Raw genomic sequence first — 56,429 nt, 5'->3', positions numbered from 1 at the left:
CTACACGGACAACGACCCGATCGTCTTCGCCCACGCCCAGGCCCTCCTGCGTTCCAACCCGGCGGGCCGCACGGTCTACCTCCAGGCCGACGTCCACAAGCCCGAGGCCATCCTGGAGTCCTCGGAGCTGCGGGAGGCCCTGGACCTGGCGCGGCCGGTGGCCCTCAGCCTCGTGGCGCTCCTGCACTTCATCCCGGACGAGCGGCAGGCGCACGCCGTGGTGGACCGGCTCAAGAGCGCGCTCGCCCCCGGCAGCGCCCTCGTGATCAGCCACGGCACGGCGGACTTCGCGCCCGCCGCCGCCGAGCGCGTCAGCCAGGTGTACGCCGCCGCCGGCACCCCGGTGCGGATGCGCGGCCGCGAGGAGGTCCGGAGCTTCCTCGACGGCTGGGAGATCCGCGACCCCGGTGTGGTGGCCACCCACCGCTGGCGGCCCGATCCGGACGGCTCCGGCCCGGAGATCACCGAGGCCGAGGCCTCCGCCTACGCCGCGGTGGCCGTCAAGCCCTGACCGGCGCGCGGCCGCCCGCGGGAGGGGCCGGCCGTGGGAGAGGGCCGGCCGCGGGGCCGGAGAGCGGTGCTGTTCCGGCGGGTGACAGGGGTGTGTCGTGAGCGGTCCCCGGTTCAAGGGATCATTGCCCTGGCACGTTGCGTCGAGACCTCGTGCGAACGCCTTGCAGACGGGCTGATCGGAGAACACATGTCACCCCTGGTACGTCGGCGGACCGGTCGTCGGGTCCTCGCTGTCGCCGCCCTGACCGCGGTGGCGGTCGGCGTCCCCGCGGTGCTCACGGCCATCCCCGCCTCCACGCCGGAGGCGGCCCCGCCCGGCTGGTCCGCCGGGATCCGCTCGTACCTGGTGATCAGCGCACCCGCCGACGTCCACTCCGCCAAGGCCGCCGTGGTGGCGAAGGGGGGCACGGTCTTCGCCTCCTACGACGCGATCGGCGTGGTCGTCGCGCACTCGACCACCGGCGACTTCGCCACCACGCTGCGGGGCGTGCCCGGGATCCAGCAGGTGGGCGCCACCCGCACCGCCGACGTGCCGGCCGACGCCTACGCCCCGGCGGTGCCGGCCGCCCCCGACGAGTCGGACGAGGCCCCCGACGAGACCGTCGGCTGGAACATGAGCCAGATCAGGGCCGACCAGGCCTGGGACGTGACCACCGGCTCCCGCACCGTCAAGGTCGGCGTGCTGGACACCGGTGTGGACGACCTGCACCAGGACCTCGCGCCCAACTTCGACGCCGCCGACTCCGTCTCCTGCGCCTACGGCAGGACCGACACCCGGGCCGGATCCTGGCGCGCCATCGGCTCGCACGGCACCCACGTCGCGGGGATCATAGCCGCGGCCAGGAACGGCGTGGGCGTCGTCGGTGTCGCCCCGGGCGTGGAGATCGCCTCGGTCCGGACCGCGGAGCCGGGCAGCCTCACCTACGCCGAGAACGCCGTGTGCGGGCTCGTCTGGGCCGGTGACCACGGCTTCCGGGTGACCAACAGCAGCAACGAGACCGACCCGTGGCTGTTCAACTGCCCGGACAACCCGGACCAGGCCGCCATCATCGAGGGCGTCAGGCGCGCCCAGGAGTACGCCGAGAGCCGGGGATCGCTCCAGGTCGCCGCCGCCGGCAACGCCAACCAGGACTTCGCCGGAACGCCGACGGACACGTCGAGCCCCAGCGACTCCGAGCCCTTCGAACGGACCGTCACCAAGGCCTGCCTCGACGTCCCCGCCGAGCTTCCGGGCGTGGTGGCCGTCGCCTCCACGGCCGTCGGCGGCGGCTGGGCGTCCTACTCCAACTACGGCGAGGGCGTCATCGCCCTCGCGGCGCCGGGCGGCGACGGTGACGCCGACGTGTACTCGACCGTGCCCGGCGGGGGCTACGGCATGATGAGCGGCACCTCGATGGCCTCCCCGCACGTCACCGGTGTCGCCGCGCTCATCGCGAGCACCGACCCGTCGCTCACCCCGGCCGGGATCCGCGAACGCCTCGCCGCCCAGGCCGACCCGCAGCCGTGCCCCGCCTCGGACACCCGCTGCGTCGGCACCGAGGGCGACAACGGCTTCTTCGGCAAGGGCGAGGTCGACGCGCTGAAGGCGGTCGGCGGCGCCGTCGCCGCCACGCGGCGGCCGGTGGCCGTTGCCGGCGGCTCCCCGGAGTAGCGACCCGGCGGTCCGGGGCCGTCGTCGGGGCGCCGCGCCCCGCCGCGCCCCGACGCACCCGCCGGTGCCCCGCCGTGCCCCGACGCACCCGCCGGCGCCCGGACCCACCCGCCGGTCAGGGCCGTCCCGGGTGCGGTGCCGGGGGGCGGGGGAAGTCGGCCGGGTCGTGGGCGCAGATCAGTCGGACCTCGTCGTGGTGCGCGCGGCGCAGTTCGCGCAGGCGTTCCCGGTTCTGCAGCCGGGCACCGTTGTCGAACGCCATCATGCGCTGGAAGGCCGTCAGCCCGGGCGGGCGGCGGGGTGCGGCGGGGTCGACGTCCGTCTGCGAGAAGTAGGCGTCGCCGCAGTGCAGCAGCCAGCGGTCGGCCTCCCGGACGGCGACGCCGCAGTGGCCGCGGGTGTGCCCCGGCAGGGGCACGAGCAGCACGTCGGGGGCCCCGCGCCAGGGCGCCGGGATCGCGCGGAAGCCGTACCAGCTCTCGGTGGCGGCGTCCGGTCGGTGCTCCACCCAGCGCGGACCGTGGGCCCACTGGACCGGGCGGTAGCGGTCGCGTTCCCCGCGGGTCGCCAGGGCCTCGACGGCCCGGAGCTCGTCGGCCAGGACGTGGACCCGGGCGTGCGGGAAGTCGCCGATCCCGCCGGCGTGGTCGGGGTCGAGGTGGGTCAGGACGATGTCGCGGACGTCGCGCGGGTCGTGGCCGAGCGCGCGGATCCGGTGCACCGCGGTGGCGGCCGGCCGGAGCCGGGGCCGGACCGTCCGCAGGAAGGACCGCCCGAGCCGCCGCGGGTCCGCGACGTCAGCGGTCCCGAACCCGGTGTCGACCAGGACCAGTCCGTCCGCGCCCTCCACCAGCAGGCAGTGGGCCGTCAGCCGGCCGATCAGCGGTCCGCCGCTGCCCAGGAGCAGTCGGCCCCCGACGGGGCACATGGTGGCGCAGTTCAGGTGATGGATGGTCATCTCGTCTCCGGTGTCCCGTGCTAAGCGAGTCGCAGGCCGTGGCGGGCCCGAGGGGTGGGCGCGATCGCGGTCGGGCCCGTCGGGGTCCGGCGGCCCGCCGGTCCGGCCAGCCGCCCGTCCAGGTCCTCGGCCAGCCGGACGTCCCCGTGCGCGGTGTACAGCTCGCCCGCCGCCCGGAGCTGGTCGCCGGCCTCCTCGGTGCGTCCCGTCCCCGCCAGAAAGTCGGCGAAGTGACGCCGCGCCAGGGCGTGCAGCCGGACGTTGCCGCTCGACCCGCACAGGTGCAGCGCCTCCCGCCAGACCCGTTCGGCCGCCTCCGGTTCGCCCAGCGCCTGCCGGGCGAGGGCCTCGCTGACCATCGCCCACAGGTGGGCGTTGGCGGTCGGACGGTCGGACAGCAGCGCTCGCGTCTCGCGGGCGTGCTCCAGCGCGGCCACCGGCTCGCCCAGCACCACCTTGATCGCCGCCGCGTTGCTGAGCACGGTGGCGGCGTGCTCGCGCAGTCCGCTCGCCCGGATGAGGGCGAGGGCGGCCCGCGCGATCCGGTCCGCCTCGGCCGGGTCGCCGGACAGGGCGGCCATCGAGGACCGTACGGAGAGGGCGTGGATGTGCAGTTCGCCGTCGTCCGGGGTGGTCCGGCCGACGGCCCGCCCGGCGAGCGGCAGCGCCTCGGCGACGCGTCCGCTGGAGCCGAGGGCGCAGGCCGTCGCCGCCTCCATGGCGGCCAGCCCCTCCCGGCCGCCGTCCAGCCGGGCGGCCCGCAGCCCGACCCGCAGGCAGTCGAGCCGGTCGGCGACCCGCCCGGCGCCGTAGTAGAGGATCGAGGCCGACCGGGCCAGGCGCCACGCGCGTTCGTACTCGCCGCGATCGGTCGCGGCCGTCACCAGCGCGCGGAGCACCGGCTCCTCGGCGTGGCACCAGGCGAGCGTGGACCGGACGTCGCCGAGCCGCGGCAGCGCGCGCGGCCCGGGCCCGGCCGGCCGGAACGGCTCGTGGTACGGGTTGATCCGCCGGACCGCCAGGCCGGTCGCGACGAGCTCGTAGTCGACCAGGCGCCGGAACGCCGCCCGTTGCCGCTCGGGGGCGAAGCGGGCGAACAGCTCCGAACCGTAGAGCCGGACCAGGTCGTGCCGGCCGAAGCGACCGGGCGTCTGCTCCGCCAGTAGGTGGTGCGCGGTGAGCGGGCCGAGCGCGTGCCGGGCGCCCTCGGCGTCGGTGTCCAGCAGCGCGGCGGCCGCGTACGGGTCGGTGGTGCTGCCCGGGTGCACGGTCAGCAGCGCGAGCAGGCTCCGCGCGCCGTCCGGGAGATGGTGGTGCGTCAGGGTGAGCGCCGCCCGGACGCTGACCGCCCCGCCCTGGGTGCCGAGCGCGGCCAGCCGGGTGCCCTCGTCGCTCAGCTCGTCCACCAGGTCGGCGATCCGCCAGCCCGGGCGGGCGGCGAGCCGGGCGGCCACGATCCGCAGCGCCAGCGGGAGCCGGTCGCAGAGACCGATCAGCCGCCCGGCCGGCTCCGGCTCCGCCGCCACGCGCTCGGCGGTGAGCAGGCGCTCCAGCAGGCGGTGCGCGTCGGCGGACGGCAGGGCGGCGAGCTGGAGCAGCGCGGCGCCGTCGGTGACGACCAGGTCCTCCAGGCTGTTCCGGCTGGTGATCACGGTGGCGCAGCCGGGCCCGGACGGCAGCAGGTCGGCCACCTCGGCGGCGCACCGCGCGTTGTCCAGCACGACGAGCAGCCGGCGCCCCTGGGTGCGGTCACGGAACAGTGCCGCGCGCGCGGCCCGGTCCTCCGGGATCGCCTGCTCGGGGAGGCCGAGCGCGCGGAGGAAGCGGCCCAGGGCCTGGGCCGGGTCGCCCGGACCGGCGGGGTCGAAGCCGCGCAGGTCCGCGAAGAGGACGCCGTCCGGGAAGCCCGCCGCGACGCGGTGGGCCCAGTGGAGCACCGTCGCGGTCTTGCCCACCCCGGCGGGGCCGGTCACCACGGCCAGGCCGTCCCCGGTCCGGTCGGGCCCGCACTGCCGGTCGAGCCAGTGGTGCTCCGACGAGCGCCCGACGAAGCCCCGGGGCGGCCCGGGCAGGTCCCCGACGGCCACCGGCGGCCCGACGGCGGCCGTGTTGTCGGAGGTGTCGGGGGTGTCGGGGGTGTCGGGGGCCTGACGGGAAGGGGCGCCCCGGCCGGGGCGGTCGGTGGCCGGCAGCTCGGCCAGGGCCTCCTGCAGCGCGGGCCCCGGTGCGACGCCCAGTTCCTCGTCCAACCGGGCACGGGCCCGGTGGTAGACGCGCAGGGCGTCCGCACCGCGCCCGCTCTGGTGCAGACAGCGCATCAGCAGGGCCGCGGTGGGCTCCCGCAGTCCGTCCGCGCGGACGCTCTGCTCCAGGACGGGGACGGCCGCGTGGCCCAGGCCGAGCCGCAGCTGGCGCCGCGCCCAGGCGGTCAGGGCCTCGGTCCGGCCCTCGTCGAGCCGGCCGGCCAGATCGGTGCAGAGCGGGGTGGCCGGAAGATCGGCCAGGGCGGCGCCGCGCCAGAGCCCGAGCGCCCGCTGGAGCAACCCGGCGGCGGTGGCGTCGTCGGCGGTCTCGGCGGCCCGGGCGGCCAGTGCCCCGGCGGCGAGGGCGTCGACCGCCCCGGGGTCGCCGTCGAGCCGGTAGCCGGGCGCGCGGGTGGTAAGGGTGAACCCCGAGCCGGCCAGCACCTTGCGCAGCGCCGCGACGTGCCCCTGCAACGCCGCCTTCGCCTGGATCGGCGGCTCGTCGCCCCACATCAGCTCGAAGAGCCGCTCGACCGCCACCGTCCGGCCCAGCTCCAGCGCGAGCAGGGCGAGCACCGCCCGCCGCTTCGCACCGCCGACCGCGGCGGCCTCGCCGTCCGCGCGCCACAGCTCGACCGGTCCGAGCAGCCGTATCCCCATCGTCCCCGTCCCGCCTGTGCCGTGCTGGGCCCTGCTGTGCTGTGCCCTGCGGTGCCCCTGCTGTGCCCCTGCTGTGCTGTGCTGTGCCTGTTCCGTGCAGGGGCGGCATCCTACCGACGGGTAGCATCCCGGTGGCACCCGTCGTCCGACGGGGGAGGGGCGGCGGGCGACCTCCTGGCGCCCGCCCCGGGGGCCGGGCCGGGCGCCGTTCCGGGCGCCAGGTCGGGCGCCGGGCCCGGCGTCGCGTCAGAGACCGCCGAGCCCCGGGGGGTCGTCGACGGGCGGCCCGGTGCGTGGGCCTTCGGGCCAGGAGACGGCCCCGGAGAGGGGGCCGAGCCTGCCGGTGAAGCCGCCCCGACGAACGGCGGTGGCGAGCAACTCGGCGTCGTGCGCGGAGAGATCGTCGTTGGTGTGCGGGATCCACGGCTCGTGGTCGGCGTAGTGGGCCTCCAGCGCGGCCCGCCCCGCGTCCGTCCGGCTGCAGTGCCAGTAGTGGCCGCTCACCGGCGGGGTGGCGGCCTTCCAGCCGACCGCGAGGAGGACGGCCGTGGCCACGAGCGGGACCAGCAACGCGCGGCCTCCCTCGGCGGCGGCCAGGCCGACGGCGGTCAGTCCCATCGCGACGGACGCTACCTGGGCCCACACCAGCCAGGTGTGGCTCCGCTGCGCCGCCCGGGACCGGCCGGGGTGCCGCACCAGCCCCTGGTCGCCGAGCCGGTCACCGATCGCGAGGACGGCCCGGCTCCGCTGGAACCGGTCCATCCGGCGCCAGGTCCGGCGGCTCGGCGAAAGCCCGATCACCTTGATCACGTCGGCTTCGACCGCGTCGCGCGGCACGGGATCGATGACGGTGAGCACCTTGTCCCGCGCCCTCAGCCGCCCGCCCAGCACCATCGCGGCCATGGCCGCCCGGGCGACCCGGTCCTCGTAGAGCTGCAGGAAGGCCACCTCGTAGAGCGTGAACTCCTCGCCGGGCGCCCGCGGAACGACCGGAGCGTCCAGGAAGACGCGGAGCGCGCGCCGGTACCGGACGGCGCAGGCCGCGGTCGACCCGTAGGCGACGACAAGCAGCACCCACCAAGGCACGGCACAGTCCCTCCACCCCACCGACAGGTCACCCGCCCTCTACCCCGCCCGGTCGCGCCCGACACGGCGGAGCCCCCGGCGACCGGGCTGCCCGGGCGGTGAGGGGCACGCGGGGTTCCGACGGGGTGTCAAAAGTACGTCCAGGACACCTGCAACCTCGCCGGGGTCGGCACGTCTATGAGGTTGAGGCGGTCGGGAAGCCCGGGTGTCTCGATCCGAAGCACAGGTACAGAGATCCTATGGGGGAACCATGAACAACCACGTCCTTGCCAAGCGCCGTCTCGGCTCCGCCGCCACTGCCGTCGCCCTCGGGCTCGGCGCCGGGCTGCTGGCCGCCGCCCCGGCCTCGGCGTCCGGGATGTCCTACGTCCCGCTCTCGGCCGACTCCACGGTGGCGCTCCAGAACGCCGAGACCGGCAAGTGCCTGGGAGTCGTGGACTTCCGCACCGACGACGGTGCGCCGGTCCGCCAGTCGTCCTGGTGCTCCGACACCGCGCAGCAGTGGCGGGTCAGCGACGGCTTCCTCGTGAACGTGTACAGCGGCAAGTGCCTTGAGGTGCCGGGCTGGAGCACCGGCCAGGGCACCGCGGTCAACCAGTGGACGTGCAACGGCGGCGCCAACCAGCGCTGGGGCAAGGTCAACGTGAACGGCGCCACCTCGGCCGTCGTCAACTTCCACAGCGGCCTCGTCCTCGACGTCTCCGGCGGGAACCCGAGTGACACCACGCCCGTGATCCAGTGGTCCCCGGGCGGCCTGGCGAAGACGAACCAGCAGTGGGCGCTCAACCCCGTCGGCTGACCCGCCCGGGCCGCCCGGCCCGGCGCTTCCGCCGGGCCGGGCGGCCGCCCTTGCCGGACGGGCGCGGTCGGCGCAACGCGCCCGCGCCCGGGCTTGGTCAGGCTTCCGGGGCGATGTCGGCGCGGGGTCGCCGATGCCGACGTGTCCGCGGTGGCACGTCAACCTCCGGATGTCCCGGCCGTCCACCTCTGGTGCTTCGGCGTCCGGCCAGTAACATGAGCCCTCCTCGCGTTTCTGTAGGAGGTTGTCATGCAGGCTCGACTTGAACTGCCGTCCGGGTTCCGCTGGGGCGTCTCCACGGCGGCCTACCAGATCGAGGGGGCCGTCGAGGAGGACGGCCGCGGGCGTTCGGTCTGGGACGTGTTCGCCGCCCGGCCCGGTGCGGTACGGGACGGGCACACCGGGGCGGTGGCCTGCGACCACTACCACCGGTATCCGGAGGACATCGCGCTGATGCGGGGCCTCGGGCTGGACGGCTACCGGTTCTCGATCGCCTGGCCCCGGATCGTGCCGACCGGCGCGGGCCCGGTCAATCCCGCCGGGCTCGACTTCTACGACCGGCTGGTGGACGCCCTGCTGGACGCCGGGATCACCCCGCTGCCCACGCTCTTCCACTGGGACCTCCCGCAGGCCCTGGAGGACGCCGGCGGCTGGCTGAACCGCGACACCGCGTACCGGTTCGCCGAGTACGCGGCGGTGGCCGCGGACCGGCTCGGCGACCGGGTACCCGCCTGGATCACCCTCAACGAGCCCTTCGTGCACATGGTCTACGGCTACGCGATGGGCATCCACGCCCCCGGCCGGACCCTGATGCTGGACGCGCTCCCGGCCGCCCACCACCAGCTGCTCGGCCACGGCCTGGCCGCCGCCGCCCTGCGCGAGCGCGGCCTGGAGGTGATGATCGCCAACAACCTCACCCCGGTCTGGCCCGCCTCCTCCTCGGAAGCCGACCTGGTCGCCGCGCAGGCCTACGACGCCCTGCACAACCGCCTGTTCACCGACCCGCTCCTGCTCGGCCGCTACCCCGACCTCGCCGCCTACGGCGTCGGCCCCGACCTCGGGGGCAGCGTCCGGGACGGCGACCTGAAGCTGATCGCCGGGACGCCCCTCGACGGTCTCGGCGTCAACTACTACAACCCCACCCGCATCGCCGCCCCCACCGACCCCGGCCTCCCCTTCGCCGAAGCCCCCATCGAGGGCGTCCCCCGCACCGCCTTCGGCTGGCCCGTCGTCCCCGACGGCCTGCGCGAACTCCTCGTCGGCCTGCGGCAGCGCTACGGCGCCGCCCTCCCACCCGTCACCATCACCGAGAACGGCTGCTCGACCACCGACACCCTCGACGACCAACCCCGCATCGACTACCTCGCCGGCCACCTCGACGCGGTGGCCGCAGCGGTCGCCGAGGGCGTGGACGCGCGCGGCTACTACACCTGGTCGCTGCTCGACAACTATGAATGGGCCGAGGGGTTCCACCAGCGCTTCGGCCTCGTCCACATCGATTTCGAGACGCAGCGGCGCACGCCGAAGGCCTCGTACGCCTGGTACCGCGAGCTGATCGCCACTCATCGAGCGAATGCATGAGGCTGGTGCCGCATCGGACGACGTTCGCCCGGCCACGGGCGGTTGATCCATGGGGTGATGGGGAGATAGGTCTGGGCTCAGGTCAGGGGGAGGGACGGTGCGCGGGTCGCTTCCGGTCGGATCGGGGCGTGATGCGGCCGGGGGCCCGGCATCGTCGTGCTGTCCGCGGTGAGGAGGAGGGCGTTCTCCTTCTCGACCCGCTCTCCTGTCCGACGGGTCCCGGCGGCGGGAACCGCTCCTCCCGTCCGCCCGTCCTTTCCAGGGGCCACCGCAGAATTGACGCCCCCACAGTTCTCCCCAGATGAACTACCGAGGCCCGAGGAGATCCATGGTCGACACCGTCAGCTCGCTGGCCACCCGTCTGCACGAAGTGCTGGTGGAGTTCCTGACCAAAGGACCCGCCGCGGCGGGGACCAGGGGCCTCCACGACCTCGTCGCGCGTGCCGCGGCGCTCGGCCCCGACGGTGCGTGGCTCGCCGCGTCGGGCCGTGCGAACCTCGGTGAGCTGGCGTGCGCGCAGGGAGATGCGGAACTGGCCATCCTCCATTTCGAGGCCGCCGTGGCAGGGGGCTTCAACGACTGCGTGGCACTCCACGCGGCTGTCCTGGTCCCGTTGCACCAGGACCCCCGTTTCCGTGCCCTGTACGAGCGGATGCGCATCACCCAGGCCGACCTCGACGAGTTCTTCTGGTTGCACCGGGAGATGCGGATCGCGGTGCGGGAGGCCCAGGACGCGAGCGTCGACAACATCGGCCGCCTCGACACCGGGGTGTCGCTGCTCCCGCAGGCCCCCATGCCGACCCGTGAACCGAACACCCTCGGCGTCCTGATCACCCGCATCGATCTCGCCGCCGTCCAGACCGCGCTCCAACAAGCTGCGGTGAAGGCGGAGTTCCAGCGCAGCGCCGGCAACACCAGCCTCAGTCTCATCGACGACTCGTGGGACTACCCCCGGGCCCGGATCGACGCCTGGCACGCCGACGAGCTGGAGACCCGACGCCAACAGGCCGCCGAGGCCAGGGCCTTCGTCGAACGCCCCGGCGCCGGCACCACACTCATCCCCTGCCCACCGCTGGGCTCGATCGGCTACCCGGCCTGAGTGTCCGTCACCGCGCCGGCGCGATGACGGACACTCAGGCTCCGGCCAGCCAGTCTTCTTCGAGACCGCCGAGAACGAAGCCGTTCTCGAAACGCACCGTGTACCTGGTCCGAGCGCCGGCTCCGGCGCCCACCGCTCCCATCCCGACGACCCGCTGACGGAGGTCGTCGATCAGGCCGGCGGTGAAGCTGTCGAACCGGCTGCCGCGGACTTGCTGGTCGAAGCTCGCGAGCATGTCCGGGGACGCGCCGCCGACTTGTACTGCCGAGCCGGAGACGATGCCCGTCAAGCCCCCGGCCAGGAACAGCGGACCGGGGAGGCCGGTTCCGGCCGTCATGCCGTCCGCGCTGACCTGCACATCCCGGGTCAGCCTCACCTTCGCGCCGATCTCGTACGGCATGGGTGATCCCCCCTCGTTCGATCTTGGCCGTGACCGGGACAAGCGTAGTCGCGGGGTCTCAGGAGGAAGGTGGGTTCGGCAGGATCAGGACGGAGACCGGCCGGCTGCGCGTGCTGCTCTCCCGGTACCGGGTCGCCGGCACCGTGGCCGGGGTCATCGGCCGGGCCGGCGGGCCCGTGCCTCGCGGCGGTAGGCGCCCGGTGGGGCTCCGAAGTGGCGCTTGAAGGCCTTGGCGAACGCGAGCTCCGACGTGTACCCGCTCTTCGCCGCGACGGTGGTCAGGGAGAGGTCGCCGTCCCGCAGGAGTCGTCCGGCCGTCGTCATGCGCCACGTCGTCAGGTAGCTCAACGGCGGATCGCCGACGACGGCGGTGAAGCGCCGGGCGAAGGCCGCCCGGGACAAGCCCGCTCTGCCGCCGAGGGATTCGACGGTCCACGGATGCCCGGGGTCCTCGTGGATGGCATGCAGCGCCGGTGCGATCACCGGATCGGTGAGGGCCGCCGCCCAGCCCCCGGCGCGCTCGTGCGACTGCTCGTCGTACCAGCAGCGCAGGATGTAGACGAGGAGCAGGTCCATCAGCGACCCGACGACGGCGTCGGATCCGGGCCGCGGGGCGTTCATCTCGACGCAGAGCTGATCGACCGTCGCCTGCAGCGCCGGATGGCGCCCCGGGCGGGCGGGAAGGTGGATGACCTCCGGGAGTTCGCGCAGCAGCGGATGCCGGTGGTCCACGTCGAGCTTGTAGGCGCCGCACAGCAGGCGGGTCCGCGCGCCGGGGCCGTCGGCGACGAGGCGGCCGATCGGCGAACCCGCGTCGACCGGTACCGGAGCGAAGTCCACGACCGGGCTCGATGGCGAGTCGGTCAGGACGTGGCCGCTGCTCCGGCGCAGGAAGACCACGTCGCCCGCGCCGAGTTCGATCGGGTCCCCGGTCGGCGGTACGAGCAGGCACCGGCCCTCGCCGACCACATGGAACGCGGCCCCGACGACGGCCTGGACGCGGAAGCCCCACGGCGCTCGCGCCTCGGTGCGGACGGTGCTGGGACGTCCCGTTCTCAGTGCGGCCAGGGTGTCGCTCAGGATGTCCACGACGCGATCATAGTGCCGGGGGATCGAGACGATCGGACAGCGGATCGAGATGCTTGGCCATTCATCGTCTCGCGGCACTGACATAGCTTCACCTCATGACACTGAACCAGAAGAAGATCGTCGTCATCGGCGGCACCTCGGGCATGGGCTACGCGGTCGCCGAGCAGGCCGCGAAGGACGGAGCCCGCGTCGTCGTCGCCTCGCGCAGCCAGGAACGCGTGGACGCGGCCGCGGACACGCTGCCCGGCGACACCGAGGGCCGTCGCATCGATGTGACGGACGAGTCCTCGATCGCCGCGTTCTTCGCCGGACTCGGCGAGTTCGACCACCTCGTCTACACGGCCGGAGACACCCTGCTCCTGAAGGGGATCGAGGACCTCACCTCGGCCGAGGCCCGCGCCGGCTTCGAAGTCCGTTACTGGGGAGCCTTCCTGGCCGTGAAGTACGCGGTGCCGGCCATCCGTCCGGGCGGCTCGATCGTCGTCACGTCCGGAGTGGTCGCGACCCGCCCGCTGCCCGGCTCGCCGATCCCCGCCAGCACGACGGGAGCGATCGAGTCCCTGACCCGAGCGCTCGCCCTGGACCTGGCCCCGCGGGGGATCCGTGTCAACGCGGTACGCCCCGGCGTCGTGCGGACCGAACTGTGGGACGGCCTCGTCCCGGAACCGGAAGCGTTCTTCCGGAGCCAGGGCGGCGGACTCCCGGCCGGTCGGGTCGGGCAGCCCGGGGACGCCGCGGCGGCCTACCTCCTCCTGCTGGGCAACCCCTTCGCGACCGGCTCCGTGCTGACGCTCGACGGCGGCGGGTCCCTCGTCTAGACCGGTCGGCAGACGGCTCACGTGAGGCGCCGGGGGTGGGGCGGCCGTCCCGGCGGTAGCGGTCGCCGCGGGGCGTCCGAGCGGGCGCGGGTCACGGGGCTCGCGACCCGCTCGTAGGTCCTGCGCGATCGCGGTTACTCGGCGTAGGGCTGGTCGGTTCCCTGGGCGCTGTAGCCGAGGCTCCAGATGTGGCCCTCCGGGTCGGCGAAAGTGCCGCCGTACCCGCCCCACGGCAGAGCGCCGGCGGACTTGAGGACGGTGGCGCCGGCCTGCTGGGCCTCCGCCATGATCTCGTCGACCCGTGCCTCACTACGGACGACGTAGGTCAGGACCAGGCCGCTGAAGCCGCTGCCCTCCTGGTCCGTGCCGACCTGCTCGGCCAGGCCCTCGCGGCCGTAGAAGCCGACCGGCGAGGCGCCGTCCGATGCGAAGAACACCGAGATGCCGTAGTCGTTCTGGATCTTCCAGCCGAGCCCCTCGGTGTAGAACCGCTTGGCCCGGTCCATGTCCCGGACGCCGAGGAGGATGGAGCTGACGTGCGCCTTCATGGCTCACTCCTTGTACTGGTGGATGTGTGTGCGCTACTGGTGGGGGTGTACGCGTCGGCGATCCGGGCCGGGGCCCGGCTGTCGTCGGCGGCGCGGACGATCGAGCGGGGCCGGGCGCGCAGGACCCGGTGGCCCAGCGGAGGCGCGGCCCGTCGTCAGGACGGCGTGGGGGCGAGCGCCTCGGCGGCCTCCCAGACGAACCCGTCCTGGTCGGTGAAGGCCCCGGCGGCGCTGCCGAGCACGATGCGGTGCGAGCCCGTGCCGTCGACGGGGACGCCGAGGTCCTTGGCCAGCGCGCGGCGCTTGTACAGCGCCAGTTTGACGGTGCCGGCCCCACCGGGGGCGAACTCGGTGTACTTGCCGCCGAAGCTCCTGGCCACGGTCAGGCCCCGGTCGACGTAGACCTGCTTGGTGGCCTTCACGTCCTCGACACCGAGCAGCAGGACGACCTCGTCGATCTCGCGGGTGGCGGGGCCGCTGTCCTTCTTCGCGGAGGTCGCGATCTTCCAGATCGTCCCGTCCGGGGCCTGGACGACGCCGCCGTAGCCCCACAGCGACTTGGCGGCGGGCTTCAGGACGGTCGCCCCGGCGTCCACGGCGGCGCCGACGAAGCCGTCGACGGTCGCGGGCCCGGACACCGTGAGCGCCAGGGTGAAGCCGCGGAATCCGGTGGAGTGCGCCCCGGACGCCCGCAGGCGGATGTGCGTGTCCACGCCGAAGGCGCGGTAGAAGCGGAGGGCGGCCTCGGGGTCGGCCACCTCAAGGGTGACGGAGGTGAGGGACGTGTGGGCTGCGGTGGAAGCGGTGGTTGCCATGACCATCACGCTAGGCGCTGCCCGGCGGCCGGGGCTTCTCGATTCCTGACCGGTCTCGCGACCCGCCTCGCCACCCACGCGGGCATCCCGTCCAGGATGATCGCCGGCCCCGCCGCGGGAACGGGACGGCCGTCCGCCGCGTCCGCCGCACCCGCCGCCCGGCGCCGGAAGGCTCCTGGCGGCATGCCGACCAGCTCGGTGAAGCGGGTGGTGAACGTACCCAGCGACGCGCAGCCGACCGCGCGGCAGACCTCGGTGACGCCGAGGTCGCCCCGCCGCAGCAGCGCCGCCGCCCGCTCGATGCGACGCGCCATCAGATACGCGTACGGCGACCGGCCGTAAGCGGCGCGGAACTCCCGACTCAGCTGCCCGGCGGGCATGTTCGCGTCGCGGGCGAGCGCCGCCACGTCGAGCGGCTGCGCGTACTCCCGGTCGATCCGATCGCGGACGCGGCGCAACCGCGCGAAGTCGGCCAGGCGCTGCGCCTGGACGAGCGCTCGCCGCCATTCCGGCCTGCACATGGGAACCCCCTCGTTCTCCGTCTGCCCTGTCCGTCTGCCCTGCCCATCGGCGCCTTCGAGCGACCGGGGGTGGCCGGGGTGGCTGCCCCCGGGCGCGTCCACGTGCCGCCGGCACCCCTCACGGGTGGTCGCGCGGCGGCTCGCACAGCCGCGCCGGTACCCGTACGGCTCAGCGCAGTTCCTGGATGCGGATCAGATTGCCCGCGGGATCGCGGAACGCGCAGTCGCGGACGCCGTACGGCTGGTCGGTCGGCTCCTGGACGACCTCTCTGTCACCGGCCTGCACCTTCTCGAAGGTGGCGTCGAGGTCCGGGGTGGCCAGCAGGATCCAGCCGTAGGTGCCCTTGGCCATCATCTCGGTGATCGTGCGGCGCTCGTCCTCGGTGATGCCGGGATCGGCGGCGGGCGGCGCCAGCAGGATCGACGTGCCCGGCTGCCCGGCCGGGCCGACCGTGATCCAGCGCATCCTGCCCTGCCCGACGTCGCTGCGGACCTCGAAGCCCAGGACGTCGCGGTAGAAGACCAGTGACGCGTCCGGGTCGTCGTGCGGAAGGGTGGTGGTGTGAATGCTGATGTCCATGGCGTGCAGGCTAGAGGCAACGCCGTGGCCCGCGCTTCTCGATTCCTGATCGATCGGGACACATTCGGACGTCGGCGGACATGTCGGGCGGCGCGCCCTCGCGTCCCGCGCCAGCGGCGGGGGCGGAGCGGGGAGACCCCCGCCCCCGCCCCGCCCCCGCCCCGCCCCGCCCCGCCCCGCCCCGCCCCGTCACTCGGCGGGCAGTCGAGGGGTGCGCGGCGGTTCCGTGCGGCGGGGGGCCGTCGCCTCGAAGGCGGCGCCGAGGGTCAGGAGCGCGTTGTCGTCGTAGGCGCGGCCGGCGAAGGTGAGGCCGACGGGCATGCCGGTGTCGGTCATGGTGCCCATGGGCACGGTCACCGTGGGGATGCCGAGGTGGCGGGGGACCAGGTTGCCGTTGGCGACCCAGACGCCGTTGCGCCAGCCGAGGTCGGCGGACGCCTCGGAGACGTCCATGTCGGCGGGGCCGACATCCGCGACCGCGGGGAACACGACGGCGTCCAGGCGCAGTTCGTCCATCCACTCCTCCAGGTCGACCCGGCGGGTCTCCTCCAGTCCGCGCAGGCCCGCTTCGAGGTGCGGCATGTCGGTGAAGGAGGCGTACGGGCGCTCGCGGACGAAGCGCGGGTAGTCGCCGATCGAGTCGTCGAAGCCGGCGTAGCGGTCGGGGAGTTCGCCCTGCCGCTTGGGCCAGATGCGGTCGCCGTCGACCTCGGCCAGGGTGGCGAGCGCGGGGTCGGCGTTGGCGCGCAGGAAGTCGTCCCACGCCCAGGCGGAGAGGTCCTCGATCTCGACGGTGAGGTAGTCACGGCCGACCAGGCCGCGGGTGAGCAGCGAGGGTGTGCCGGGGCGGTCGGACTCGTAGTTCGACACGACGGGGAAGTCGACCTCGACGACCTCGGCGCCGGCGGCCTCCAGGTCGCGGCGTGCGGCTTCCCACAGGGCGATCACCGAGGGGCGGGTGTCGATCCGCTGTCCGGTCTGGCCGCCGATGCCGCCCTCGGGGTTCGTCCCGGCCTCGGGGTCGGCGTTGATGTACATCCTGGGCACGCCGACGCGCTTGCCGGCGAGCGCGGCGCGCGCCGCCCCGGCGTCGGCGGGGGCGAGGGCCGGGTAGGAGGCGGGCCGCACCCGGGAGGCGGCGGGCAGCGGCACCCACGGCTGGGCGCGCCACAGGTCGCCGCGGGTCTCCGGGTCGTCGGCGACGATGACGTCGAGCAGCTCGAACAGGTCGGCCATGGTGCGGGTGTGCGGGACCACGACGTCCATGGTCGGCACGAGCGGCCAGTTGCCGCGCACCGAGATCACGCCGCGGCTGGGCGTGTAGGCGCACAGCGCGTTGTTGGAGGCGGGGGCCCGGCCCGAGGACCAGGTCTCCTCGCCGAGGCCGAACGCGCCGAACGACGCGGCGGTCGCGGTGCCGGAGCCGTTGGAGGAGCCGGAGCCGTAGGCGCTGGTGAGCCAGTCGGCGCTGTACGGGCTCTCCGCGCGGCCGTAGACGCCGCGCTGCATGCCGCCGTTCGCCATCGGCGGCATGTTGGTCAGGCCGATGAGGACGGCCCCGCCCGCGCGCAGCCGCTCGATGGCGAAGGCGTCGCGCTGGGCGACGAGGTGCTCGAAGGCCGGCGAGCCGGCGGCGGCCGTCAGCCCCTTCGCGAGGTAGCTGTCCTTCGCGGTGTACGGGATGCCGTCCAGCGGGCCGAGCGTCTCGCCGCGCGCGCGGCGTGCGTCGGAGGCCTCGGCCTCGGCGCGGGCGTCCGGGTTCATCACGACCATCGCGTTGAGGGCGGTGGCGGTGCCGGGCCGGTCGTACGCGTCGATCCGTGCGAGGTAGGCGTCGAGCAGCTCGACCGCGGTGGTCCGGCCCTTCTCCAGTGCCTCGCGCAGGTCGGCGATACAGGTCTCCACAACGTCGAATCCGCGCGTCATGCGGGTGCCTCCTGGGTGGGGGTCGGGCAGGTGGATCGCCGGGCGGCGGGCCGGTCGCGCGTACGCGGCCGCCACGCCTCCGGCGCACTGACTAGAATTTCAGTCTAGACTACGGATCTAGACCCCCAGGATCGAGGTGCGGCCATGTCGACGCGAGAGACCGAGCCGGTGGCGGGCGCCGCGCAGGGTGCCGATGCGGGCGGCGCGTCGGGCGCTGGGACGGGCCCTGAACCGGGCGCCGCTCCCCGGCCCGCCCCGACCGCGGTCGACCGGAAGCGCCAGCCCAGCGGCGACGAGGCGCGGGGGCGGGCGATGCGGGCCGCCATCAGCGTCATCGCCGAGAAGGGCACCGCGGCCGTGCGGATGTCGGACATCGCCGCGGGGGCCGGCATGAGCACCGGGCACATCCTCTACCACTTCGGCAAGAAGGACCGGCTGCTGCTGGAGGTCCTCGCGTGGAGCGAGGCGGACCTCGGCTCCCGGTTCGAGCGGGCCGCGGACGAGGCCGCGTCCCCCGCCGAGAAACTGGCGCTGTTCGTCCGCTACTACCTGCCCCGCCACCCGGGCGACGAACGCTACGCGCTGTGGACGCAGGTGCTGGCCCAGTGTCACGACGACGCCGGCCGGCAGGTCCTCACCGACCTGTCCGACGTCTGGGAGGAGCGGCTGGAGGCCGTCCTCCGGGAGGGGCGGGCGCTGGGGCAGTTCGCCGACGTGGACCCTACCGAGTTCGTCATCAGGGCGGTGGCCATGCTCAACGGGCTCTCCGGGGACGTGATGTTCGGGCGGGCCCGTTGGCAGCACGCCTCCGCGCACGCCTTCGCCCTGGCCGCGCTCGAACGCGAACTGCGGCCGGCCGGCCGGGCCTGAGGACGCGCCCCGCTGCCGTCGCACGGGTCCGGCGGGCCGAGGGCCACCGCGTGCGGCGCGAGGACCGGCGACGACCGGCGGGGGCCGGCCGGCGCGGCCTGACCGGCCGGCGCGCGAGGGCGCTCCCGACGGGACGGGGCCCGGCGGGCGCCCCCACGGCGGCCGGAGCGGATCCCGCACCCCGCGCCGGACTGTGACGCAGGTCACGGCGGAGGTAGAACCTGACCGCGGCTCCGGGCGTCTGGCTGGTGTGAGATCACGTAGGAGAGCACTGGACGGCCTGGACGAGGAACGCCTCGTCAAGCTGGTGGCCCGAGGGGACCGCGCGGCCTTCGACGAGCTGTACCGGCGCACGTCGCCGTGGCTGGCGGTGCGGCTGCGCCGCCGCTGCGCGGACGAGCAGATCGTCGCCGAGGTCATGCAGGAGACCTATCTCGCCGTGTGGCGTGCGGCCGGCGCGTTCGCCGGGAGCGCGGTCGGCGGGACGGCCGTCGGATGGCTGTGGACGATCGCGGCGCGCCGCCTCGTCGACGCGTTCCGGCGCCGGGCCCACCATGCCGAACCGCCGGTCGCCGCCGCCGAGCGGGCGGCGGTGCCCGCGGCGGAGGAGGAGGCGCTCGCCGGGACCGTCGGCGGGGACGTCGGCGACGCCCTGCGGCGGCTGGCGCCGGAACTCCGCGAGGTACTGCAGGCCACGGTGCTCGACGGGTTCTCCGTCCGGGAGACCGCCGTGCTGCTCAGACTGCCCGAGGGCACGGTCAAGACCCGCGCCCGTCGGGCCCGGATCGCGATGCGGGAGGCACTGGCATGAGCGGGGAACACGCGTCGACGCGGTTGATCGACGACTACGCGCGCGGTGACGCGGCGATGGCCGCGGACACGGTCTGGGCGTTGGAGGCCCACCTGGAGGCGTGCGCGCCGTGCCGGAGCCGGCTGGCGGCCTCGGTGGCCACCGGGGCGCCCGCCGTCGCCGCACTCGTCGACACCGTCCGGACCGCCCTGGAGCCGCGGTTGGACGCGGCCGGCCCGGTCCCCGCGCGGCGGCTGCGCCCCGGACGGATCTCGGCCTGGGTGACGCCGGCCGCGGCCCCGTGGCTGGCCATGGCCGTCGCCGTCACCCTGATCGCCCTCCTGCTGGACGCGGTCGCGTCGCCCGGGTTCGTCGGCGACGCCCCGCTGGTCCTGCTGATCGCGCCCGTGCTGCCGATGTGCGGTGTGGCCGCGTCGTGGTCGCGGAGCGTGGACCCGGCGCACGAACTGACGGCCTCTACCGCCCGGGCCGGCCTGCCCCTGCTCCTCAGGCGCACCACGGCGGCCCTCCTGGTGATCCTGCCCGGCCTCCTGGTGGGGGGATGGCTCACCGGAACCATGACGGCCGCGCAGTGGCTGCTGCCCTCGCTGGCGTTCACCTCCACCGCCCTGGCATTGGGCAGCGTGGTCGGCGTGACGCGCGCCGCCGCCGGGCTGGTGGTCGCGTGGGCCGCCGCCGTGACGCTCGCCTGTGCCACCGGGCACCTCCCGCAAGCCCTGCAACTCGCCGTCCGGCCCGACCGGTTGGCCGGCTGGGGCGTGCTCCTTGCCCTCGGCGCCGGCGCCGTGATCGCCCGCCGAAGCGCCTACTCGACACGCTGAACCCCTCGTCGCCCCTGGAAAGGGACCACCGCATGACACCCCTCACGAGCGCGGCCGACACCGCGCCGAAGACCTACGCCTGGGAGATCCGGGCCGACGGGCTGAGCGTCCGCGCCGGACGGAAGAAGCTGGCCGTCGACGGGCTCGACCTCTCCCTGGGCATCGGCGCCCACGGGCTCCTGGGGCCCAACGGAGCGGGGAAGACCACCCTGATCCGGGCGCTGGCCACCGTGCTGCGCCCCGCCGGGGGCGAGCTGGAACTGCTCGGCACCCCGTTGGGCGGGCCGGCCGACCACCGGGCCCTGCGCCGCCGGATCGGGTACCTGCCGCAGGACTTCGGCTACTACAAGCGCTTCACGGTACGTGAGTTCGTGGAGTACATGGCCTGGTTGAAGGAGGTGCCGAAGGCGGACATCCCGGGGGCCGTCCAGCGGGCCGTGGAACGGGTCGGTCTGGCGGACCGCGCCGACCACCGGATGAAGACCCTCTCCGGCGGCATGGTCCGGCGCGCCGGCATCGCCCAGGCCATCGTCAACGACCCCGCGGTGCTGCTGCTGGACGAGCCGACGGCCGGCCTCGACCCGGCGCAGCGGCTGCGCTTCCGCGAGCTGCTCCAGGAGCTGGGCCGCGACACCTGCGTGGTCGTCTCCACCCACCTGGTCGAGGACGTCGCGGCCGCCTGCTCCGACGTCGTGCTCTTCGCCGACGGCCGCCTGGTCTTCCACGGCACGCCGGACGACCTGGCGGCGGCGGGCGGCCCCGAGCACCCGGGCGACAGCCCCCTGGAGCGCGGCTACTCGGCACTGCTCCGCGACTCCGGCCGGCAGGGAGGCACCTGGTGAACGCACGGGTGATGACTACCGAGTGGAAGCGCTCCGCCGCCCCGTGGGCCGGCCTCGTCGTCCTGGGCGGCAGCCTGGCGGTCTTCTGCCTGATCGACGGGATCTGGTGGCGGGGCACCGCCGGGTGGACCGCCCAGTGGACCACGATGGCCATGTGGACCAGGTACCTGCTGGCCCTCTGGTGGCCGCTCGTGGTGGGCCTGGGCGCGGCGTACGGGTTGCGCGACTCCCGCTCGCGGATGACCGAACTGCTGGCGACCACGCCGTTGCCGTCCTGGCGCCGTGCGGCGCTGCCGGCCGGTGCGACGGCGCTCGCGCTGGCGGCGGGCTTCGGCCTCCCGGTCCTCGTGGGCGGGGTCCAGGTAGCGCTCGGCCGGACCACCTACACGCACCTCGGCTGGCTGCCGATCTCGCTCGTGGCGGCACTGGCCCTCGTCGCGGGGGCGGTGTTCGGGATGGGTGTCGCGCGGGCCCTGCCTTCCGTGCTCACCCCGCCGGCCCTGGTGGTGGGCACCCTCCTGCTGGCCGACATCCTGCTGCGGCCCAACCGTGACGGGGCACTGCCGACGAGCATCGCGCCGAACCGGCTCGCCCTGCTGTCCCCGGCGACGGTGGAGCCGCGGGAGATGCTGCTCACCCTGTCCGGCTCCGTGCACCTGGGCCAGACGCTCTGGTTGCTCGGCCTGCTCGCCACCGGCTTCGTCCTGCTGTCGGCCGTGACCCGCCGGGCCCGGCTGCTCGCGGTGGTCCCCGTCGTGGTCGGCGCGGTCCTGGCCCTGCTGGTCCTGCCGGCCACGCCGCGCGACACCTACGTCGTCGACGAGGCCGCCGCCGCCCTGGTCTGCGACGGGCCGGTGTGCGTGACACGGGCGAACCGCTCGCACCTGCCCGAACTCGCGCCGCGCGGCCGGGAGGCGCTGCGGGTGCTGCACGATGTCCTCGGCGACGGCGCCCCGACCTCGGTGCGGGAGGACACCCGGCTGCGCGCGCTCGGCGGCGAACGCCAACTCTCCGGCGACGTGGTGCTGGTCGACTTCGACGAGCGGCTGTTCGTCGAGGCCACGGGTGACGAGCTGACCCGCGCGCTGATCGCCGAGGGGCTGGCCCCGAACTGCTTCCCCCACAACGACCGGGAGGGCGGCGGGATCGGGGGCGTCCCCGCCCAGAGCGTCGCCGTGAGCTGGGCCCTGCGGGATCCGGTGCTCCGGCCGCTGGAGGAGAAGGGCGACGACGCGTACGCGCTCGGGATCTGGGCGCAGGCCGACACCGCCTGGCGGAGCCTGACGGCGGCGCCGCCGGCCGAGCAGCGCGCGCGGATCGCCGGGCTGCGTGCCGGCGCCGTCTCCTGCCTGCGGTACGACGAGCTCTCGGCGCTGGCGGACGGGGTGTCGCGGTGAGGTGGCTGCTCCTCTACACGCGTTCGCGGCAGGTGCCCGGCTCGGCCGCCGCGGTCACGCTCGTCGCGCTGGCGTGGTGGGCCCTCGGCCGGGGCGGCGCGGGCCAGGCCGGTCCGGCGACGGTGATCCTGGTCCTCACGGCGAACGTGGTGGCCGCCTCCGTCGGGCTCGGCGGGCAGGACGTGGTGCTGGAGCGGACGGCGGCGATCCGCTGGCTGCCCCGCCGGGTGGCGCACGTGCTGCTGATCGGCGCGTCCGCCGGTGCGGCGCTGCTGGTGGTCGGGGCGGCGGGCGGGGCGTCCGCGCCCGCCGAGGTGGTCGTCCGGGACAGCGTGGGCCTGGCCGGCCTGGCGGCGCTCGGCGCGGCGCTGTGCGGGGCGTCGTTCGCCTGGACCCTGCCGGCCGGTTGGCTCGCGTTCACCCTCCTCGTACCGCCGGCGGGTGGCACCGCGGGGCAGGTGCTCCACTGGATGGCCGTTCTGCCCGGCACGGCGGCGTCCACCGGGACGGCGTGGGCCCTGTTCGCGACCGGCGCCGCGGCGTACGCGGCCGCAGGTCCGAGGCGGTAGCGGGCACTCCGGCGGTCGGTCGGGGCCGTGGAGGCGGGTCCGGCGAGGCGTTCGGACAGGGCCATGATCCGCTGGGCGGGCGGAAGTTCGGTGGCGCCGAACTATTGGTAGGGAACTTTACTATCCATTAGGCTGTCGGTCGGCGGCTTGGCACGGCACTCCGGCTCGAAGGGGGTGTGACGTGCTCAGCGAGAGCTCTGACCCGGCCGCTGCGGTGGCGCGGTTGCCGCTCGCCCGGTGAGTTCGTGTGCTGTGGACCGGAGTCCAGCTCTCGCCATCTACTCAAGGTCATGGAGTTCAGGGATGCGTCTGGGTGTCTCGGCAAGACCTGTTCGTGTCGGAGTGTTCGCCGCTGTGATCACGTTGCTCGGCGGCCTGGTGCTCGGCTGGTCCGGGCAGGCGGGGGCGGCGGTCGACCCGCTGCTCTCGCAGGGGAAGGCCGCGACGGCCTCCTCCACCGAGGGGTCGTCGTACGCGGCGGGGAAGGCGTTCGACGGGAGTACCTCCACCCGGTGGGCCAGTGTGGAGGGGAAGGACCCGCAGTGGCTGCGGGTCGACCTCGGGGTGGGCGCCAACGTCTCCCGGGTGAAACTGAGTTGGGAGGCCGCCTATGCGAAGGCGTACCGGCTGGAGGTGTCGGCGGACGGGGTGACCTGGACGGCGGTGGCCGAGGAGAAGGCCGGCAACGGCGGGACGGACGACTGGACGGGGCTGGCCGGAAAGGGCCGCTACGTCCGGATGTACGGGACGGCGCGCGGGACGTCGTACGGGTACTCGCTGTTCGAGATGCAGGTGTACGGAGTGCCGGACGGCACCCCGTCGCCGACCGGCACCCCGTCGCCGACCGGTACCGCGCCGGGCGGGGCGTTCACCGTGGTGGCGGCGGGCGACATCGCCGCCCAGTGCACCGCCGCGGACAGCGGCTGCGCGCACCCGAAGACGGCCGCGCTGGCCCAGCAGATCAACCCCAAGTTCTACCTGACGATGGGTGACAGCCAGTACGACGACGCCCGGTTGGCGGACTTCAAGGCCTACTACGACAAGACCTGGGGGGCGTTCAAGGCGAAGACCCACCCGGTGCCGGGCAACCACGAGACCTACGACCCGGCCGGGTCGCTCGCCGGGTACAAGGCGTACTTCGGCAGCATCGCCTACCCGCAGGGGAAGAGCTACTACAGCTTCGACGAGGGCAACTGGCACTTCGTCGCGCTGGACTCCAACGCCTTCGACCAGAGCGCCCAGATCGACTGGCTGAAGGCCGACCTGGCGGCCAACGGGAAGAAGTGCATCGCCGCCTACTGGCACCACCCGCTGTACTCCTCCGGCGGCCACGGCAACGACCCGGTCTCCCGGCCGGTGTGGAAGATCCTCTACGGGGCCAAGGCCGACCTGGTGCTGAACGGGCACGACCACCACTACGAGCGGTTCGCCCCGCAGGACCCGGACGGGAAGGCGACCGCGGACGGGATCGTCGAGATCGTCGGCGGGATGGGCGGCGCCGAGCCCTACCCGATCGAGCAGGTCCAGCCGAACAGCCAGAAGCGGATCAGCGGTGACTACGGCGTGCTGAAGCTGGACTTCACCGACTCCGGCTACGGCTGGAGCTACGTCGGGACGGACGGCCAGGTCAAGGACACCAGCCCGAAGTACAGCTGCCACTGATGATGTACCTCGCCACCACGGGCCGCCGTCCGGACGCGCCGTCCCGCCCCGCCGGGGCGGGACGGCGCGTCCCGGGCACGGTCGTCGCGCTCGGCGCGGTCAGCCTGGTCACCGATGTCTCCTCGGAGATGGTCACCGCCGTGCTGCCGCTCTACCTGGTGCTGGGGCTCGGCCTCTCGCCGCTTCAATTCGGTTTCCTCGACGGGCTGTTCAACGGGGCGACGGCACTGGTCCGGCTGTTCGGCGGCAAGCTCGCCGACCGCGGCGGCGGCCGGCACCGGACGGTCGCCGGGGTCGGCTACCTGCTGTCGGCGCTCTCCCGGCTCGGGCTGCTGCTGGCCGGCGGCGCGGCCGCCGGGATCGCCGCCGCGCTGGCCGCCGACCGGCTCGGCAAGGGCGTGCGGACCGCGCCGCGGGACGCGATGATCTCGCTCAGCGCGCCGCCGGAGGAGCTCGGCCGGGCGTTCGGGGTGCACCGGGCGATGGACACCACGGGGGCGCTGCTCGGCCCCCTGGTCGCGTTCGTGGTGCTGTGGGCGACGGCGGACGCGTACGACGCGGTCTTCGTGGTCAGCTTCGCCACCGGGCTGTTCGGCGTGCTGGTGCTGGTGCTCTTCGTCCCGGCCGGGGCGAGGCCGGCGGCCGGCGTGAAGCCGAGGCCGGCCGGCGGGAAGACCGGCGAGCGCGGCAGGACGGGGAAGAAGCCCAGGGCACTCGGCGACCCGGTGTTCCGGCGGGTCGTCACGGCCGCCGTGCTGCTGGGCGCCGCGACGATCGGCGACTCCTTCCTCTACCTGCTGCTCCAGCGCGGCCTGGACCTGCCGGCCCTGCTCTTCCCGCTGCTGCCGCTCGGCGCCGCGGCGTGCTACCTGCTGCTGGCCGTACCGGCGGGCCGGATCGCGGACCGGTCCGGGCGGCGCACCCCGTTCCTCTGGGGGCACGGTGCGCTGCTCGCGGCCTACCTCGTGGTGATGGCCCCGCCGGGCTGGCCGGCCACCGTGCTCGTCCTGGTCCTCCTGGGCGTCTTCTACGCCGCCACGGACGGTGTGCTGATGGCACTCGCCGGGCCGGTCCTGCCGCTCGACGGCCGGGCGAGCGGGCTCGCGGTGCTGCAGACCGGTCAGGCGCTGGCCCGGCTGGTCGGCGCGGCGGGCTTCGGTGCGGCCTGGACGTGGTGGGGGCCGCGTCCGGCCCTGGCGGCGGCCGCGCTCGCGCTGGCCGCCGCACTCGTCGCGGCACGGCGGATCCTGCCGGAGCGGCCGGAGAGGGAGGTCTCGTGAAAGCGCGTTCGCTGGTGCTGATCACCGCGGCCCTGGTGCTGCTGGGCGGTTCGCTGGGGTACGTCCTGCACGCCAGGGAACGCGGCGGCGGGCAGCGGCTGGTCGCCGCCGCGAGCTCGTTCACCCTGGACGAGCCCGGGCTCTACTACCGGGATTCCGCCACCGGGCGGGTCGCCCGCAGTCCGGGGGTGGCGGACGGCCCGTCCTGCGTCCGCTTCCACGCCGCGGGGGACCGGGCGCTGTGCCTGCGCGCGCTGCCCGGCACCCCGGCCCGGACCCAGGCGGTGGTGTACGACCGGAAGTTCACCGAGCTCCAGTCGGTGACGGTGCCCGGGATCCCGAACCGGGCCCGGGTGTCGGCCTCCGGGCACCTGCTCGCCTGGACCGCCTTCGCGGTGGGGGACTCCTACGCGGCGGGCACCTTCTCCACCCGGACGTCGGTCCTGGACCTGCGTACCGGCTACCTGGTCAAGTCCATCGAGTCCATCCCGCTGACCGTCGACGGCGCCCGCTACCACGCCGCCGACGTCAACTACTGGGGCGTCAGCTTCGCCGCCGACGACAACCGCTTCTACGCCACCGTCTCGACCGGCGGCCGGACCCACCTGGTCGAGGGGGACCTCCGGGCCTGGTCGGCCCGCACCCTGCGGGAGAACGTGGAGTGCCCCTCGCTCTCGCCGGACGGCACCCGGATCGCCTTCAAGAAGAAGGTCTCGACCGACCCGGCGGCGCCCTGGCGGCTCCACGTGCTGGAGCTGGCGGGGATGGGTGAGCACCCGCTGGCCGAGTCGCGCAGCGTGGACGACCAGGCGGTCTGGCTCGACGGGGAGACGCTCGGGTACGCGCTGCCCGGCCAGGGCGGCAAGGGCACCGACGTCTGGAGCGTGCCGGCGGACGGCGGCGGGGCGCCGCGGCTGCTGGTGCCCGGCGGCTCGTCGCCGGTGGCCGTGGCCGCGGCGCCGAACTGACCCGGGGGCCGGCGCCGCGGCCACGGCCGCCCGCGCGCTCGGCGCCGCCGGGCTGCTGCCCCCGCTGGTCGCCCTGCTCGGCGACGACAGCCCGGACGTCCGCGAGGCCGCCGTACGGGTCCTGACCCGGTCCGCCGGTGGCCCGGCGGTCGCCGCGGGCCCGCGGGAACGGCTCGCCGACTCCTACGCGGCCGTGCGGGCCGACGCGCGGCCGGCCCTGCGGCGGGTGAGCCCGGCGGGCGTCGGCGGTGATCAGGCGTAGATCCGGGCGTAGAGCTCCTGGATCTGCTCGGCGGTGGGCACGACGGGGTTGTTGGCGGGGGAGCCCGACCCCAGGGCCTGCTCGGCCATCAGGGGCGTCAGCCGGGCCCACGCGGCCGGGTCGATGCCGTGGGCGCGGGGGGTGGGGACGGCCAGGTCGTGGCAGAGCTCGTGGAGGGCGTCGACGAGCTTGGCGGCGGCCGCGCCCTCGGCGTCCGTCGCGCTCGCGGCGCCCAGGGCCCGGGCGCAGTTGGCGTACCGGCCGGGGGCCGCGGCCACCGAGAAGGCGGTCACCGCGGGGAACAGCATCGCGTTCGACAGGCCGTGGGCGACGTGGAAGTGGGCGCCGATCGGACGGCTCATGCCGTGCACGAGGGCGACGCTGGAGTTCGAGAAGGCCATCCCGGCCTGGGTCGCGGCGAGCATCATGGCCTCGCGCGCCACGGCGTCCGAACCGTCCGCGTAGACGCGGCGCAGATGGCGGCCGATGGTGGCGATCGCGGTGAGGGCCAGACCGTCGGAGAAGGCGTTGGCCTTGCGGCTGACGTACGCCTCGACGGCATGGGTGAGGGCGTCGACGCCGGTGTCGGCGGTCAGCCGGGGCGGCATCGACAGGGTCAGGTCCGCGTCGACGACGGCGGCGATCGGCTGGAACGCCGGGCCCAGGCAGAGCATCTTCTCGTCCGTGCCGCTGTCGGTGATGACGGTGACCTGGGTCGCCTCCGAGCCGCTGCCGGCGGTGGTGGGGACGGCGATCACCGGGAGCGCCGGCCCGTGGTTGACGCGCGGCGCCTTGTAGTCGCGCATCCGACCGCCCTGGACGCCCAGCAGGGCGAGCGCCTTGGCGCTGTCCATCGGGCTGCCGCCGCCGAACCCGATGACCGAGTCCGCCCGGTGCCCGTGCAGCGCCTCCAGGCCCGCGGCCAGCGAGTCGGTGGTCGGGTCGGGCACGGTGCCGGCGAACAGCCGAGGGCTCAGCCCGGCCCGGACCAGTGTCGCGGTCACCCGCTCCGCCGCGCCGGTCCCGACCAGGAACGCGTCGGTGACGAGCAGGGGCCGGCTCAGCCCCAGTCCGGCGACGACGTCGCCCAGTTCCTCGACGGCGCCGCGGCCGACGCGCACGATCCGGGGCAGGGACAGGCCGGCGACCATGGGGGACCCTCTCGACGCGGGGAGGAACGGCGGCCGGGTGCGCCGGCCGACGGTGCCCCGACTCTGCCGCCCCCGAGTCGTGCGCTCAAGCACCAATCGTGCAGACGGGGTGTGCGCGAATGCAGATACGCTGCCCCGGTGCCCTCCCGTACCCGCCCGGTCGGCGACGACCCGGAGCCGCCGCCGCGGCCGGAGCACGGCGGTCCCGACCCGCGCGCACTCCGCGCGGACGACCTGCGGTACCTGCTCGCCGTCGCCCGCACGGGCCGGCTGGTCAGCGCGGCCGACGCGCTCGGCGTGGACCACACCACGGTGTCCCGCCGGATCACCGCGCTGGAGAAGAGCCTCGGGGTACGGCTGATCGAACGTGGCACGGAGGGCTGGGGCCTGACCGACGCCGGCCGGTCCGTCGCGGACAGCGCCCGCGCGATCGAGGACGCCCTCGTCCGGGTCGTCGACGCGGTCTCCGGTCAGGACGCGCCGTCCCTGCACGGCACCGTCCGGGTGAGCGCCCCGGACGGCTTCGGCACCGTCTTCGCCACCCCGGCACTGGCCCGGGTACGCCGGCGCCACCCCCGACTGCGCGTCGAACTCATCACGGCCACGCGGCAGTTGAATCTGCGCCCGGCCGGCTTCGACCTCGCCCTGGCGATCGGCCGGCCACCGCGCAGCCGCCTGGTGACCGAGCACCTGACCGACTACGCGCTGGGCCTGTACGCCGCCGACGAATACCTCGCGCGGTGCGGCCCGCCCGGCTCGGTCGCCGAGCTGCGGGAGCATCCGCTGATCTTCTACATCGACTCGATGCTCCAGGTCGGCGACCTCGACATCGAACGCCATCTGCCGGGCGTCACACCCGCGTTCTCCTCCACCAACGTCTTCGCCCAGGTCGAGGCCACCCGACTCGGCGCCGGGATCGGCGTGTTGCCGGCCTTCCTCGCCGAACGGGCCCTGCTGCGAAGGCTGTTGCCGGACGAGGTCGACATCCGGCTGCCGATCACGCTGGCCGTACGGCGCGAGGCTGTGACCCACCCCGCCGTCCGGGTCGTCCGTGACGCCCTCCACCACGAGGTCGCCCACCGCACCGTCGAGCTCCTCCCCGCCGACTCGACCCGGGAGCCGGGACCACCACCTTCGAGCAGTACATGATGATCCGTCAGGCCGGAACGGCCTCGACCACGGAAAGGACGGTGGGGGTGGGGAGGACGCGGGAGAGGCGTAGGCCGGCGCGGTCGAAGAGGGCGGCGAAGTCCGCCTCGGTGCGTTCGCGGCCGGTGAGGGAGGCCATCATCATCAGGTCCAGGGTCTTGGACTGGTGCGGGGCGTTGCCCCGGGGGACCACCGCGTCCAGCACCAGGACGCGGCCGCCCGGGTGGAGCGAGCGGCGGCAGCTGGTCAGCAGGGTCACGCAGGTCTCGTCGTCCCAGTCGTGCGTGATGCGCTTGAGCAGGTGGATGTCGCCGGGCGGTGCGGACGCGAAGAAGTCGCCCTCCGCGAGGGTCCAGCGGCCCGCGATCTCCTTGTCGGTGTCGAGGCGATGGCCGGCCAGGACGTGGGCGCGGTCGTAGAGGACGCCCGCCACGCCCGGGTTGCGGCGCAGCACCTCCAGCAGCAGGCCGCCGTGGCCGCCGCCGACGTCCACGACGGTGCCGGTCTCCGGGAAGTCGTAGGCCGCCGCGATGACCGCGTTCTCGGCGTCGGACATCGCCGCCATGCCGCCGTGGAAGACGGCGGCGGTCCGCGCGTCCTGGGCGAACCAGTCGAAGAACGGCATGCCGAAGATGGCCTCGAACGACGCGGTGCCCTCGCTCAGGCAGCTCGTCAGCTCGCCGGCCGGCTGCCACATGGTGCGGTCGGTGAGCATCTGGACGGCCGTCCGGGCCGAGCAGGGGACGTCGCTGCGCAGCGCCTGCCCGGCGTCGGTCAGCGTGAACCGGCCCGCGTCGTCCTCCGCCACCACGCCCCGGGTGGCGAGCAGGCGCAGCACCCGGTGCAGGCTGCGGGCGTCCAGGCCGGTCGTGGTGGCGAGTTCGGCGGGCGTGCGGGGGCCGTCCGCGAGGTGGTCGGCCACGCCGACGTCGGCGGCGGCGCGGAGGGCGGCGGGGAAGAGGAAGCCGAGGGCCTCGTCGATGAGGAAGGCCGAGGAACGGCGGTAGCGGGCCTCGGGATCGGCCGCGCCGCCGGGCTCGGCGACGGTGTCACCCGCCGCCGTCCGCGCGTCGAAGTGCTTGGCCTCGTCCTGGCGCATGCCGTCCTCCTCGCATCCGTGCCCCCGCCCGGGAAGGCTGCCCACGGGCGACGGGACCGAAGCGCACCACCCACCGGTCGGGTGCGGACGTTCGCCGGGGAACGACCCGCCTGGCCGTAGGGTCGTCGTGACACGTGACGGAAATCCTCGAAGGAGCGGCCCGATGGCGACCGGCCGGCGCATCCTCAAGGTCAACGGCGCGGAGCTGAGCGCCGACCTCGTCGGCGATCCCGCCGATCCCGCCGTCCTGCTGATCCACGGCGCGGGCCACTGCGCGCTCAACTGGAGCGACGGCTTCGTCCGGCGGCTGGCCGACGGGGGCAGGTTCGTCATCCGGTACGACAGCCGCGACGCGGGGGGATCGACGACCTACCCGGTGGGCGCTCCGCCGTACGGGCTGCCGGACCTGGCCGACGATGCCGCCGCCCTGATCGGCGTCCTCGGCCTGGGCGCGGCCCACGTCGTCGGCATGTCGCAGGGCGCCGCGGTCGGCCAGCTGCTGGCCCTCGACCATCCGCACCGGGTGGCCACGCTCACCTGCGCGTCGTCCACGCCCGGCATCCCCGGACAGGAGCAGGCGGACCTCCCGCCGATGTCGGACCGGCTCGCGGCCTTCTTCGCCCAGTCCGAGGCCCGGTCCGAGGCCCGGTCCGAGGCCCGGTCCGAGGCCCGGTCCGAGGCCCGGTCCGAGGCCCGGTCCGAGGCCCAGTCCGAGGCCGGTTCCGGGGCCGGTTCCGGGGCCGGTTCCGGGGCCGGTTCCGGGCCCGGAGAGGAGGACGGTGACGGCGAGGCCGGAGCGGACGGCGGTGGCGGGGTCGACTGGTCCGACCGGGACGCCGTCATCGCCTCGATCGTCGAGGGCGAGCGTCCCTTCGCCGCCGTCTCGCGGCCGTTCGACGAGGACGCCGTGCGCCGGCTGGCCGCCCGGGTCGTGGACCACGCCGCCGACATCGCCGCCCAGTCGACCAACCCCTACCTCCTCGATGCCGGCCGCCCCTGGCGCCACCGGCTGGGCGGGATCACCGCGCCCACCCTGGTGTTCCACGGCGACGAGGACCCGCTGTTCCCGGTCGAGCACGGGCGCGCCCTGGCGGCGGAGATTCCCGGCGCCCGCTTCATCGCCCTCGAACGCACCGGGCACGAGGTCTTTCCCGAGGGGACGTGGGACGTCGTCGTCCCGGCGCTCCTCGCCCACACCCGCCGGCCGGCCGGCCCGGCCGCCCCGGGCCGGCCGTAGCGGGAACGCGGAGAGACCCCCGCGCCGCAGCGCCGGGGCGCCGCGTCGCGGGGGTCTCCCGGGTGGACCGGTCAGCAGTGGACGCTGCGCTCGCACTCCTCGTAGCGGCGGATCTGCGCCTCGATGGCGGCCGCGCGGGCGTCCGTGACGTTGGCCTCCTGGAAGTGGCCCTGGCTGCGCAGGCGCTGGGCCTGCTGGCGCAGCTTGGCGGCCTGGACCTGCAGCTCACCGATGTTGACCGAGACGGAGGCGCGGGCCTGGGCGGGCGCGGCCTGGGCGGGTGCGGCGGCGAGGAGCAGGCCACCGGCGAGAACGGCCGAGACGGTCAGTGCGGACATGCGACGGAGCATGGTTTCCCCCTGGTTGTTCGATGGTTCATGTGCTGTTCGGTCATCCGTCGAACTGATGACTGCTCAGTAGCGTAGGTGATCATGTCCGATGACCGGGCATCGGACGCCGCATTACGGACGTTCGGCGGGTCGGCGACCCTGCCGATCGGCGGGGGTGGGGCGGGGTGGTGGGGTGATCCATCGACGGCTACTGGCGAGTAATGTGGCTGATCATCACCTCCTCTGATGGGCCATCAGCTCGCTAGGCTCGACGGCCGAGTGGAGTCACGTGGTCCGGGTGGCCTGAGTGGTCCGAGTGTCTTCCGTGGTCCGAGCGATCCGGGTGGCTCCGAGCGATCCGGGTGGCTCCGAGGATTCGCGTGATTCCAGTGGTTCGAATGCAGAGGGAGCAGTGATGGAACGATCCCACCCCCGTCCCGGCCGCCGGGCGGCCAGTGCCGTCCTGGTGGCGGCGCTCGCGCTCGGTGGGGCCGCCGTCGCACGGCCCGCCTCCGCGGCGGCCGCGACGGCGACCCCCGCGAGCGGCCCGGCAGCCGGCCCGGCAGCCGGCCCCGCCGCCGGCGCCGTCGGGTCGTTCCGGCTGGCCGACATCCCGGCGAACGACGGCGTGGTGCTCAAGGCGGACGTGTTCACCCCGGCCCCCGGCAGCCCGGGGGCCGACCCGCGGGGGCGGTACCCGCTCGTGGTGCAGCCGGCCAGCTGGGGGCAGAACGACCTGGAGTACGTCGCCCAGGGCCACGCGCTCGCCGCCGCGGGCTACGTGGTCGTCACCTACACGGTGCGCGGCTTCTGGGGCTCCGGCGGCGAGGTCGACGTCGCCGGGCCGAAGGACGTCGCCGACATCTCCACGGTGATCGACTGGGCGCTGGCGCGGACCCCGGCGGACCCGGAGCGGATCGGCATGGTGGGACTCTCGCTGGGCGGCGGCCTCACCCTCCTCGGCGCCGCCTTCGAGCCCCGGATCAAGGCCGTCGCCTCGCTGAGCGGCTGGGCCGACCTGACCGACTCGCTGTACAGCGGGCAGACCCGGCACGTCCAGGCGGCCGCGGTGCTCGCCGGGATCCAGGCGCCGACCGGCCGCCGGAGCCCCGAGTTCAGCCGGGTGCTGGACGACCTCTTCGCCGACCGCGACCTGCCCGAGGTCGTCCGGTGGGCGGACACCCGCTCACCGGCCCGCTACCTGGAGCGGATCAACGCCAACGGCACCGCCGTCCTGCTGGCGAACGCCTGGGGCGACAGCTTCTTCAACCCCGGCCAGGTGACGGCCTTCTACCAGCGCCTCACCGGGCCCAAGCGCCTCGAACTGCGCCCGGGCGACCATGCCAGCCAGGAGTTCACCGGCCTGCTCGGCCTCTCCAACGCCGCCTGGAGCAGCGCCCGTTCCTGGCTCGACCAGTACCTCAAGGGTGCCCCCGGCGACTCGCGGCCGCCGGTCGACCTGGCGGTCCGCCCCACCGGTGCGCACGAGGCCCGCCCCGACTGGCAGGCCGTCAGCTCCCGGACCGAGACGCTGGCGCTGGGTGCCGAGGACCTCGGCGGACCGGCCGCCGGGGACTGGCGGTCGACGCTGCGCGGCAACGCCGCCTCCGGGGCGAGCGGCGGCGTCGCCCTGCTGTCCGGGCTGGCGGACCAGGTGTTCCACCGGGCGCCGACCGCGGTCGTCCCGCTGCTGGACCGCTCCGCCGCCGTCGTCCGGCAGTCGCCGCCCCGGCCGCGGGGCCTGGCGGTGCGCGGCGCGGCCCGGGTGCACACCACGGTGACCGCCTCCGCCCCGCAGGGCACGGCCGTCGCCTACCTCTACGACGTGGACGCGCTGGGCGTGGGCCGGCTGATCTCGCACGGCCCGCAGAGCTGGTCCGGCCGGACGCCGGGGCAGCCGTTCCCGCTGGACGTCACGCTCTTCGCCACGGCCTACGACCTGCCCGCCGGTCACCGGCTCGCGCTGGTGCTCGGCACCCGGGACGCCCTCTACGGCGGTCGCACGCCGTCCGGCTCCACCGTGACCTTCGGCTCCACGCGGGCCGACTCGGCCGTGCTGGAGCTGCCGGTGCGCTGAGCCGGCGGCCGTTCGGCGGCTACGGCCCGAGGTCCTCCAGGACGGCCTGGGCCGCGTTGTGGCCGGGGATGCCGCTGACGCCGCCGCCGCGGACCGCCCCCGCGCCGCACAGCAGCACGTTCGGGTGCGCCGTCGCCACGCCCCAGCGGGCGGCGGCGCCGTCCAGCTCCCCGGTCGCGTAGGGGAACGCGAGGTCCCGGTGGAAGATGTGACCGCCCGGCAGGCCGACCTCCCGCTCCAGGTCCAGCGGCGTCCTGACCTCCACGCACGGCCGCCCGGCGGCGTCGGTGGCCAGGCAGTCGGCGAGCGGCTCGGCCAGCACCTCGTCGAGCCGGGCCAGGCTCGCCGCGAGCGCGAGCTCCTTGGCCGCCGGGTCGGTGAACAGCCGCGCGGGCATGTGCAGTCCGAACAGGGTGAGCGTCTGGAGCCCCTGCCGGAGCGCCTCGGGCCCGAGGATCGACGGGTCGGTGAGGGTGTGGCAGTAGATCTCCGACGGCGGCATCGAGGGCATCCGGCCGGCCGACGCCTCGGCGTGGGCCGTCTCCAACTGCCGGTACCCCTCGGCGATGTGGAAGGTCCCCGCGAAGGCGTCGCGGGGATCCGCGGCCGGGTCCCGGAGCCGTGGCAGCCGGCGCAGCACCATGTTGACCTTCAGCTGGGCGCCCTCCGGGGCGGGCCCGGGGTCCTCGCCCAGCAGCCGGGCCAGGACGGCCGGGGCGGCGTTCGCCAGGACCCGGCGGCCCACCGCGGTGGCCTCGCCGCCCCGGTGGCGGTAGGACACCTCGGCCTCTCCGGTGCCGTCGGTGGCGACGGCGGTGACCTCGCAGCCGGTCCGGATCTCCGCGCCGGCCGCCAGCGCCGCCTCGGCCAGCGCGCCCGTCACCGCGCCCATCCCGCCGACCGGGACGTCCCAGTCGCCCGTCCCGTTGCCGATCACGTGGTACAGGAAGCAGCGGTTCTGCAGCAGCGAGGGGTCGTGGGCGTGGGTGAAGGTGCCGATCAGCGCGTCCGTCAGCACCACGCCGCGGACCAGGTCGTCGGTGAAGGTCCGCTCGATAGTCTCGCCCAGCGGGCGTTCGAAGAACGACTCCCAGACGGCGTCGTCCGCGACCCGCCGGCGCAGCCCGGCCCGGGCGGGCAGCGGCTCGGTGAGCGTCGGGAACACCCGCTCGGCGAGCTTCCCGGTCGCCGCGTAGAAGCTCTGCCAGGCCTCCCACTCGCGCGGGTCACCGGTCAGCGCCCGGAAGGACGCCGCGGTCCGGGCGGGGTCGGCGGCGTCCACCAGCAGACCGGTCGGCTGGCCGTCCCGGACGGTGGGCGTGTAGGAGGAGATCCGGCGCCGCCGCAGGTCCAGCCGGAGCCCGAGGTCCCGGACGACCCGGCGCGGCAGCAGGCTCACCAGGTACGAGTAGCGCGACAGCCGGGCGTCCACGCCCGCGAACGCCCGGGCCGACACCGCCGCCCCGCCCACCTGCGCCAGCCGTTCGAGCACCAGCACCCGGAGGCCGGCCCGGGCCAGATAGGCCGCCGCCACCAGGGCGTTGTGGCCGCCGCCGACGATCACGACGTCGTGCCGGGAGAGCGGGTCCGCGTTCACGCGGTCACGCTACGCCTCGGCAGGCGGGTGGGGAACAGGCCGCGCGTCAGATGGCCGGTATCCGCCGCGGGCGGTGGGCTGCCCTACCCCATCGGGGCTCTCGGGGTGTGCCGGACGGCGCTGTTCGCCCCCGGGACCGGGGGTGCCGGGCGGGCGCGCCGCCGGCGCAGCCAGATGTACAGCAGCAGGCACGGCAGCAGCAGGCCGCCGACGTTGAGCGCGACGAACGCGGCGAGGCTGCCGATGTGGTCGACCAGCCAGCCGAAGTTCTGGCCGAAGAAGCCGACCACGAAGGACAGCGGGAGGAAGACGGTCGCGACGATGGTGAGCCGCTCCATGGTGGCGGTCTGCCGGAGGTTGATCCGGTTCTGCTCGACGGAGATCACCGCGATGTTCGCCTCCAGGACGGTGGCCAGCAGGTCGCGCTGGGCGGCGACCTCCTCGTTGACCAGCAGCAGGTGGTCGTGCACGTCCCGGAAGTACGGCAGCAGTTCGGGCGCCGACCGGCCGGGCTGGAGCCGCCGGGCGAGCACGGCGAGCAGGGGGTGGACGACCCGGTAGAAGTCGGTGGCCTCGCGGCGCAGGAAGTAGATCCGTTCGGTCGGGGCGACCGTGCCGGAGAACACCGTGGCCTCGATCTCCTCGATGTCGCGTTCGAGTTCGGTGACGACGGGCGCGTAGCTGTCGACCACCTGGTCGAGGATCGCCCACAGGGTCGAGGCGCTGCCGGTCCGCAGCAGTTCGGGGCTGCGTTCGAGCCGGTTGCGGGCGCCGGCCAGCTCGCTGGCGATGCCCTGGCGGACGGTGATCACGAAGTGCTCGGCGAGGAAGACGCTGATCTCGCCGGAGTCGACCTCCTCGCGGTCGTCGTCGTAGCGCGCGGTGCGCAGGATGATCAGTTCGGTGCCGTCCTCGTACCGCTCGGCCTTGGGCCGCAGGTGGTGGGCCTGGGCGTCCTCGACGGCGAGTTCGTGCAGTCCGAAGCCCTCGCGCACGGTGGCCAGCTCCTCGGGGGCCGGTTCGAACAGGCCCAGCCAGACGAACCCGCCCTGCGCGCAGCGCGCGGCCGCCTCCTCCAGCGGCATGGGGCCCTCGTGCTGGCGGCGTCCGTCGCGGTAGTGCGCGCAGTCGACGATCATGGCCTTCCTCCTCGTGCCCGGCCGACCGCGCCGAGTGCCGCCGCACCGGCGGTCGCGGCCGCCGCGGTCGCCCCCGCACTCGATGCTCCTCCGATTCGGCCGGACGTGCCGCACCGGCGGGGCCCGGGCACCCCGGTACCCCGCTGCTCCGGCGGACCGGCCGGTCCGCCGCTCGCCGGGGCTCGGCCGCTCAGCCGGTCGACGGGAGCGGGTCGCCGAGGTAGCGGCGGCCGGCTATCTGCTCGAAGATCAGGTTGGTCCGGGTCTGCGCCACCGCCGGGTGGGTGGTGAGGTGGTCCACCACGAAGTCGCGCAGGCCCTCGGGCCCGGCGACGCCGACGTGCAGCAGGTAGTCGTCGGACCCCGCCATGTGGAACACCGCCAGGACGCCGGGCAGGTCGGGGGCGGTGCCGCGGAAGCTCTCGTTCTGCTCCCGGGTGTGGGCGCGCAGCCGGACGGAGATCATCGCCTGCAGCGGCAGGCCGATCGCGGCGGGGTCGACGTCGGCCCGGAAGCCCCGGATGATCCCGCGCTCCTGGAGGGCGCGGACCCTGGCCAGACAGGTGGAGGGGGCGATGCCCACCGCATCGGCGAGCGCGTTGTTGGGCAGCCGGGCGTGGTCGGAGAGGACGCGCAGGATGGCCCGGTCCACGTCGTCGACGGGCGCTCTGCGGGGCGGTGGAATGTTCGGCATGCCGGGCAGGATTCCAGCTGTTTCCGCCGATCCGCAAGATCTCGGGCCGTGCCACCGAATCTTGTGCGGAGGAACTTCCCCCGGGCGCCGGGAAGTTCCATCCTGACCGCGAGCGTCGAACGCCCCTGCGGCGTTTCCCCGCCGGTGGACGGCCCGCGGCGACCCTGTGCGGCCCCCACCGCGACCCCCACGTCGCCCCCCACACCAACACCCCTGGAGTGCCGCGCCCATGAGCCCGACCGCCACCTTCGCCGCCGCGACCGCCGTCGACCCGGGGGCGGAGCTGGACGGCCGCGACTTCGTGCTCCCCACCGGCGGGCTGGACGACGACCGGCGCCTGCGCGCCCTGGACACCGTGGACGAGTACCTGACCCGCAAGCGCCGGCACCTGGTGGGCTACCAGGCCACCCAGGACATGCAGGGCTGCGCACTGGACCTGGCCCGGTTCATGCCGAACAACATCAACAACCTCGGCGACCCGTTCCAGAGCGGCGGCTACAAGCCGAACACCAAGGTGGTCGAGCGCGCGGTGCTCGACTACTACGCGGCCCTGTGGAACGCCGAGCGGCCGCACGACCCCGCCGACCCCGAGTCCTACTGGGGCTACATGCTCTCGATGGGCTCGACCGAGGGCAACATGTACGCGCTCTGGAACGCCCGGGACTACCTGAGCGGCAAGGCGCTGATCCAGCCGCCGACGGCCCCGTTCGACGCCCTGCGGTACGTGCAGGCCGCGCCCGACCGGGACAACCCGAACGCGCACCGGCCGGTGGCCTTCTACTCCGAGGACACCCACTACTCCTTCGCCAAGGCGGTGCGGGTGCTGGGTGTCGAGACCTTCCACGCCGTGGGCCTGGAGAAGTACGCGGACCGGTGCCCGCTGGTCGACCCCGCCACGGGGCGCCGCGAGTGGCCCACCGAGGTGCCCTCCCGCCCCGGCCCCTCGGGCCACTCCTGGGACGGCCCGGGCGAGATCGACGTCGACGCCCTCGCGGTGCTGGTCGAGTTCTTCGCCGCGAACGGGCACCCGGTCTTCGTGAACCTCAACCTCGGCAGCACCTTCAAGGGCGCCCACGACGACGTCCGGCAGGTCTGCGAGCGGCTGCTGCCGATCTTCGAGCGGTACGGCCTGGTCGAGCGCCAGGTGGTCTACGGCACGGACCCGCGGACCGGGGAGCTGCTGGTCGACCTGCGCCGGGGCTTCTGGATCCACGTGGACGGCGCGCTCGGCGCCGGCTACGCGCCGTTCCTGCGGCTGGCCAACCAGGACCCGGCGTACGGCTGGACCCCCGACGTCGAGCTGCCCGAGTACGACTTCGGCCTGAGGCTGCCCACCCGGGAGCACGGCGAGCTGGACATGGTCTCCTCGATCGCGATGAGCGGCCACAAGTGGCCCGGCGCGCCCTGGCCCTGCGGCATCTACATGACGAAGGTCAAGTACCAGATCTCGCCGCCGTCCCAGCCGGAGTACATCGGCGCGCCGGACACCACCTTCGCGGGCTCCCGCAACGGCTTCTCCCCGCTGGTCATCTGGGACCACCTGTCCCGGCACTCCTACCAGGACCAGGTGGACCGGATACGCCGGGCCCAGGAGCTGGCCGGGTACCTGGAGCGGCGGCTGCGGGGGATCGAGCGGGAGACGGGCGTCGAACTCTGGCCGGCCCGCACCCCGGGCGCGGTCACCGTGCGGTTCCGCAAGCCGAGCCCCGAGCTGGTGGCGAAGTGGTCGCTGTCCTCCCAGGACGTGCTGATGGTCCCGGGCGACGAGACCACCCGCCGCAGCTACGTGCACGTCTTCGTGATGCCCTCGGTCGACCGGGCGAAGCTGGACGCCCTGCTGGCCGACCTCGCCCGGGACCCGGTCGTGCTCGGGTCGGCCGGGTGACGCGCAGGGCCGGGTGACGGGAAGGGCCGCCGGGCCCGGCCCCGCGGGTCAGGCGGAGCGGCGGTAGTAGGTGACGGAGACCCTGACCGGCGCGTCGTCCGAACCGGTGGCGAGCGCCCGGACGAGGGCGATGTCCCGGCCGCCCCGGGCGCGGACGCAGAACGCGCGGTCGGTGCGCACGGCGCCGAAGGACAGCGTGGCGGCGGGCTGGGTCTCGATGCCCTTGACGCAGTCGGGCAGGGTCAGCCGATCGGTCGGGGCGACGTAGGCGTCGCTGTCCTCCGGGACGTAGAACTCGCCGGCGTGGCGGCCCAGGTACCAGGTGGAGGTGTCCTGGGCGGCGACCTTCCCGGTCCTGAGGTCGAACTCGTAGGAGTGGTCGGGGGAGGTGAGTTCCAGGCCGGTGTAGACGGCGGTGAAGCCGGGGAGCGTGGTCGGCTCCGGAGCGGCCGAGGCAGTGGTCGAGGGGGTCGGCGGGGGAGTGGTCGGCGCCGCGGCGGCCGGTGCCGGCGGCGGCGCGCTGCCGGTGGCGGCGACGCTCTGGTCGTCCAGGTCGTCGAGGTACCCGGGGTCGAGCAGCAGGAACGCCCCGGCGGCGCCGACCAGCAGGGCCGCGGTGGTCAGCAGCGCGGTACGGGCGCCGCGGCGTGCGCCGCGCACCGCCCGGCGTCCGGTGGAGGCCGGCTGCAGCCGGGTCTGCGGCGCGTCCGGCCGGACCACGGCGGTCGGTGCCGCGGCCGCCGCGAGGTCCGGACCGGGCGCGGCCCGGTGGGGCGTGGTCGGCAGGTCGGTGTGGCGGTGGAGCGCGGTGCTGACCCGCTGGGGCAGCCAGTCGTCGGAGAGGCGCAGCTCGCCGCCGGTGGCCGGGTGGTCGCGGGCGGCCTCGATCAGCCGGGTGGTGTCCGGCCGGTGCTCCGGGTCCTTGGCGAGGCAGCCCCGGACCAGGTCGTGCAGCCCCTCCGGCAGCCGGGAGAGGTCCGGCTCCTCGTGCACCGCCCGGTAGAGCGAGGCCGGCTCGGGGCCGTCGCCGAAGGGCGGGGTGCCGGAGCCGACGAAGGCGATCAGGGCGCCGAGCGCGAAGACGTCGGTGGCCGGGGTGGCGGCCAGCCCGAGGACCTGCTCGGGGGCCATGAAGCCGGGGGAGCCGATCCGCAGGCCGGTGCCGGTCAGCGAGCTGGCGTCGGCGGCGCGGGCGATGCCGAAGTCGATGACGCGGGGGCCGTCGGCGGCGATCAGCACGTTGGCGGGCTTGAGGTCGCGGTGGACGACTCCGGCGGCGTGGATCACCTGGAGGGCCTCGGCGATCCCGGCCAGGAGCAGGACGACGGTCCGCTCGGGCAGCGGGCCGTGCTGCTGGACGACCTGCTGGAGCGAGGGGCCGGGGACGAAGGCGGTGGCCAGCCAGGGCGCGGCGGCGTCGGTGCCGGCGTCGACCACCTGGGCCGTGTAGAGGCCGTGGATGCGCCGCGCGCTGGCCACCTCCTGAGTGAAACGGTGCCGGAACTCCGGGTCCTCGGCGAGTTCGGGCCGGACGACCTTGAGCGCCACTGGGCGCCCGCCGGGCGTGTAGGCGAGGTAGACGCGGCCCATGCCGCCCGCGCCCAGCCGTGCGCAGAGGCGGTAGCCGCCGACCTCGCGGGGGTCGTCCGGGGACAGCGCCTGGAACGCCGTGGGCGACGGGGCGCCGAAGGGCTCTGCGGTCATGCTGGCTCCCAGCGGATCGAGTGAGGCGGATCGAGTGAGGGTGGCTGCGCCGGCCCGGTGGGAGGGCCCACCGCTACGCCGGTGTCCGGGATCGCACCGGATCATAGCCCCGACTGTAGTTTCAGTCAGGTTCGGGTCGGGAGGCATCCGCCGGGCGGACCTCCCGGTAGGATGATCCCTCGTGGCTGACCGTCGAACCTTGATCATGGAAGCGGCCGCGCGGGTCATCGCCCGGCGCGGTGTCCGCGGGCTGCGGGTGGAGGAGCTGGCGTCCGAAGCCGGCGTGTCCACCGCGCTGATCTACTACCACTTCAAGGACCGCGCGGGGATCCTCCGGGCGACGTTGGAGTTCATCAACGACCGGGCCGGTCGCTACACGACCGAGCGCGCCCCGGACGCCCCGCCGCTGGACGCCCGGGGTGAGCTGGAGCAGACCCTGCTGCTGGAGCTCCAGGACACCCCCGAGGTGCGGGAGAACAGCACGGCCTGGGGCGAGCTGCGGGCGAGCGCGGTGTTCGACCCGGACCTGCAGGAGGACCTGGCCCGCGCGACGCTGGTCTGGGTGCAGGAGGTCGCCGACCTGCTGGGCAAGGTGCGACCGATGAACGGGGCCGCCGCGCTGGCGAGTTCCGCCGAGCGGCTGACCGCGCTCATGGAGGGGCTCAGCGTCCGGTGGCTCAGTGGCAGCCTGCCGGGGGAGCACGCGCGTGAGCTGATGAGCGGCGCGATCGACATCGAGCTGGAGCGGCTGCGCCGTTAGGCGCCGAGGTCCGGACCGGCCTCGACGGCCCGGACCGGACCTGTTCGCGCCCGGGGAGCGGTCCCCACTCGGCGGGGGCACACCCATGCCCGTGTTCTTGACTGAATTTTCAGTCAGTGCGAGAGTGGGGCCGTGGCGCCGGGTACGACGGCCCGACCGCCCACGGCAAGGCCACCGGTCACCCGGTGGGCAATACTTGATTCTGGAGATCCGCATGAGCGACACCCAGGGCGACGGCCGTTCCCTGTTCGGCCGACTCTTCGGAGCGGAGCCCCCGCGCGGTCCCGTCCCGGAGGCAGGGCGGACCGACCACGCCGAGGCGGGGCTCCCGCGGTGGTGGGTGGACCGCGACGACGTCCCGCACGCCCGCACCTGGATGTCGTGGCCGTCCCGCAAGTCCGTCTGGGGCCGGCAGCTGGCGGGTGTCCAGCAGGACATCGCGCTGATCGCGCGGACGATCGCCCGCTTCGAGCCGGTGGTCATGTGCGCCCCGGACGGCTACAGCGTCCAGGAGGCCCGGTCCGCCTGCGGCCCCGCCGTCACGGTGACCGACGCCGTCCCCACCGACGACCTCTGGATGCGGGACACCGCCCCGGTGTTCCGCCGCGACGGCCGCGGGCGGCTCGACGCGGTCGGCCTCAACTTCAACGGCTGGGGGAACAAGCAGACCCACCGGGACGACGCCGAGGTCGCCCGCGGCATCGCCGAGATGCTCCGACTCCCCTTCTGCTACGCGGAGTTCGTCGGTGAGGGCGGGTCGGTCGAGACGGACGGCGACGGCACCCTGCTGGCCACCGAGAGCAGCCTGGTCAACAAGAACCGCAACCGGGGCATGAGCCGGGACGAGATCGAGGAGGCCGTGCTGGAGGTGTACGGCGCGGACCGGATGATCTGGGTCCCCGGGATCAAGGGCAAGGACATCACCGACGACCACATCGACGTCACCTCCCGGTTCGTCCGGCCCGGCGTCGTCCTGGTGCAGCTGCCCCCGGCGGACCGGAGCGACGTCTGGGCCCGGGACGCCCGCGAGCAGTTCGACATCCTCTCCCGGGCCACCGACGCCCGGGGCCGCCGGCTCCAGGTGATCCGGGTCGACGGCCCCGACACCGTCCGCTCGCGCGACCCGAAGTTCGTCGACTCCTACCTCAACTTCCACGTCGTCAACGGCGCGGTGATCGCCGCCCAGTTCGGCGACGTGTCCAAGGACGAGGCCGCCCGCCGCACCCTCGCCGAGGCGTTCCCCGGGCGCGCGGTCGTCCAGCTCGACGTCGACCGCCTGATGGCCGGGGGCGGCGGCATCCACTGCTCCACGATGCAGGAACCGCTCCCCTAGCAGCGGCCCCGGCCCCACGTTCCGCAGTCCTCCACCCTCGTCCAGTCGGAGTTCCCCGTGCCCAAGCCGCCCCCCTCCCGCACCTCCCACGCCGTCCCGTCCCGCCGCACGATGCTGCGTGCCGCGGCGGGCGCCGGTCTGCTGACCCTCGGCGCCGCGGCCTGCGCCGCCCCGTCGGACGAACCGGAGCGGCCGACGCCCGCCGGCTCTGCCGAGCCGCCGGCCCCGGAGACGTCCGCGCCGCCCGCGCCGGGTGGGCCGCCGGCGCCGGCCGGGCGCAGGTTCGGCGCGGAGTGGGAGAGCCACGCCCGCACGTTCATGGCCTGGCCGGCGTCGACCGGGATCTGGGGGGACCAGCTCCCCGACGTCCGGGCCGACATCGCGCGGCTGGCCCGCGCCGTCGGCGGCTACGAGCCGGTGGTGATGTTCGCCCGCCCCGCGCAGGTGGACGCGGCGCAGAACGCCTGCGGCAAGGACGTCGAGGTCGTCCCGCTGCCGGTGGACGACCTGTGGGCGCGGGACACCGTGCCGGTCTTCGTCGAGGACGGCGGCACGCCGAAGGGCGTCGACTTCAACTTCAGCGGCTGGGGCGACAAGCAGAAGGAGCACGGCAACGACACGGCGCTGGCCGCCGCCGTCCTCGGCACGTACGGGATCGAACGGGTCCGCACGCCGGTCGTCGCGGAGGGCGGCTCCTTCGAGACCGACGGCCAGGGCACCCTGATGGTCACCGAGAGCTCGGTGGTCAACCAGCGCCGCAACCCGGGCAAGAGCCGGGACGAGATCGAGGCCGAGCTCAAGAAGGCCCTCGGGGTGACCAAGGTGATCTGGTTCGCCGGCGTGCGCGACCAGGACATCACCGACGCGCACGTGGACTGCCTGGTGCGGTTCGCGGAGCCCGGGGTCGTCCTGCTGGACCAGCCGTTCCCCGGCGCGCCCGCCGACGTCTGGTCGCGCTCCGCCGCCCAGGCGCGCGAGGTGCTCACGGGCGCCACCGATGCCCACGGCAAGTCGCTAAAGGTGATCGACCTGCCGCAGCCCGACCCGGACCGGATCGCCGGGCGCGGTGACGCGTTCGTCTCCTCGTACATCAACTTCTACGTGGCCAACAAGTCGCTGTTCCTGCCGCGCTTCGGTGATGCCAAGGCGGACGACCGGGCCCAGCAGATCCTGCGCGACCACTTCCCCGGCCGCGACATCGTCCCGGTGAAGATCGACAACATCGCCTCCGGCGGCGGCGGGATCCACTGCTCCACCCACGACCAGCCCGGCAAGCCGACCGACTGAGCCGGCCGGTCCTCGCTCTTCACCGGCCCGACCCGTCTCGCCGACCCTGACCGATCATTCGGTCAGGGTCGGATGCCGACCGGTCGGCAGCCCGCCATCTCCGCGTCGACCGCCTCGCCGAGCAGCGTGCGGGCGCGGTCGAGCGGCAGCGAGCCGCTCAGCCAGCGGACGCTGAGCCCCTCCAGCAGGGCGGTGAGCCGTTCCGCGGAGGCGGCGTGGGCGGGCGCGGTGCCGGCAGGGTGGGCGCGGCCGAGCAGTTCGGCGATCTCGTGCACCCAGGTGTGGGTGGCCCGGGCGAGGTCGTCGCGCAGGCTGGACTCGAACACCGCACTGGCCCTCAACTCGCCCCAGGCGGTGCTGTTCTCACGCACCTCGGCGGAGTTCTGGAGCTCCAGCAGCAGGGCCTGCTCCAGCTCCGACCGGGGGCTCTGCTGCGCCCGATGGCCCCGGGCGGCGTTCTCCGGGTCGGGCTCCGCGGTGTAGCGGTCGGCCCGTTCGCCGATGAACGCCAGGGTCTCGCGGAGGATCCCGGCCCGGTCGGTGAAGTGGTAGTAGATCAGCGCGGTGGACACGCCGGCCTCGGATGCCAGTTCCCCCACCCGCAGCCCGCGTACGCCGCGTCGCGCGATCACGCGGGTGGCGGCTCTGACGATCTCTGTTCGACGGTCTGACACGGATCATCACTCTACTCGTACGGTTCCACTTTCGGACCCACTTCCTGATCACAATTTCAGGACGCGGGCACGGTCGGCGTTCGACGGCCTCAAAGTGGCTGCCGGGCGGCGCTGCGTAGCGGTGCGTCCTCGCACGGAGCCGACATTTCGGGCCGCGGTCGAACCTGGCGAAGTCCTTTGCGCCAAAATATTGACTGAACTTTCAGTTCGGTCCAGGATGTGGTCACTCTCACCTCCCCATCCCTCCAGGGAGCCCCATGAACACCCCGAGCACGCTTTCCCCCACCCGGCGCAGCCTGCTCAGGGCGGGCGGCGCGGCCCTCCCCCTGGCGGCCCTCGGTGCGGCGCTCCCGATGAGCGCCCGCGCGGCCGCCGCCCCGCAGGCCGGGCCGGTGCTGCGGATGCCGGCCGAGACCGACCGCCACACCCGGACCTTCCTGGCCTGGCCCGCACTGTTCTCGGTCTGGCAGAACCAGCTGTCCGCCGTCCGCCGGAACATCGCGGACCTGGCCCGCCAGATCTCCCGCTTCGAGCCCGTGGTGGTCCTGGCCCGCCCCGGGCAGGCTGCCGACGCCCGCTACCACTGCGGCTCCGGGGCCTACTACGCGATCGAGGTCCAGGAGATCGCCAACGACGACCTGTGGATCCGCGACTTCGGGCCGACCTTCGTCGTCGCGCCCGGCGCGATCGCCGGTGTCGACACCAACTTCAACGGCTGGGGCAAGACCGGCACGCCCTACTACCAGCCGTTCGACAAGGACGCCACGGCCGCCGTGACCCTCCTCGACGCCTACGGCATCGATCGGATCCGGGCCCCGTTCACCGGTGAGGGCGGCTCGCTGGAGACCGACGGCCAGGGCACCCTGCTGGCCACCGTCAGCTCGCTGGTCAACCCGAACCGCAACCCGGGCAAGTCCAAGGACCAGGTCGAGCAGGAGCTGCGGACGACGCTGGGCATGGACAAGGTCATCTGGGTCCCGGGCCTGGCCGGGCAGGACATCACCGACTGCCACATCGACTGCCTGGCCCGCTTCACCGCCCCCGGCGAGGTCCTGCTGGACCAGCCCGGCCCGGGCGCGGACGCCCGCTGGGTCGCCGTCTACGACGAGGCCAAGCGGGTGCTGCGGAACGCCACCGACGCCCGCGGCCGGCGGCTGCGGATCACCGAACTCCCCGGCCCGGACCGCACCCTGATCCGCGGCCGCGGCAAGGAATTCCTGTCCAGCTACACCAACTACTACACCGTCAACGGCGCCGTCCTCGTCCCGCAGTTCGGCGAGGGCTACGCCGACGGCCTCGCGTACGCGATCCTCCAGGCCGCCTACCCCGACCGCCGGATCGTCCAGGTCGACATCGACGCCATCGCGAGCGGCGGAGGCGGCATCCACTGCTCCACGCAGTCCCAGCCGGCCGTGCCCGACATCCTCTGAGGCGGCCCGCTCCTCCCGCCCGGCGCCACCAGCCTCGCCCCGGCGGGGGCTTCCCCACCGACCGAACGTACGAGCAGAGAAGAGTTCCATCGTGAGTTTCCGCATGCCCGCCGAGTGGACCGAGCACGAGGGCTGTCTGATGGCCTGGCCCACCAGGGCCGAGCTCTGGGGCGAGACCCTGGACGAGGCGAGGCGGGAGTACGCCGGGGTGGCCCGGGCGATCGCCGAGTTCGAGCCGGTGACGATGGTCGCCTGCCCGGGGCAGGGCGAGGAGGCGCGCACCCTGTGCGGGGAGGGTATCGAGGTCGTCGAACTGCCCCTCGACGACTCGTGGTTCCGCGACTCGGGCCCGATCTTCGTGCTCGGCCCCGACGGCGAGCGCGCCGGCGTGGACTTCCGCTTCAACGCCTGGGGTCGCAAGCACCACCCGTACGACACCGACGACCGGATCGCCGGCGTCCTGCTGGAGAAGCTGGGCGTCGAGCGGATCGACTCCCGGATGATCCTGGAGGGCGGGGCCGTCACCGTCGACGGCGAGGGCACCCTGATCACCACCGAGCAGTGCCTGCTCCACCCCAACCGCAACCCCGGCCTGAGCAAGGCCGAGATCGAGGCCGAGCTGATGGCCAAGCTCGGGGTCAGCACGGTGATCTGGCTGCCCTACGGCGGCCTGCTGGACACCGAGACCGACGGCCACGTCGACGGCGTCTGCGCCTTCGTGGCCCCGGGCAAGGTCGTCGTCCAGCTCCCCGACGACCCGAAGCACCCCGACTACCGGCGGATGCGCGACAACCGGGCCGTCCTGGAGGCGGCCGTCGACGCCAGGGGCCGCAAGCTGGAGATCGTCGACCTGCCGCAGAGCGCCTTCGTCGAGGTCGACGGCAAGGAGACCGAGGTCGGCTACCTCAACTTCTACATCGCCAACGGCGGCGTCGTCGTGCCGACCGCGGGCGTGCCGCAGGACGAGGAGGCCCTCGCGGTGATCGCCGCCGCCCTGCCCGGCCGCAAGGTCGTCGGGGTGCGCTCCCGGGTCATCGCCTTCGGCGGCGGCGGTGTCCACTGCATCACCCAGCAGGTGCCGGCGGCCCGCCCGGCCGGGTGACCGGCCCGTCACCTCCTCCCGACCGGACCGCGGGCCCGCACCCCGCCCGTACGCGGGCCCGCCGGTCCGGCGCCCCCCGCCACCCGTCCCGCACGGAAGAGAGCCACCCTCATGCCTGACCCCCAGGACCGGCCCGGACCCCGCAGGTCCGCGCGCCGCCGCCGCACCCTCCCGGCCGCCGCCCTGGCCGCGGCCACCCTCGCCACCTTCACCCTCGCCACCGCCTGCTCCGGCCCGCCGAAGACCGGCGGCACCGACGGCGGCACGGCCTACCGGCTGTCCGACGGCACCCCGCCCGCCCAGGGCGGCCTGGACTCCTTCACCTGGGCCGTCTACGCCGAACCGCCCACGCTGGACTACGTCTCCGCCTTCGACTACCCGCAGAACACCGTGCTGTCCAACGTCTGCGAGAGTCTGATGCGGTGGACCCCGCAGCTGACCCTGGAGCCGGGCCTGGCGGAGAAGGCCACCAGCCCCGACCCGACCACCTGGGTCTACGACCTGCGCCCGAACGTGCGCTTCCACGACGGCGCGGTGATGACCGCCGACGACGTCGTGTACAGCCTCGGCCGGCAGATGAACCCCGACAACGCGGCCGCCTGGGCGCAGCAGTTCCAGAACGTCAGCACCGTCACCAGGACCGGTCCGCTCCAGGTCACCGTCAAGCTCACCCAGCCCGACTCGCAGTTCAACCAGTACATGGCCACCGCCGCCGGCGTGGTCGCCTCGCAGGCGGGGATCGAGGCGGCGGGCAAGGACTACGGCACCACCGGCAGCCTCGCCTGCACCGGTCCGTTCAAGCTCGGGACCTGGACCAAGGGCCAGTCGATCGAGCTCCAGCGCTTCGACGACTACTGGGGCACCAGGGCCAAGTCGGCCAAGGCGCTCTTCCGCTTCCTCACCGACCCCTCGGCCCGCGTCAACGCCATGCTCAGCGGCGAGGCCGACGGCGGCTACCTGATCCCCACCGAGAGCTACGAGCGGCTGCGCACCGGCGGCGCGGGCACGCTCTACTTCGGCGAGGGCCTCAGCACCGTCAACCTCAACGTCACCAACATGCAGGGCGCGCTCGGCGACGTCCGGGTCCGCCAGGCGCTCTCGCTCGCCCTGGACCGGGCCGGCTTCGTCCGGACCGGTCTCGGCGGGGCCGGCAGCGTGACCGGCTCGCTGACCACCCGGGCCGCCTGGGCGGCCGCCCCCGAGCACCTGCGCACCGAGGCGTTCGAGGGGCTCACCCCCACCGCGCCCGACCTCGCCCGGGCCAAGGCGCTGGTCAAGGAGGCCGGCGCCACCGGGAAGACCCTCACCGTCGCCACCAGCCCGATCGGCCAGGACGTCTCGCTGCTCGCCACCGCCGTCCAGGCGGCGGGCGCGAAGATCGGCCTCGACATCCGGCTGAAGACCATCGCGCCGAACGCCTTCACCGCGCTGTTCACCGACCCGAAGGCACGCGAGGGCATCGACCTCTTCCCGGAGACCTACTACGACTCCATCACCGACCCGCTGGACCTGCTGTCCAACTTCCGGACCGGCGCCTACCAGAACTTCGCCTCCTACAGCGATCCCGGCTACGACGACCTGGTCAAGAAGGCCACTGCCGCCACCGACCCCACCGAGCGGTTCACCCTGGCGGCCCAGCTCCAGAAGACCGCCTCCGAGCAGCTGCTCTGGATACCCGTCGCGGAGTGGCCCACCGCGGTGTTCCTCAACAAGCGGATCACCGGCGCGCCCACCACCATCTCGTACCTGTACCACCCGTGGGCGGCCGCTGTGGGGGCGGCCCGGTGAGTTTCCTGAGATTCGCCGCCAGACGGCTGGCCGAGATGGCCGCCACCCTGGCCGCCGCCTCATTCGTGATCTTCGGGGCGATGTACCTCGCGCCGGGCAGCCCGGCGAGCTTCCTGCTCGCCGGCCGCTCGGCCTCCCCGGAGGCGCTGGCCGCGATCAACGCCCAGTACCACCTGGACGACCCGTTCCTGCTGCAGTACCTGCGCTGGGCCGGGCAGATCCTGCACGGCGACTTCGGGCGCTCGATCACCTACCGCACCGACGTCTCCCGGCTGCTCGCCGACCGGCTGCCCGCCACCCTGCTGCTGGTCGTGATGGCGCTGGTCCTGGTCGTCCTCGTCGGTCTGCTGCTCGGCTGGACCGGCGCCGTCCGGGGCGGCCGCACCGACTCGGCCATCCTCGTCACCACCACCGTCGCGGTCGGCACCCCGTCCTTCGTCGCGGCCGTCCTGCTCCAGGGCCTCTTCGCGGTGAAGCTGGGCTGGTTCCCCTCCGGCGGGACCGGCGACGGCCTCGGCTCGATGCTCTGGCACCTGGCCCTGCCCGCGCTCGCCCTCGCGTGCTACCTGATCGGCATGCTCGCCCGGGTCACCCGGGCCGCGATGCTCGACGTGCTCGGCCAGGAGCACGTGACCGTCGCCCGCAGCCGGGGCGTCACCGAGCACCAGGTGATCCGCCGGCACGTCTTCCGCAACGCCCTCGGCACGGTGCTGACCACCGGCGGGCTGATCGTTTCCACGCTGCTGGTCTGCACCGTCCTAGTGGAGACCGCGTTCAGCGTCGGCGGCATCGGCCAACTCCTCGAACTGTCCACCACCACCAAGGACTTCCCCACCGTGCAGGCGATCTCCCTGATCATGGTCGGGCTGTTCATGGCGGTGAACCTGGTGGTCGACCTGCTGCACCCGCTGGTCGACCACCAGGTCACCCTCGGAGCGAGGAAGGCCGCCGGATGACCGACACCCTGCTGCGCCGGCCCGGCCTCGGCCGGCTGCGCACCGCCCGCGCACCGCTCCAGCTGCTCTGCCTCGGCTTCGTCGCGCTGGTCGTGCTGGCCGCCGTCCTCGCGCCGTGGGTCGCCCCCGCCGACCCGAACGCCGTCGACCTCGGCAACGCCCTCGCCGGACCCTCCGGCGACCACCCGCTCGGCGTCGACGCCTCCGGCCGGGACACCCTCTCCCGCCTGGTCACCGGCGCCCGGACGTCGCTGCTCGGACCGCTCGGCGTGGTCGCCTTCTCCACCCTGGCCGGCGTGGCCGTCGGCACCGCCGCCGCCTGGCGCGGCGGCTGGCTGGACTCGGTGCTCTCCCGCAGCACCGAACTCGTCTTCGCCTTCCCGGGGATGCTGCTGGCGATCCTGATCGTCTCCGTCTACGGCGAAGGGCTGATCGCCCCGGTCATCGCGCTCGCCATCGCCTACCTGCCCTACGTCAGCCGGCTCACCCGCTCGCTCGTCCTCGCCGAACGCGCCCGCCCCTACGTGGAGGCCTACCAGGTCCAGGGCCACTCCGGCCCGCAGATCTGCCTGCGCCACGTCATCCCCGGCATCGCCCCGGTCGTCCTGGCGCAGTCCACCATCAACTTCGGCTACGCCCTGATCGACCTGGCCGGCCTCTCCTTCCTCGGTCTCGGCGTCCCCGCGCTGACCCCGGACTGGGGCCGGATGGTCTTCGACGGCCAGTCCGCCGTCCAGCACGGCTACCCGCTGTCGGCGGTCCTGCCGTGCGTCGCGATCGTGCTGACGGTCGTCGCCTTCAACGTCGTCGGTGAGCGCTGGGCCGACCAGGTCGCCAGGAGGGACCGATGACCACCCTCGACATCCGGGGCTACCGCCTGCGCCTGCCCCGCACCGCCCGGCCCGTCCTCGCCGGCGTCGACCTCGCCGTGGACGCCGGCGAGACGGTCGCCCTGGTGGGGGAGTCCGGCTCCGGGAAGAGCCTCACCTCCCGCAGCGTCCTCGGCCTGCTCCCCGCCGGAGCCACCACCGAGGGCACCGTACGGGTGGACGGCGACGACGTCCTCGCCATGACGCCCGACCAGGTGCGGCGGCTGCGGACCGGCACCGCCGCGATGATCTTCCAGGACCCGCGGGCGGCCATCAACCCGCTGCGCCGCCTCGGCGACTTCCTCACCGAGAGCGTGCGGCTCAGCGGCCGGCTCTCCGCCGAGGCCGCCACCGCGCGGGCCGTCGAGATGCTGGACGCGGTCGGCCTTCCCGCCGCCGTCCTGGACCGCTACCCGGGCCAGGTGTCCGGCGGCATGCTCCAACGGGTCATGATCGCCGCCGCCCTGATGGGCGACCCGGCGCTGCTCCTCGCCGACGAGCCCACCACCGCCCTGGACGTCACCTCCCAGGCCGAGGTGGTCGCGCTGCTGGCCGACCTCCAGGAGCGGTTCGGCACCGGCCTGCTCTTCGTCACCCACGACCTGGGCCTGGCCGCCGCCATCAGCGACCGCGTCTACGTGATGTACGCGGGGCGGATCGTCGAGACGGGCCCGGCCGAGGCCCTGTTCGAGCGGCCCCGGCACCCCTACACGACCGCGCTACTCGCCTCGACCCCGCGGCTCGACGCCCCCCGGGGCCGGCTCGCCGCCATCGAGGGTCGGCCGCCCAGCCTGCGGGACGAGCTGACGGGCTGCCCGTTCGCGCCGCGCTGCCCGCTCGCGACGGACCTGTGCCGGCGGGAGGCGCCCGAGCTGCTGCCGGTCGGGTCCGAGCCGGACCGCCGCACCGCCTGCCACCACAGCGACCGGACGGGGGAGGGGAACGCCGATGCGTAGCCCGGACCCGGGGGTCGCGGCCCGTTCGAAGGGAGTGCCGCCGATGCCGGAGACGATCCTGGAGGTGGTCGGCCTGCACCGCGCCTACGGCGCCGTGCGGGCCGTCGACAACGTCTCCTTCACCCTGGCCGAGGGCGGCTCGCTGGGCGTCGTCGGCGAGTCCGGCTCCGGCAAGACGACCACCGCCCGGATCGTGGTCGGCCTGGAACGGGCGGACTCCGGCCGGGTGCTGGTCCACCGCCGGGACCGCACCGAGCACCGGCGCGGCCGGGCCCACCGGCTCGCGCGGGCCCGCGAGGTGCAGATGGTTTTCCAGGACCCGTACCTGTCGCTGGACCCGCGCACCACCGTCGGCGGCGTGCTGCGCGAGACGCTCCGGCTGCACTTCCCCGACGGGGACCACCCCCGCCGGATCGCCGAACTCCTGGAGCAGGTCGGCCTCGGCGAACGAGAGGCCGGGGCCCTGCCCCGGCAGCTCTCCGGCGGCCAGCGCCAGCGCGTCGCGATCGCCCGGGCGCTGGCGGTCGAGCCGGCGGTGCTCGTCCTGGACGAGGCGGTGGCCGCGCTCGACGTCTCCGTCCAGGCGCAGATCCTCAACCTGCTCGCCGACATCCGGGAGGGGACGGGCATCGGCTACCTGTTCATCACCCACGACCTCGGCGTCGTCCGGTCGGTCACCGACGACGTCATCGTGATGCGGCACGGGCGGGTCGTCGAGTCCGGCCGGACCGCCGAGGTCCTGGCCCGGCCCGCCCACCCCTACACCCGGCTGCTGCTGGACTCGGTGCCCAGGCCGGGGTGGGACCCGCGGTCCATCGCCGCCGCCCGCCGCGCGCTGTAGCGCCCGCGGCGGCCCCGTACCCGGGTCCGGACCGTCGACGCCCCCACGGCGGCGGTCCGGACCCGCTCCCGACGCGCGCTCGGCCACCCCGCGCGCCGAATCGCCCGATCGGCGGCGCGCGGGTTCACCGGCGCGCCCCCGGCCGCCTCTACTGTCGGATATCGCCCGTTTCGGGGTGTATTCGCGTGAACAAGGGGACCAGCCGTGAGAGAACCCTTCCCGTCCCGCCGGGCCGTGCTGCGCTCGGGGGCGGCCGCCACCGCGCTCGCCCTGCTGGAAGCCTGCGGCTCCGACGCGGAGCCGTCCGACGGGGCCGAACCGTCGTCGGCGGGCGCGAGCGGAGCCGCGAGTCCGGGGGCCGGGCCGACCACGGCGGCGCCGTCCTCGTACGCCATGCCGGCCGAGTCGCGGCCGCACACCAGGACGTTCATGGCCTGGCCGGCCCTGGAGGAGGTGTGGGGAGACCGACTGCCCGCCGTCCGCGCGGACATCGCGCAGGTCGCGCAGGCCGTGGCCCGCTTCGAACCGGTGGTGCTGATGGCCCGGCCGGACCAGAGCGCCCAGGCCCGGCAGCTGTGCGGTTCGAGCGTGGAGGTGATCGACCTCGCGGTCGACGACCTGTGGGCCCGCGACACCGGCCCGACCTTCGTCACCGGACCGGGCGGCCTGGCCGGCATCGACCTCGACTTCAACGGCTGGGGGAACAAGCAGACCCACACCGAGGACAGCCAGGTCGCCCGCAGGCTCCTCGACCACTACGGCATCCGGCGCGTCCAGGCGCCGATTACCGGCGAGGGCGGCGGGATCGAGGTCGACGGCGAGGGCACCCTGATGGCCACCGAGAGCTCCTGGGTCAACGAGAACCGCAACCCCGGGAAGAGCCGGGACCAGATCGAGGCCGCGATGAAGGACCTCTTCGGGGTCCGGAAGGTCATCTGGTTCACCGGCGTGGCCGGGCAGGACATCACCGACTGCCACGTCGACGCCCTCGCCAGGTTCGCCGAGCCCGGCGTGGTCGTCATCCACCGGCCCGGCCCGGACACCCCGCCGGACACCTGGTCGCGCGCCTCCGACCAGGCGCTGGAGGTGCTCCACGCGACCACCGACGCGACGGGCCGCCGGCTGCGGATCGTGGACCTCGTCGAGCCCGACCTCAGCGGGGCACCGGACCCGGGGAAGGACTTCCTGGCCACCTACCTCAACTACTACGTGGTCAACGGGGCCGTCATCATGCCGCGGTTCGGCGACAAGGCCTCCGACGACCGTGCGGCCGGCATCCTGGCCGACCTGCACCCCGGGCGCGAGATCGTCCCGGTGGGCATCAACGCCATCGCCGCCGGGGGCGGGGGCATCCACTGCTCCACCCAGCAGCAGCCCGAGGCCGCCGGTGCCTCCGCCGCCCCGTCCTCCCCGTGATCCGGGGCACCGCGGCGGCGGCCGGTGCTCAGCGCGCGCCCGCTCCGGCGGCGAGCCCGAGGACGAGCGCCCGCATCACCGGCGCCGGGTCGACCTCCGCGCCGAGGGACTGGATCGCGGCGAGCCCGTCCGTCCCGGCCGCCGCCGCCTCGCCCAGCGGCCGGGGGTCGAAGCCGTCGCCGCGCTCGTCCGCCAGGACCTGGAACAGCGCGACGAAGCAGGCCCGCCAGCGCCGGTACTCGGCCTCCAGGGCCTCCCGCACCCGCTCGTCGCCGACCGCGAACCAGTGCAGCGCGGAGTGCAGCCGTGACAGATCGCCGGCCTCGGGCTGCGCCAGCATCGTGACGACCCGTTCGGCCCGTTCGGTGAACGTCCCCGGGCCGGCGACGGCCTCCTCCAGCGGGGTGATCCACTCCGGGCGGATGCTCTCGACCACCGCGACGATCAGGTCGGTGCGGTTCTGGAAGTGGTAGTGGCACATGCCGTGGGTGACCCCGCCGAGGGCGGCCACGTTGCGGGTGGTGAAGGGCACCGAGCCGTCCCCGGCGAGCAGTTCGCGGGCGGCGGCGAGCAGGCGCGCCCGGGTCTGCTCGCCCTTCGCCGAGGCGCGCGGCCGCCGCGCGCCGGCGCCCGTGCCGCCGCCGGGACCGGCACCCGTACCGCTGCCCGTACCGGTGCCGTTCGCGGACGTCCGGGCCGCCGGGGCGTCCGGCTGGGGATCTTCAGCGCGCGTAGCCATCCGGAAACTCTAGCGATCTCGCGGTCGTGACGGAGCGTCGACGGGGACCAGGACCGCCCGGGCCGGCTCTGCCAAAAGTATTGACCGAGCGCTTGGTCAGTTTTACGGTCATGGCCATCACGTGGAAGAGCCACGGACAGTCAGAACAGGAGGCCGAGAGATGAACGGTCACAGTGAACCGCCCGTCTCGTCGGGCAGAGTGCCGTCCGCGCTGGGGCGAAGGAACTTCCTGGTGGCGGCCGGGCTGGTCACGGCGGGCACCGCCCTGGCGGCCCACGGCCGTGCCGCCGCGGCCTCCCCGGCCGCCGGCACCTTCGCGGTGCCGATCGACACGGTGGCGCACACCCGGACCTGGATGGCCTGGCCGGACGACGCCACCATCTGGACCGGCCGCCGGGGCGGCCGCCGGGGCGGCACCACGCCCTCGCTCGCGCAGATCCAGGCCGACATCGCGCTCGTCGTCAACACCATCGCCAGGTACGAGCCCGTCCACCTGTGCGCCAACCCGGCCTCGGCCGCGGCCGCCCGGCGGGCCTGCCCGGGCGCCGACGTCACCGTCCTCACCACCATCCCGGTCAACGACTGCTGGATGCGCGACTCCGGCCCCGTCTTCCGCACCGACGGGCTCGGCGGCCTGGACGCGATCGGCCTCAACTTCAACGGCTGGGGCGGCAACCAGACCTCCACCAACGACGGCAAGGTCGCCGCGCGGGTCGCCGCCCACGTCGGGGTGCCGTTCACCGCAGCCGGCCTGGTCGGCGAGGGCGGCGCCATCGAGACCGACGGCGCGGGCACGCTGATGGCCACCAAGAGCAGCATCCTCGTCTCCAACCGCAACCCGGGCATGACGCAGGCCGGGGCCGAGACCGCGATGAAGGCCGCGTACGGAGCCTCCCGGGTGATCTGGTTCACCGGGGTCGCCGGGCAGGACATCACCGGCGACCACGTCGACGCCACCTCGCGCTTCCTGGCGCCGGGCAAGGGCCTGGTCCAGCAGCCGAACGCCACGGACGACCCGTCGGACGTCTGGACCAAGGACGAGGTCAACCAGTACAACGTGCTGTCCGCGGCGACCGACGCCCGCGGCGTCCGGATCCAGGCCACCAAGCTCGGCGGCCCCGACTACTACAGGATCCGGCAGAGCGACCCCGCGTTCGTCGGCTCCTACGCCAACTACTACGTCTGCAACGGCGCGGTGATCGCCGCCCAGTTCGGGGACTCCCGGGCCGACGCCGCGGCGAAGGCGAAGCTCCAGTCGCTCTTCCCCGGCCGGGTCGTGGAGCAGCTGAACATCGACTACCTCGGCCTCGGCGGGGGCGGCATCCACTGCGTCACCCAGCCGCAGCCGGTCCCGTAGCGGCGGCCCGGCCCGGCGCTGGTACTGAGCTTCGCCCTGGTCGACCTCGACGGTGCGGCCCTCGCCGCCATCCTGCTCGGGCTGATGGTGT

Annotated in this window: 49 protein-coding genes and 2 pseudogenes (1 of these 51 running past the window's edge); 32 read left to right on the top strand and 19 right to left on the bottom strand. The window is 74.4% G+C overall.

Annotated features, from left to right (window positions below; genetic code table 11):
• A protein-coding gene (locus tag ABZ495_RS24145; protein WP_359837986.1) for an SAM-dependent methyltransferase crosses the window boundary here: on the top strand, positions 1–511 show its 3' portion. Its footprint begins 317 nt before the window's first position; 511 of the gene's 828 nt are visible here — the last part of the coding sequence; its start codon lies beyond the left edge, outside the window; it ends in the stop codon at positions 509–511.
• Between the two features lie 189 nt (positions 512–700).
• A pseudogene (locus ABZ495_RS24140) lies at positions 701–2,107 on the top strand (S8 family serine peptidase); the annotation flags it as partial.
• A 172-nt stretch (positions 2,108–2,279) separates the two neighbouring features.
• Here the strand turns inward: ABZ495_RS24140 and ABZ495_RS24135 are convergent.
• From ABZ495_RS24135 to ABZ495_RS24125, 3 genes are all read right to left on the bottom strand, one after another.
• Complete coding sequence (locus ABZ495_RS24135) at positions 2,280–3,122, bottom strand: MBL fold metallo-hydrolase (protein ID WP_359837984.1); 843 nt, start codon at positions 3,120–3,122, stop codon at positions 2,280–2,282.
• Positions 3,123–3,142: 20 nt separating this feature from the next.
• Entirely contained in the window at positions 3,143–6,025 is a 2,883-nt protein-coding gene (locus ABZ495_RS24130) for a BTAD domain-containing putative transcriptional regulator (RefSeq protein WP_359837982.1), read from the bottom strand.
• 246 nt (positions 6,026–6,271) lie between these two features.
• Complete coding sequence (locus ABZ495_RS24125; protein ID WP_359811439.1) at positions 6,272–7,099, bottom strand: TIGR04222 domain-containing membrane protein; 828 nt, start codon at positions 7,097–7,099, stop codon at positions 6,272–6,274.
• A 262-nt stretch (positions 7,100–7,361) separates the two neighbouring features.
• Here ABZ495_RS24125 and ABZ495_RS24120 point away from each other — a divergent pair, with 262 nt between their 5' ends.
• From ABZ495_RS24120 to ABZ495_RS24110, 3 genes are all read left to right on the top strand, one after another.
• Positions 7,362–7,910 (top strand): RICIN domain-containing protein, encoded by a 549-nt coding sequence (locus tag ABZ495_RS24120; protein ID WP_359837980.1) that lies wholly within the window; start codon positions 7,362–7,364, stop codon positions 7,908–7,910.
• 249 nt (positions 7,911–8,159) lie between these two features.
• A complete protein-coding gene (locus tag ABZ495_RS24115; protein WP_359837978.1) occupies positions 8,160–9,491 on the top strand; it encodes a GH1 family beta-glucosidase in 1,332 nt (443 codons plus the stop codon).
• Positions 9,492–9,819: 328 nt separating this feature from the next.
• Positions 9,820–10,590 carry a hypothetical protein gene (locus ABZ495_RS24110; RefSeq protein ID WP_359837976.1) on the top strand — a complete coding sequence of 257 codons (771 nt, stop codon included), beginning with the start codon at positions 9,820–9,822 and terminating at the stop codon, positions 10,588–10,590.
• Between the two features lie 34 nt (positions 10,591–10,624).
• Here the strand turns inward: ABZ495_RS24110 and ABZ495_RS24105 are convergent, their stop codons facing one another.
• Positions 10,625–10,990 (bottom strand): hypothetical protein, encoded by a 366-nt coding sequence (locus ABZ495_RS24105; protein WP_359837974.1) that lies wholly within the window; start codon positions 10,988–10,990, stop codon positions 10,625–10,627.
• A 153-nt stretch (positions 10,991–11,143) separates the two neighbouring features.
• Positions 11,144–12,079: an AraC family transcriptional regulator gene (locus ABZ495_RS24100; protein WP_359811425.1), complete on the bottom strand. Its 936-nt coding sequence runs from the start codon at positions 12,077–12,079 to the stop codon at positions 11,144–11,146.
• Positions 12,080–12,174: 95 nt separating this feature from the next.
• On the opposite strand from ABZ495_RS24100, the gene ABZ495_RS24095 reads away from it, so the two are divergent.
• Complete coding sequence (locus tag ABZ495_RS24095) at positions 12,175–12,897, top strand: SDR family oxidoreductase (RefSeq protein WP_359811422.1); 723 nt, start codon at positions 12,175–12,177, stop codon at positions 12,895–12,897.
• A gap of 134 nt (positions 12,898–13,031) precedes the next feature.
• On the opposite strand, the gene ABZ495_RS24090 is transcribed toward ABZ495_RS24095, so the two are convergent.
• From ABZ495_RS24090 to ABZ495_RS24070, 5 genes are all read right to left on the bottom strand, one after another.
• The gene (locus ABZ495_RS24090; protein ID WP_359837972.1) at positions 13,032–13,445 is read right to left on the bottom strand and encodes a VOC family protein; all 414 of its coding nucleotides are present in this window, start codon (positions 13,443–13,445) and stop codon (positions 13,032–13,034) included.
• 155 nt (positions 13,446–13,600) lie between these two features.
• Positions 13,601–14,260, bottom strand: coding sequence for a glyoxalase (locus ABZ495_RS24085; protein ID WP_359837970.1), 660 nt, complete (start codon positions 14,258–14,260; stop codon positions 13,601–13,603).
• Between the two features lie 5 nt (positions 14,261–14,265).
• On the bottom strand, positions 14,266–14,781 hold the full coding sequence (locus ABZ495_RS24080) for a helix-turn-helix transcriptional regulator (protein ID WP_359837969.1): 516 nt from the start codon (positions 14,779–14,781) through the stop codon (positions 14,266–14,268).
• Between the two features lie 169 nt (positions 14,782–14,950).
• Positions 14,951–15,361, bottom strand: a complete 411-nt coding sequence (locus ABZ495_RS24075; protein ID WP_359837967.1) for a VOC family protein — start codon at positions 15,359–15,361, stop codon at positions 14,951–14,953.
• 189 nt (positions 15,362–15,550) lie between these two features.
• Positions 15,551–17,287, bottom strand: coding sequence for an amidase (locus tag ABZ495_RS24070; protein WP_359837965.1), 1,737 nt, complete (start codon positions 17,285–17,287; stop codon positions 15,551–15,553).
• Positions 17,288–17,431: 144 nt separating this feature from the next.
• On the opposite strand from ABZ495_RS24070, the gene ABZ495_RS24065 reads away from it, so the two are divergent.
• From ABZ495_RS24065 to ABZ495_RS24020, 10 genes and pseudogenes are all read left to right on the top strand, one after another.
• Positions 17,432–18,157, top strand: a complete 726-nt coding sequence (locus ABZ495_RS24065; RefSeq protein ID WP_359837963.1) for a TetR/AcrR family transcriptional regulator — start codon at positions 17,432–17,434, stop codon at positions 18,155–18,157.
• Between the two features lie 250 nt (positions 18,158–18,407).
• Positions 18,408–18,968, top strand: a complete 561-nt coding sequence (locus ABZ495_RS24060) for an RNA polymerase sigma factor (protein ID WP_359811403.1) — start codon at positions 18,408–18,410, stop codon at positions 18,966–18,968.
• Entirely contained in the window at positions 18,965–19,789 is an 825-nt protein-coding gene (locus tag ABZ495_RS24055; protein WP_359837961.1) for a zf-HC2 domain-containing protein, read from the top strand. Before ABZ495_RS24060 ends, ABZ495_RS24055 begins: the two co-directional genes overlap by 4 nt.
• Before the next feature lie 32 nt (positions 19,790–19,821).
• Positions 19,822–20,631 (top strand): ABC transporter ATP-binding protein, encoded by an 810-nt coding sequence (locus ABZ495_RS24050; protein WP_359811398.1) that lies wholly within the window; start codon positions 19,822–19,824, stop codon positions 20,629–20,631.
• Positions 20,628–22,028, top strand: coding sequence for a hypothetical protein (locus ABZ495_RS24045; RefSeq protein ID WP_359811396.1), 1,401 nt, complete (start codon positions 20,628–20,630; stop codon positions 22,026–22,028). Before ABZ495_RS24050 ends, ABZ495_RS24045 begins: the two co-directional genes overlap by 4 nt.
• Complete coding sequence (locus ABZ495_RS24040) at positions 22,025–22,597, top strand: hypothetical protein (protein WP_359811395.1); 573 nt, start codon at positions 22,025–22,027, stop codon at positions 22,595–22,597. The genes ABZ495_RS24045 and ABZ495_RS24040 overlap by 4 nt, the downstream gene beginning before the upstream one ends.
• Positions 22,598–22,951: 354 nt before the next feature.
• Entirely contained in the window at positions 22,952–24,259 is a 1,308-nt protein-coding gene (locus tag ABZ495_RS24035; RefSeq protein ID WP_359837959.1) for a discoidin domain-containing protein, read from the top strand.
• Between the two features lie 2 nt (positions 24,260–24,261).
• The gene (locus ABZ495_RS24030) at positions 24,262–25,539 is read left to right on the top strand and encodes an MFS transporter (protein ID WP_359838010.1); all 1,278 of its coding nucleotides are present in this window, start codon (positions 24,262–24,264) and stop codon (positions 25,537–25,539) included.
• The gene (locus ABZ495_RS24025) at positions 25,536–26,507 is read left to right on the top strand and encodes a hypothetical protein (RefSeq protein WP_359811502.1); all 972 of its coding nucleotides are present in this window, start codon (positions 25,536–25,538) and stop codon (positions 26,505–26,507) included. Before ABZ495_RS24030 ends, ABZ495_RS24025 begins: the two co-directional genes overlap by 4 nt.
• A 46-nt stretch (positions 26,508–26,553) precedes the next feature.
• Positions 26,554–26,769, top strand: a pseudogene (locus ABZ495_RS24020) (hypothetical protein); the annotation flags it as partial.
• Here the strand turns inward: ABZ495_RS24020 and ABZ495_RS24015 are convergent.
• On the bottom strand, positions 26,760–27,920 hold the full coding sequence (locus tag ABZ495_RS24015) for an iron-containing alcohol dehydrogenase (protein WP_359811505.1): 1,161 nt from the start codon (positions 27,918–27,920) through the stop codon (positions 26,760–26,762). The pseudogene ABZ495_RS24020 and the gene ABZ495_RS24015 overlap by 10 nt on opposite strands.
• A 138-nt stretch (positions 27,921–28,058) precedes the next feature.
• On the opposite strand from ABZ495_RS24015, the gene ABZ495_RS24010 reads away from it, so the two are divergent.
• Complete coding sequence (locus ABZ495_RS24010) at positions 28,059–29,069, top strand: LysR family transcriptional regulator (protein ID WP_359837958.1); 1,011 nt, start codon at positions 28,059–28,061, stop codon at positions 29,067–29,069.
• A gap of 7 nt (positions 29,070–29,076) precedes the next feature.
• Here the strand turns inward: ABZ495_RS24010 and ABZ495_RS24005 are convergent, their stop codons facing one another.
• On the bottom strand, positions 29,077–30,168 hold the full coding sequence (locus ABZ495_RS24005) for a methyltransferase (RefSeq protein WP_359837956.1): 1,092 nt from the start codon (positions 30,166–30,168) through the stop codon (positions 29,077–29,079).
• Positions 30,169–30,331: 163 nt separating this feature from the next.
• Here ABZ495_RS24005 and ABZ495_RS24000 point away from each other — a divergent pair, with 163 nt between their 5' ends.
• Entirely contained in the window at positions 30,332–31,405 is a 1,074-nt protein-coding gene (locus ABZ495_RS24000) for an alpha/beta fold hydrolase (protein ID WP_359837954.1), read from the top strand.
• Positions 31,406–31,476: 71 nt separating this feature from the next.
• On the opposite strand, the gene ABZ495_RS23995 is transcribed toward ABZ495_RS24000, so the two are convergent.
• Complete coding sequence (locus ABZ495_RS23995) at positions 31,477–31,743, bottom strand: hypothetical protein (protein WP_329491065.1); 267 nt, start codon at positions 31,741–31,743, stop codon at positions 31,477–31,479.
• Positions 31,744–32,149: 406 nt separating this feature from the next.
• On the opposite strand from ABZ495_RS23995, the gene ABZ495_RS23990 reads away from it, so the two are divergent.
• On the top strand, positions 32,150–33,811 hold the full coding sequence (locus tag ABZ495_RS23990) for a CocE/NonD family hydrolase (RefSeq protein ID WP_359837952.1): 1,662 nt from the start codon (positions 32,150–32,152) through the stop codon (positions 33,809–33,811).
• A 19-nt stretch (positions 33,812–33,830) separates the two neighbouring features.
• Here the strand turns inward: ABZ495_RS23990 and ABZ495_RS23985 are convergent, their stop codons facing one another.
• The 3 genes from ABZ495_RS23985 to ABZ495_RS23975 all read right to left on the bottom strand — a co-directional run bounded on the left by ABZ495_RS23985 (position 33,831) and on the right by ABZ495_RS23975 (position 37,241).
• Positions 33,831–35,408 (bottom strand): NAD(P)/FAD-dependent oxidoreductase, encoded by a 1,578-nt coding sequence (locus ABZ495_RS23985; protein ID WP_359837950.1) that lies wholly within the window; start codon positions 35,406–35,408, stop codon positions 33,831–33,833.
• Positions 35,409–35,491: 83 nt separating this feature from the next.
• Positions 35,492–36,547 (bottom strand): magnesium and cobalt transport protein CorA, encoded by a 1,056-nt coding sequence (locus tag ABZ495_RS23980; protein ID WP_359837948.1) that lies wholly within the window; start codon positions 36,545–36,547, stop codon positions 35,492–35,494.
• A 190-nt stretch (positions 36,548–36,737) separates the two neighbouring features.
• Positions 36,738–37,241, bottom strand: coding sequence for an Lrp/AsnC family transcriptional regulator (locus ABZ495_RS23975; RefSeq protein WP_359837946.1), 504 nt, complete (start codon positions 37,239–37,241; stop codon positions 36,738–36,740).
• 229 nt (positions 37,242–37,470) lie between these two features.
• Here ABZ495_RS23975 and ABZ495_RS23970 point away from each other — a divergent pair, with 229 nt between their 5' ends.
• Positions 37,471–39,126 (top strand): histidine decarboxylase, encoded by a 1,656-nt coding sequence (locus ABZ495_RS23970; RefSeq protein ID WP_359837944.1) that lies wholly within the window; start codon positions 37,471–37,473, stop codon positions 39,124–39,126.
• Positions 39,127–39,174: 48 nt separating this feature from the next.
• Here ABZ495_RS23970 and ABZ495_RS23965 read toward each other — a convergent pair whose 3' ends face one another.
• Entirely contained in the window at positions 39,175–40,830 is a 1,656-nt protein-coding gene (locus ABZ495_RS23965; protein ID WP_359837942.1) for a serine/threonine-protein kinase, read from the bottom strand.
• Positions 40,831–41,011: 181 nt separating this feature from the next.
• Between ABZ495_RS23965 and ABZ495_RS23960 the strand changes: the two genes are divergently transcribed.
• The 3 genes from ABZ495_RS23960 to ABZ495_RS23950 all read left to right on the top strand — a co-directional run bounded on the left by ABZ495_RS23960 (position 41,012) and on the right by ABZ495_RS23950 (position 44,210).
• Positions 41,012–41,590, top strand: coding sequence for a TetR/AcrR family transcriptional regulator (locus ABZ495_RS23960; protein WP_359837941.1), 579 nt, complete (start codon positions 41,012–41,014; stop codon positions 41,588–41,590).
• A gap of 214 nt (positions 41,591–41,804) precedes the next feature.
• Entirely contained in the window at positions 41,805–42,923 is a 1,119-nt protein-coding gene (locus tag ABZ495_RS23955) for an agmatine deiminase family protein (protein WP_359837939.1), read from the top strand.
• Between the two features lie 111 nt (positions 42,924–43,034).
• Positions 43,035–44,210: an agmatine deiminase family protein gene (locus ABZ495_RS23950; protein WP_359838008.1), complete on the top strand. Its 1,176-nt coding sequence runs from the start codon at positions 43,035–43,037 to the stop codon at positions 44,208–44,210.
• A 62-nt stretch (positions 44,211–44,272) separates the two neighbouring features.
• On the opposite strand, the gene ABZ495_RS23945 is transcribed toward ABZ495_RS23950, so the two are convergent.
• Positions 44,273–44,884: a TetR/AcrR family transcriptional regulator gene (locus ABZ495_RS23945; protein WP_359837937.1), complete on the bottom strand. Its 612-nt coding sequence runs from the start codon at positions 44,882–44,884 to the stop codon at positions 44,273–44,275.
• Positions 44,885–45,141: 257 nt separating this feature from the next.
• Between ABZ495_RS23945 and ABZ495_RS23940 the strand changes: the two genes are divergently transcribed.
• The 8 genes from ABZ495_RS23940 (at position 45,142) to ABZ495_RS23905 (ending at position 54,242) form a co-directional block, all read left to right on the top strand.
• Positions 45,142–46,314, top strand: a complete 1,173-nt coding sequence (locus ABZ495_RS23940) for an agmatine deiminase family protein (RefSeq protein ID WP_359837935.1) — start codon at positions 45,142–45,144, stop codon at positions 46,312–46,314.
• A gap of 91 nt (positions 46,315–46,405) precedes the next feature.
• Positions 46,406–47,416: an agmatine deiminase family protein gene (locus ABZ495_RS23935; protein WP_359837934.1), complete on the top strand. Its 1,011-nt coding sequence runs from the start codon at positions 46,406–46,408 to the stop codon at positions 47,414–47,416.
• A gap of 111 nt (positions 47,417–47,527) precedes the next feature.
• Entirely contained in the window at positions 47,528–49,204 is a 1,677-nt protein-coding gene (locus tag ABZ495_RS23930; protein WP_359837932.1) for an ABC transporter substrate-binding protein, read from the top strand.
• Complete coding sequence (locus tag ABZ495_RS23925) at positions 49,201–50,160, top strand: ABC transporter permease (RefSeq protein ID WP_359837930.1); 960 nt, start codon at positions 49,201–49,203, stop codon at positions 50,158–50,160. Before ABZ495_RS23930 ends, ABZ495_RS23925 begins: the two co-directional genes overlap by 4 nt.
• Positions 50,157–51,011, top strand: coding sequence for an ABC transporter permease (locus ABZ495_RS23920; protein WP_359837928.1), 855 nt, complete (start codon positions 50,157–50,159; stop codon positions 51,009–51,011). The genes ABZ495_RS23925 and ABZ495_RS23920 overlap by 4 nt, the downstream gene beginning before the upstream one ends.
• Complete coding sequence (locus tag ABZ495_RS23915; RefSeq protein ID WP_359837926.1) at positions 51,008–51,985, top strand: ABC transporter ATP-binding protein; 978 nt, start codon at positions 51,008–51,010, stop codon at positions 51,983–51,985. Before ABZ495_RS23920 ends, ABZ495_RS23915 begins: the two co-directional genes overlap by 4 nt.
• 43 nt (positions 51,986–52,028) lie before the next feature.
• Positions 52,029–52,826: an ABC transporter ATP-binding protein gene (locus tag ABZ495_RS23910; protein WP_359837924.1), complete on the top strand. Its 798-nt coding sequence runs from the start codon at positions 52,029–52,031 to the stop codon at positions 52,824–52,826.
• Between the two features lie 204 nt (positions 52,827–53,030).
• Positions 53,031–54,242: an agmatine deiminase family protein gene (locus ABZ495_RS23905; protein ID WP_359837922.1), complete on the top strand. Its 1,212-nt coding sequence runs from the start codon at positions 53,031–53,033 to the stop codon at positions 54,240–54,242.
• Positions 54,243–54,270: 28 nt separating this feature from the next.
• Here ABZ495_RS23905 and ABZ495_RS23900 read toward each other — a convergent pair whose 3' ends face one another.
• Entirely contained in the window at positions 54,271–54,981 is a 711-nt protein-coding gene (locus ABZ495_RS23900) for a TetR/AcrR family transcriptional regulator (RefSeq protein ID WP_359837920.1), read from the bottom strand.
• Between the two features lie 160 nt (positions 54,982–55,141).
• Between ABZ495_RS23900 and ABZ495_RS23895 the strand changes: the two genes are divergently transcribed.
• Complete coding sequence (locus ABZ495_RS23895) at positions 55,142–56,338, top strand: agmatine deiminase family protein (protein WP_359837918.1); 1,197 nt, start codon at positions 55,142–55,144, stop codon at positions 56,336–56,338.
• The last annotated feature ends 91 nt before the right edge of the window (positions 56,339–56,429 follow it).

Source organism: Kitasatospora sp. NPDC005748, from assembly GCF_040630735.1.
Lineage (GTDB): Bacteria > Actinomycetota > Actinomycetes > Streptomycetales > Streptomycetaceae > Kitasatospora.
The sequence above is the reverse complement of the archived record's forward strand: the minus strand, read 5'-3'. Positions and strand labels throughout refer to the sequence as shown.

Bases quoted from the DNA above. Each gene is read 5' to 3' on its own strand.
- ABZ495_RS24135 (WP_359837984.1), bottom strand. From the start codon at position 3,122: ATGACCATCCATCACCTGAACTGCGCCACCATGTGCCCCGTCGGGGGC.
- ABZ495_RS24130 (WP_359837982.1), bottom strand. From the start codon at position 6,025: ATGGGGATACGGCTGCTCGGACCGGTCGAGCTGTGGCGCGCGGACGGC.
- ABZ495_RS24120 (WP_359837980.1), top strand. From the start codon at position 7,362: ATGAACAACCACGTCCTTGCCAAGCGCCGTCTCGGCTCCGCCGCCACT.
- ABZ495_RS24115 (WP_359837978.1), top strand. From the start codon at position 8,160: ATGCAGGCTCGACTTGAACTGCCGTCCGGGTTCCGCTGGGGCGTCTCC.
- ABZ495_RS24110 (WP_359837976.1), top strand. From the start codon at position 9,820: ATGGTCGACACCGTCAGCTCGCTGGCCACCCGTCTGCACGAAGTGCTG.
- ABZ495_RS24105 (WP_359837974.1), bottom strand. From the start codon at position 10,990: ATGCCGTACGAGATCGGCGCGAAGGTGAGGCTGACCCGGGATGTGCAG.
- ABZ495_RS24095 (WP_359811422.1), top strand. From the start codon at position 12,175: ATGACACTGAACCAGAAGAAGATCGTCGTCATCGGCGGCACCTCGGGC.
- ABZ495_RS24090 (WP_359837972.1), bottom strand. From the start codon at position 13,445: ATGAAGGCGCACGTCAGCTCCATCCTCCTCGGCGTCCGGGACATGGAC.
- ABZ495_RS24085 (WP_359837970.1), bottom strand. From the start codon at position 14,260: ATGGCAACCACCGCTTCCACCGCAGCCCACACGTCCCTCACCTCCGTC.
- ABZ495_RS24080 (WP_359837969.1), bottom strand. From the start codon at position 14,781: ATGTGCAGGCCGGAATGGCGGCGAGCGCTCGTCCAGGCGCAGCGCCTG.
- ABZ495_RS24075 (WP_359837967.1), bottom strand. From the start codon at position 15,361: ATGGACATCAGCATTCACACCACCACCCTTCCGCACGACGACCCGGAC.
- ABZ495_RS24070 (WP_359837965.1), bottom strand. From the start codon at position 17,287: ATGACGCGCGGATTCGACGTTGTGGAGACCTGTATCGCCGACCTGCGC.
- ABZ495_RS24065 (WP_359837963.1), top strand. From the start codon at position 17,432: ATGTCGACGCGAGAGACCGAGCCGGTGGCGGGCGCCGCGCAGGGTGCC.
- ABZ495_RS24055 (WP_359837961.1), top strand. From the start codon at position 18,965: ATGAGCGGGGAACACGCGTCGACGCGGTTGATCGACGACTACGCGCGC.
- ABZ495_RS24050 (WP_359811398.1), top strand. From the start codon at position 19,822: ATGACACCCCTCACGAGCGCGGCCGACACCGCGCCGAAGACCTACGCC.
- ABZ495_RS24030 (WP_359838010.1), top strand. From the start codon at position 24,262: ATGTACCTCGCCACCACGGGCCGCCGTCCGGACGCGCCGTCCCGCCCC.
- ABZ495_RS24015 (WP_359811505.1), bottom strand. From the start codon at position 27,920: ATGGTCGCCGGCCTGTCCCTGCCCCGGATCGTGCGCGTCGGCCGCGGC.
- ABZ495_RS24005 (WP_359837956.1), bottom strand. From the start codon at position 30,168: ATGCGCCAGGACGAGGCCAAGCACTTCGACGCGCGGACGGCGGCGGGT.
- ABZ495_RS24000 (WP_359837954.1), top strand. From the start codon at position 30,332: ATGGCGACCGGCCGGCGCATCCTCAAGGTCAACGGCGCGGAGCTGAGC.
- ABZ495_RS23995 (WP_329491065.1), bottom strand. From the start codon at position 31,743: ATGTCCGCACTGACCGTCTCGGCCGTTCTCGCCGGTGGCCTGCTCCTC.
- ABZ495_RS23990 (WP_359837952.1), top strand. From the start codon at position 32,150: ATGGAACGATCCCACCCCCGTCCCGGCCGCCGGGCGGCCAGTGCCGTC.
- ABZ495_RS23980 (WP_359837948.1), bottom strand. From the start codon at position 36,547: ATGATCGTCGACTGCGCGCACTACCGCGACGGACGCCGCCAGCACGAG.
- ABZ495_RS23975 (WP_359837946.1), bottom strand. From the start codon at position 37,241: ATGCCGAACATTCCACCGCCCCGCAGAGCGCCCGTCGACGACGTGGAC.
- ABZ495_RS23970 (WP_359837944.1), top strand. From the start codon at position 37,471: ATGAGCCCGACCGCCACCTTCGCCGCCGCGACCGCCGTCGACCCGGGG.
- ABZ495_RS23965 (WP_359837942.1), bottom strand. From the start codon at position 40,830: ATGACCGCAGAGCCCTTCGGCGCCCCGTCGCCCACGGCGTTCCAGGCG.
- ABZ495_RS23955 (WP_359837939.1), top strand. From the start codon at position 41,805: ATGAGCGACACCCAGGGCGACGGCCGTTCCCTGTTCGGCCGACTCTTC.
- ABZ495_RS23950 (WP_359838008.1), top strand. From the start codon at position 43,035: ATGCTGCGTGCCGCGGCGGGCGCCGGTCTGCTGACCCTCGGCGCCGCG.
- ABZ495_RS23940 (WP_359837935.1), top strand. From the start codon at position 45,142: ATGAACACCCCGAGCACGCTTTCCCCCACCCGGCGCAGCCTGCTCAGG.
- ABZ495_RS23930 (WP_359837932.1), top strand. From the start codon at position 47,528: ATGCCTGACCCCCAGGACCGGCCCGGACCCCGCAGGTCCGCGCGCCGC.
- ABZ495_RS23920 (WP_359837928.1), top strand. From the start codon at position 50,157: ATGACCGACACCCTGCTGCGCCGGCCCGGCCTCGGCCGGCTGCGCACC.
- ABZ495_RS23915 (WP_359837926.1), top strand. From the start codon at position 51,008: ATGACCACCCTCGACATCCGGGGCTACCGCCTGCGCCTGCCCCGCACC.
- ABZ495_RS23910 (WP_359837924.1), top strand. From the start codon at position 52,029: ATGCCGGAGACGATCCTGGAGGTGGTCGGCCTGCACCGCGCCTACGGC.
- ABZ495_RS23900 (WP_359837920.1), bottom strand. From the start codon at position 54,981: ATGGCTACGCGCGCTGAAGATCCCCAGCCGGACGCCCCGGCGGCCCGG.
- ABZ495_RS23895 (WP_359837918.1), top strand. From the start codon at position 55,142: ATGAACGGTCACAGTGAACCGCCCGTCTCGTCGGGCAGAGTGCCGTCC.